This window comes from Chloracidobacterium validum, from assembly GCF_018304825.1.
Classification (GTDB): Bacteria; Acidobacteriota; Blastocatellia; order Chloracidobacteriales; family Chloracidobacteriaceae; genus Chloracidobacterium; species Chloracidobacterium validum.
On record NZ_CP072648.1, the window covers coordinates 854,634 to 910,801 of the forward strand.

Consider the following 56,168-nt stretch of genomic DNA (forward strand, 5'->3'; position numbering starts at 1 on the left):
TGTGGATGGCTTCCGGCAGGCCTGGCGTGAACTCAGAGATACGCACGATTTCGTGCGGCTGACACATCGGTTCAAGGTCAGTCGAACCCAGGCTCTCCGGTTGGCCGACCCGGACATGGCGTGGCGAATTCGCCCGGATAGCTTGGCGCAAGTTCTCGAAAACGTCGCGGCCGCCAAGGAAAATCTCATGGTGTTTGTCGGCAATCCCGGCTGCATTCAAATCCACAGCGGCCCGGTGCACAACGTCAAGCTCATTGGGGAGTGGCTCAACATCCTTGATGACGGCTTCAATCTCCACGTTTACGAACCGGGCGTAGCCAGCGCTTGGGTCGTCAAAAAGCCAACGGCGCGTGGATTGGTCACGGGGGTCGAGTTTTTCGACGCGCAGGGTGAGCAAATCGCCATTCTCCATGCCAAGCGTCGGGAGGGCGAGCCGCCATCCACCTTCTGGGCTGACCTCTGTGACCGATTGCCGCGCATTTGATGGGTTTTGCCGCGCAAGGCGTTACTCCTGAGCTTTGCGCGGCCGTCGGGGCGCGGACGGGGTATTGGTTGGTCAGGTCGCATACTTCGCAACTCGCCCCCGACGTTTTTTCTTCGTCACCGCTTTGGGAGCCGCTGCGGCGGATTCCGAAATTACTTGAGGAACATAAGCCATGACCATCAAACGTTTGTGCGCGCTGGTTGTCGCCATCGGATGTGGGTTGGGATGGTGGGCCGGCACGAGTGGGTGCCGGCGAGAAACGACGACTCAGGCGGCCGCTCGCGCGGTGCCGGACGCGACGGGCCAACCGGTTGCGATTACGGACATCTCGCGGGTTGTCGCCGCCGGCGGCTCCGTTACCGAGATTGTCTATGCCCTTGGGGCTGATGCGCTGCTGGTGGGATGTGACGCATCGAGTCTTTACCCGGAAGCGGCCGCGAAGTTGCCGCAGGTGGGCTATGTCCGCGCCTTGTCGGCCGAGGGGGTACTGTCATTGCGGCCGACGCTGGTCCTCACCGTGCCTGAAGCCGGACCGCCGGAGGCGCTGGCCCAGTTGCGCAACAGTGGAACGCCGGTTCTCGTCGTCCCGGCTGAAACCTCGCTCGACGGCGTCAAGCGTAAGATTCAGACCGTTGCCCAGGCGCTCGACCGCCAGGCGCAAGGCGACCAACTGATTGCGCAACTGGAGTCCGATCTGGCGCAGGCACGCGCCTACCTGGCCGGACGTTCAGACCGCCCCAAGGTGATGTTCATCTACGCCCGTGGGCAAGGTGCGGCCAACGTTGCCGGACGCGACACGGCCGCCGCCGAGATGATTCGGCTGGCCGGCGGCATCAATGCCTTCGACTTTGAAGGCTACAAGCCGTTGACCGCCGAAGCTGCCGTTGCCGCTGCGCCGGATGTCATTCTCCTACCATCGCGCGGGCTGGAAAGCTCCGGCGGGATAGACGGGGTGCTCGCCATGCCGGGTGTGAAACAGACGCCCGCCGGACGCAACCGGCGCATCGTGGCCGTGGACGATCTGTTGCTCCTTGGATTTGGTCCGCGAACCGGACAGGGCGTCCTTGAACTATCGCGTCTCCTGCATCCCGCAACGTAAGCGCGTCATGACCGGTGTCACAACCCTGACAACCAGCGCTTCAGCGCACCGACTCACACGCGGATGGCTCATCGGTGGACTGGCCGGCACGCTCGCCCTCGTGGTCTTGTTTGCCAGTGGCATTGGGGCGGTTGCCATCACGCCCATGCAAAGCCTGGCTATCCTGGCCGAGTGGCTCGGCGTTGACCTCGGCGTGCCCTTCAGCGAACAGCAAAAGGCCGTGTTGCTGACCATTCGTCTGCCACGGGTGCTGTTTGGCGTCCTGGTTGGCGCCGGGTTGGCGTTGGCCGGCGCGGTGATGCAGGGTGTGTTTCGGAATCCACTGGCCGACCCCGGCATCATCGGCGTTTCGAGTGGCGCGGCGCTGGCCGCCGTTCTCTGCATTCGCGCCAACGGATGGCTGTTTGGCAAGTCAGGTGGCTGGTTGGCGGTCTATCAACTGCCCATCGCGGCCTTTCTTGGCGGAAGTCTGGCGACCTTCGTCGTGTATCGGTTGGCGCGGCGCGAGGGGACGCTTTCCGTTGGATTGCTGTTGTTGGCTGGCATCGCGCTGGCGATGTTGACCGAGGCGCTTCGCGGCGCGCTGATCTTCGCGGCTACCGACGATCAGCTACGCAGTGTGACCTTCTGGAGTCTCGGTAGCTTGGGCGGGGCGTCGTGGAGCCACCTGGCGGTCGTCGCCCTGCTGGTTTTGCCGGCGATGGTGTGGTTAGGGCGTCTGGCGCGTCCGCTCGATGCGTTGCTGCTGGGGGAGTCTGAGGCGCGGCACCTCGGATTTGACGTGACCACCGTCACCCGGACGGCCATGGTGGCGGCGACGTTGATTGTCGGCGCGGCGGTTGCCTTTGCCGGCGTCATCGGTTTCGTCGGACTGGTTGCGCCGCACCTGATTCGCCTGGCGGCCGGGCCGGGGCATCGTACGTTACTGCCGGCCTCGGCTTTGCTCGGCGCCGGTTTGGTGGTGTTGGCCGACTTGTTGGCGCGAACCGTGGTCAGCCCGGCCGAGATGCCCCTTGGGGTCGTCACGGCCAGCTTGGGCGCGCCCTGTTTTTTATGGCTCCTGCTCAGGGAGCGAGGGTTTAGGTCATGATGCTTGAAGCGCGTCAGATTGGCGTCGCCTGGGGCGGCAAGCCGCTGCTCGATCAGGTGTCGGTGAAGTTTGTCCCAGGGGAAGTCACAGCCCTGCTGGGACCAAATGGCGCCGGGAAGTCAACCCTGCTCAAGGTCCTGTCGGGCGATCTCGCGCCGACGCAGGGAGCGGTCTATCTGGACGGCCGGCCGCTGGCTAGCTGGTCACTGCTTGAGCGGGCGCGCCGCCGAGCTGTTTTGCCCCAGGAATCGTCGCTTGCCTTCCCGTTCACGGCGTTTGAAGTCGTTTTGCTTGGGCGCGCCCCCCATGTCGCCTTGCGTGAAACACCGCAGGACGCCGAGATTGCCCGACAAGCCATGAAACAGACGAGCACTGAGCATCTGGCGGGGCGAAGCTATCCTTCCCTTTCCGGCGGGGAACGGCAGCGCGTCCAGTTTGCGCGGTCGCTTGCCCAAATTTGGGATGCCCTGCCGGATGGCGCGGCCCGCTGGCTGCTCCTCGATGAACCGACCGCCAGCCTTGACCTAGCGCACCAGTATGAAGCCATGGCCGTTGCGCGCCAGCTCGCGCAGGATGGGGTTGGCGTGATTGTCGTACTTCACGATCTGAACCTGGCCGCCTATGCCGCAGACTACGTGGTGCTGCTCGAACGCGGGCGTGTGGCGGCCGAAGGCCGGCCCGAGGAAGTCTTGACTGCCGAACGCATCCGGTTGGTGTTTGGCCTGGAGGTGCTGGTGAGTCGCCATCCGCGCCACGGGCAACCCTGCATTGTCCCCCTTCCGCCCAGCCTGCCAAGCCGCGAGCGGCGCGCCGCATCCCAGCCGACGGCCGCGCAGGTCCTCCGGTTTCGGCTGCTTGCGCCGTAGGCACATGCAATGGCTGCGGCCATGCCTGGTTCCGGTCAGGCTGTCAACGCCCGATAGGACGCGGGGCCGGCAAACCGGCCGCGCGGTCTGCCCCAGGGGCCTTCACATCCCCGTCGCCGCCGCTTCTTCCCATTCGGCGTAAAGCCCTTCGAGCTGCTGCGTGAGGGTTTCGTACTGCCGGTGCCATTCGCCATACCGGACGGGATCGGCGGCGACTTCGGGCGTCGCCAGGGCGGCTGAGATGCTCGATAAATCCGCTTCGGCGCGGGCAATGTCGGACTCGATGGTTTCGACGCGGCGTGACTTCCCCTTGGGTTTCTTCTTCGTCGCCGGTTTGCCGGTTGTCGCCGATTGGGCTACCGGAGGCGCTAGGTCCGGCGAAGGCGCGGTAGCCGGTTTGGCTCGCCGGGCCATGTCCCGCTGCTCTGCCTGCCGGATTTCCCACAGCTCGCTGTAACTGCCGTCAAAATCACGGCTGCTGCCCGGTTCGAGCCACAGTAGGCGCGTCGCTACGTTGTCGAGAAAATACCGGTCATGTGAAACGATCAAGCAGGTGCCCGGATACTGCACGAGCGCCATTTCCAGTGCCTCACAGGAGGGAATGTCGAGGTGGTTGGTCGGTTCGTCGAGGATGAGCACGTTTGAGCGGCTGTAGATCAGTTTCGCCAGCGCCAGGCGTCCCCGCTCGCCCCCGGATAGCACCTTGATGGGCTTGAGAACGTCATCGCCGGTAAACAAAAACTGGGCAAGAAACGACCGCAGCTCAAGCTCGGTGGCCGATGGGTTGAGGCTCTGGAGTTCGGCAAAAATCGAGTTGGCCAGCGTCAGCGATTCCAGCCGTTGATCGTAGTACGCCGTCTTGACACCGTTGCCCCAGCGTAGCGCCCCCGTCACCGGCGGCAGGACTCCGAGCAGGGTTTTGAGCAAGGTCGTCTTGCCCGCGCCGTTCGGCCCGACGATGCCCAGCTTTTCACCCCGGCGCACCACTAGGTTGAAGGGACCGGCAACGGCTTTGCCCTGATAGCCAACGCGGAGGTCTTCCAAGGTCAGAACCCACTCGCCAGAGCGCGGGACGTGCTTCATCGAGAAGTTGCCCTGGGCCGCGTCCACGGTGGCGGCTTCCAGCCGCTCCATCCGGGCCAGCAGGTTACGCCGCGACTTGGCTTGCTTGGTTTTTTGACCGGCTATGTTGCGCCGGATGAACTCTTCCTGGCGGGCAATCTCTTCCTGCTGCTTTTCGTAGTGGCGCTGCTGGATTTCGCGCAGGGCGTCCCGTTTGGCAATGTATTCCGTGAAGCCCCCTTCGTAGGAGAGGGTTTTTCCGCGGTCCAGCTCGATGGTGCGGGTCGTCACCTGATCGAGGAAAAAGCGGTCGTGCGAGATGACGAGATAAGCCGCTTCGTAACCGTTGAGGAAGTTCTCCAGCCACTCGATAGCGCGCAAATCGAGGTGGTTCGTGGGCTCATCGAGCAACAAAATGTCCGGCTGTCGCAGCAGGAGCATCCCCAGATGTAAGCGCCCTTGCTGTCCACCACTCAGGCGGACGGCCGGCTTAGAAAAATCATCCTTAGTAAAGCCCAGTCCAAGCAAAACTTCCTCGGTGCGGGCTGGGTAGGTGAAGCCACCCTGTTCTTCAAAGCGGTGCTGGAGGTCGCTGTAGCGGTCGAGTGTGGCGGCCAGGTGGTCTGGGTCGGCACCCGGCTCGGCCATGTCGTGTTCGAGTTGGCGCATGGTGCGTTCCATCGCCTGTAGCTCGGCAAAGACGCTCAGGGCCGCTTCGATGACCGTCACCTCCGGTGGAAAGTGTGGGTGCTGTTCCAGAAGGCCGAACGACAGGTTGTTCATGCGGGCGACGCGGCCACGGTCGGGTTGGTCAAGCCCGCACAGCAGCCGGAGCATGGTGGATTTGCCCGCGCCATTGCGTCCCACCAGACCGATCTTTTCGCCGGCATTGACTTGGCAGGTGACGCCCCGGAGGATGTCATGTCCGCCGTAGCTTTTGTGTACGTCTTCAAAGCGAAACAACATAGGCCAATCGTAATCCGGTCAAAAGCGCGCTTTCTCAATCAAAATACCAAAGCGACAATTGTGACCTGCCAAGGGCGGTTTCGGCAAGTAACTACTGCACCGCAAGACCAAGGCGAGCTGAATCCGGGGCGAAAGGTAAGCTTGAGGCGGTTAAAACCTATCGCCGAACGCGCGCGCTTTCATCATGATGACAACAGCCGCCAATGCCGTTTCTATGTGGAGTTTTGAACCATGTCCAATGCAGCGTTACCTTCCTCGGTTGCCGTCGTCATCAGTCTCACTGCCGACTACCGCGAGCGGATGTCCGAAGTCGTTGCGGCCTTGCGCGTTGCCGGGTTGAATGTCACGCGCCAGTTGCATTCGCTCGGCCAAATCACCGGCACGGTGTCCCGTGAACGCCTGACCGACCTGGAACGGGTTCCGGGTGTTGCCTATGTTGAACAATCGGGCGAATATCATGCGCTGTAATGAAGACTGTGGTCATTGACCCCGACTGGTGGTGAGTTTCTCGTCCATGAGAGTGAAAGTTTTCTACCACGACCACTGCTTTGATGGCGCGTGTTCGGCGGCGGTTTTCGCGTGCTTTTATCGCCGGGCTTTTGATGCGCAGGCTGAGTTTAGCTATGCCGGATTGATGCATCGTCCTGGTGGCAGTTTTGGCGACATGCGCTTCGATGCCGATGAGCATGCCATTCTGGATTTCAAGTTTCATCCAAGCGAAAGAATCACCTGGTGGTTTGACCATCACCAAAGCGCTTTCCTGACGGTTGTGGACGAAGCCCTGTTTCGCGCCGACACAAGCGGCAAGAAGTTTTTCGACCCAAGTTATAAATCCTGCACGAAGTTCATTGCCGACATTGCCCAGGCGCGTTTTGGCGTGGATTTGCCAGAGCTGAGCGAGTTGGTTTACTGGGCCGACATCATTGATGGCGCGCAGTATCCAGACGCTGAAACGGCCGTCAACTTGGCGGCTCCGGCGATGCAGTTGACGCTGGTTCTCGAAGGCTCGAAGGATCACAGGCTGCGTCAATTTATCGTTCGCGCGCTTCAGTCGGCATCGCTGGCCGACGTTGCGGCCGAGCCGTCCGTGCGGGCCGCGTTTGAACCGATTCGAGCGCGTCATGAGCGCGCCATTGAAATCTTTCGGCGCGTTGGCGAGTGTCACGACGGCGTGGTGTTTTTCGATTTGACCGACCAGGATATTGAAGGTTACAACAAGTTCATTGCTTACTGGCTTTACCCGCAGGCACGCTATAGCGTGAGCGTCAGTCGCGGCGGGCATCGGTCGAAAGTTTCGGTTGGTTACAATCCGTGGAGCGGACGCCAACGCGACCACAACATCGCCAGCATTTGTGAGCGGTATGGCGGTGGCGGCCACGCAGTGGTTGGGGCCGTTTCGCTTGCCCCGGAGGACCTGGAGCGCGCCAAGGTGATTGCCCGCGAAATTGCCGCCGAGTTACGGGATGACCATTGCGCTACGTCGAGTTAGGTGAACCTTCATGCAGCCCATTCTTTCTGCTGCTCACATGGCCGACGTTGATCGGTTGACCACTGAGCAGTTCGGCATTCCGGGTTTATTGTTGATGGAAAACGCTGCCGTCGGTGCCGTTTTGGCCATCGAGCAACAGTTTGGGCCAATCCAAAGGCGGCGCGTCCGAATCTTTTGTGGCAAAGGCAACAATGGGGGCGATGGCGCGGCGGTTGCGCGTCAACTCTGGATGCGCGGCGCGCGCGTCGAAGTTCTCCTGTTTGGAAAGCGTGAAACCGCCCGCGGCGATGCGCGCGTCAATTTTGACATTGTCGCGCGGTTGGCCGAGGCTTCATCACGGCTCCGCATGGTCGAGGTGCAGAATGAGGCCGAGTTTACCTCGGTTTTGGAAAGCAGTAAGTCCCGTTTCAATCTGCACATTGATGCCCTGTTCGGAACCGGACTCACGCGCGGGCTGGAAGGCCTGTTTGTCAAGGTCGTAGAGTACATCAACAGCACCCGGGCTTATATTCCGGTCTGCGCGCTCGATTTGCCCTCTGGGTTAGCGGCCGATTCGCCGCACCCGGTCGGGGTTCACGTGATTGCCGACCTGACCGTGACATTTACGGCCCCGAAGATCGCCAACATTTTGCCTCCGGCCGGTCATGTCAACGGCAAGTTGCAGGTTGTGGACATTGGCTCTCCACCGCACCTAGCACGTGCAACCGAGCGTCATCGCGCCACCTATTACCGTATTACCGAGCTTGGCGTACGGGACTACCTCATCCGTACCTGCCGGATGCCGGATGCCCACAAGGGCCACCTCGGCCATGTTTTGCTGCTTGCTGGCTCACGTGGCAAAACCGGCGCGGCGGCGCTGTCTGGGGAGGCAGTGTTACGTGCCGGGGCCGGGTTGCTCACGATTGCGATCTCGGCGAGCGCTCAGGCATTGCTGGTGAGTCAATGCTTGCCGGAAGCCATGACGCTGCCCCTGCCGGATGACGGCCAGGGACAGTTGACCGAGGACGGGCTGCAAGCCGCCTTTGCGGCTGCCAACCAGCATACGGTGTGCGCCGTTGGCCCGGGGCTTGGAACCGAGCCGACCACGCGCCGCCTGGTGCAGCGGATTGTGCAGGAAGGTCAAGTGCCAACGGTGCTCGATGCCGATGCGCTCAACTGCTTGTCGCCCTGGCAGTCCGGGCGCGGCACGGCGGAGCGTCCGATCATCCTCACGCCGCATCCAGGGGAAATGGCGCGTCTGCTTGGCGTACCGGTCAATGACATTCTGGTTGACCGGCTGGGCGCGGCGCGGCGACTGGCGACGGCCTATCACCTCTTCGTGGTGCTCAAGGGCTACTATTCGCTCGTTGCTACCCCGGAAGGTGATGTGTATATCAATCCCACCGGCAATGCCGGGATGGCAACCGGTGGCAGTGGGGACGTGCTGACCGGTATCCTCGCCGGACTTCTGGCGCAAACGCCCCACCTGCCGCTCGAAGCAACGTTGGCGGCGGTGTACCTGCACGGCCATGCGGGCGACCTTGCCCAGGAAGCCTTGGGTGAACGGGCATTGGTAGCCTCCGACATCCTGCGGTTCTTCCCGCAGTCTCTCAAGCATCACACCCAAGTGAGCTAACTCGAAAGGAGCCTCACCATGAGCCGGTTACGCTGCCTGTGGCGTCTTTCCTTGTTTGTTGCGCGTTGTTTGTCACGTCATCCCTATTTGGCAACTGCCCAGGAAGCGTCTCGCAAGATGGAACATCAAGTGCCGACCGCACTGGCAGAAAGAGCGTTACGTGTGTCTGTGTTACCGACTGTGGCGTTTTCTTCATGGGTTGCGATCAGATCGCTGCGCGGGTGTCAATGGGTGGCCAGCGTTTTGATCGGGGTGGTGCTGTTCTGGAGCGGAACGGCCGTGGCCCAAACTGCGCTCGCGCCCGAAGAAGCCAGAAAGATGATGACCAACGTCGTCGAGACGTACCGGGGACTGGCGTCCTACCGGGCCACCGTCAAGGTGGGCAGCTCGGTCTTTGGAACACCTGATGCCGAAGTCTTCGTCGGTGTCAAGGACCAGACGCGCCTGGCGGTGACCATCAAAACGGCTGAGGCGGAATGGCGGAGCGTGTATGGACCCGAAGGACTGTTTAGCTACTCGACCAAGGACGCTGGCCGGTACGTCCGGCATCCCATGCCCGACGCCGCCGACGTGACGGTTGAGAAGCTCTATGGTCTGTCTGAGTTGCGGGGTTTGTATTTCACGCTGGATATTTGGTCTGGACAGAACCCGATGGACGCCCTGGCCAATAGTCTTTTGGAAACGACCGTCGCGCGTTCGCCGGATCGGCCACTCACCACCATCACCTGTGTCTTGAAGAATCCGAACGGTCAAGTGGCCTTCACGTTTGACCATGAGCGGAACTGGCTTCAGTCAGTACGCAGTGAGGTACGGACTGGGAAAGGTCCGCCGGTCGTGTTTACGGAAGTGGTAATGGCGTTTGAGCCGATGGCCACCGAAGCCGATGTGGCCTTTGCGCCTCCGCCGACGGCCGAGCGATTTGAGATTCCGGCCCCGCCTGGCAACTATGACCGGGCGCTCAAGCCAGGCGCGAAACCTTTTGCCTTCGAGGCGAAAGACACGAACGGCAAGTCGGTATCGCTGGATGATTACCGCGGCCGCGTCGTGCTGATTGACTTTTGGGCGACTTGGTGCAGCCCCTGCGTCGCCGAGGTGCCGGTTTTGAAGGCCGTTTACGAAAAATACAAAGCCCGGGGCTTTGAGGTGTTGAGCATTTCGCTGGATGATGAAGACACCCAACCGGGGGTGGCGGCTTTCGTCAAGCGGAACAAGATGGATTGGCGTCACATTTGCGATGGGCAGGGTTGGAAAACCCCGATTGCCCAGCGATACGGCGTACGCGCCATTCCATTCACCGTGCTGGTTGGGCGGGATGGTCGCATCACGGCGGTCAACGTGCGGGGTGAGAGCCTCGAACCGGCCGTGAAAGCGGCGCTGGCAAAGTAGTCTTTGTTCATCGCCACACCCCAGGGCCGGGGGTGGCGGCTCACGCTGTTGCTTGACTGGCTTTGGCCTTGAGCCGAGCTTCAACGATTGGCGGGACAAACTGTTTGACCGACCGTCCCAGGAAGAAGATTTCCTTGACCAGCCGTGAACTCACGAAGCTATAGGTATCCGCCGACATCAGAAAAACCGTTTCGATATCGGGTTGCATGTGGCGGTTCATCTGCGCCATTTGGAGTTCGTACTCGTAGTCCGAGACGGCGCGCAGGCCCCGGACGATGCAGTTAGCCTGTTTGCGTTTGGCGAAGTCCACGAGCAGGCCATCAAAGCTTTCGACCTCGATGGTCGTGCGCGTCGTCTCGGCCAGTGGGGCGACGACGGCGCGAATCATCTCGATGCGCTCCGCGACAGTGAAGAGCGGGCTTTTCTGGTCATTGTTGAGAACGCCGACCGTGATGTGGTCAAACAGCGTACAGCCCCGGCGAATGATGTCGAGGTGTCCATTCGTGATTGGGTCGAATGACCCTGGATAGACAGCGCGGCACACGGCACGCAACCCTTTCGAGCTGGAGTTGGGAAAGCCTCTGGACGGTTAGCCAGCCCGTAACTGTATCGCGGCGGGGTAGGGATGTCGAATACTTGTTGGATGACCGGTTGGATGCCCAGGACGCTGCCCGCAAGAACCGACTAGGCGAAAGCCGGGCCTGGTGGGACAATCGTGGGCATTCAGAGAACACCGGCTGCGCGGCGGGCGGCCCTCTAAACTGGGTCATGAGCGAGGCGCGCGGCCCAGGCAAGCTTTGCGCCGTCACGAATGCCGGCTTCCAAGGTGTGGGTTACGTTTGAGCCAGGCGCTGATGCGCCTGTTGCGCGGCGGCCCGCGCCTCTTCCGGAAAGCACAGCCGATGCAACCGGTAGGGACGTAGCCCGGCTACCGCCGCCGAAACTTCGGAAATTTCGCGCAAGCGCGGATTTGCGCGCCCTTCCTCCACCACAATGCGGCGATCCGGCGCATCCGGCGCATAGGGCCCAAAGTAGGGAACGTCGCCGGCGTCGTCTTCCAGTAAGTAACACTCCGGGGCCAGTCCATGCGCAAGCAAAGCGTCGGCAATGGCCGCGCGCAGGTCTGCCCTCTGCTCCGGCGCCAGATCGGAGACATCCAGCGACTTGAACAGCCGCCGTTCCAGAAAGCGCCGCGCCAAGTCGGAAAGCGTCGGGTCGGGTTCGCGCTGCCACTGCTTGATGTGAAACAGCACGTCGGCGTCGTCCAGGCTGAGATACTCCAGCGGCGTCAGCGGGCGCGTCGTAAGAAGCTTGTCCATGGCCGATTCCGGCAGGCGAAACACCAGGCTTCCCGCTGCTGCCAGCGCCACCGCCCGCCGAAACATCGCTACCAGCATGTTTTCGGCCGCGCGCAGCGCATGGTGAAAATAGACCCGGCGAAACATGTGGTAACGCGCAAAGAGGTACTCTTCGACGGCTAAAACGCCGCGCGCCCGGACGATCAACTGCCCAGTAGCGGCGTCCACCGCCAGGGCATTCAAAATCCACGGCAGGTCGTAGCATCCATAACTGACGCCGGTCATGAGGCTGTCGCGGAGCAGGTAGTCAAACCGGTCACAGTCGAGTTGCGACGCCACCAGTTGGGCCACGAACCGGGGCTGAAACGCGCCGGCCATCAGGTGAGCCAATCGCTCCGGCAGGGTCGGTTCATGGGCGGCAAGAATCCGGTGAACGGCGGTTTCTGGACTCAGCAGAATGCGCGCCGTCCAGTCCTCGTGCCGCTGGCCGAGAACCTTTTCCATGACGTGTGAAAACGGCCCATGCCCAAGGTCGTGCAGGAGCGCTGCCGCGCGCGCGCAAAGCCGAACCTCAGCCTCCAGCGCCACACCGCTGCGCTGCAAAGCGTCGAGCGCCAGGGTCATCGTGTGCATCACACCCAAACTGTGCGCAAAACGGCTGTGCTCGGCGCCCTGGAAGGCAACAAACGCCAGGCCAAGCTGCCGGATGCGGCGCAGTCGTTGAACCTCTGGCGCGTCAATCAGCGCCATCAACAGGCGGTCGGACGGCTCCTCGCGGTCAAGCGTAATGATGCGGTGTACTGGGTCACTGTATCGGCGCGGCGCCATAGATAACGCCCCCTTTCAATGCGCCGGTCAGCGCTCAGTAGTCAAACCCGTTCTTCCGAATGCGGATCATCGGCTCCCCGTCGGTGGTGACGTCTCCGGCCACGACCTCGCCCAAAAAGAGCACGTGATCGCCGGCAGTCACCTCCTGCCGGAGAACGCAATCCAGGTAAGCCATCGCTTCGGGAATCACCGGCACGCCGGTCACGGCCGGTTCATGCGCAATCCCTTCAAAGGCCGGCTCGTCGAGTGGGAAGCCCTTGGCAAAGTGCGCCACGAGCTTACCATTCTGCTTGTGACAAACATTGACGGCAAACGCGCCGCTTTCCCGGATGCGCGTCAGAATCGGTCGCCCCTGCCGAACGGCCGCCATAATCATCGGCGGATGAAAACTCACCTGCTTGATGAATGACGCCAGCATGCCAGTGGCTTTGTCGCCCGCGCCGGTCGTAAGAATGAAAATGCCGCTGGAAACACGTCCCAGCGCTGCGCCAATGGCCGCCTGATCGGTGATTCGCGCCGTGTCGGTCATGCCTGTTTACTCCTTGGAACGAAATGATTAAACGTCGCCCGACAAGATTTTCGTTGTGCGCCGGGGCATGGATTGAGTACGCTAGGGGCACCTCTGTGCTGAAGCATCGTTTCCAAACGGCGTCCCCGACACAACCCAAAATCGCGTCCGACCCTCACCACGCCCTGGCTCCGCCTCGTCGAGATGGATGCGACCGTTAGTTTTTCGTGCGAGGTACGCAGTCGTTATGAGCGAATCCACTACCCTTCCGCCTGTCACTGAACGCGGCTTTACAAACTTGATGATCACCGGTTTTGTGTACCCGATGACGGTCTTGCCGGTGACGCCGCTCCTGGGAATTTACCGTTCCGGCAAGGAAACCTACCGCTTCCTTGAAAGTACGCCCTTTGGCAGCAATGATCTCGTTCGCCTGGCAGTAACCGTCTTGGCCACACCGTTTGTGGCGCTGGTCATGCTCTGGCCGTTCGGGATTATCGAGGGAACCGAGTTGATTTCCAACCAAGTCGCCCGCCTCGGCCTCGACAAAGCCGTGGAAAACACCATCCACGGGGTTGCCGACAGCGTCTTTGGTACCATCGGCTCACTCCTTCCAAAAGAGTAAATCCAAACGCATCAGCCGTTGGGCAACACTGGCGCGGGTGGCTCATCCCTGCGCCAGTGCGTGCCGGCGGGCGCGGACGGCCTGAGCCAAGTCCGCCAGCAGGATTTCTGTTTCTTCCCACCCAATACAGGCGTCGGTAATGCTCTGCCCATAAACAAGCGGCTGACCGGGAACATGGGCTTGCTTCCCCTCGACGAGGTGGCTTTCGAGCATCGTCCCGATAATCGCACGATTTCCTTCGGCGACTTGCGCCATCACGCTCCGGCACACCACCGCCTGCCGCCGATGGTCCTTGGCTGCGTTGGCGTGGCTACAATCAATCATAATGCGCGCCGGTAGCCCTGCGCTCTCCATGAGCTGTACGGCCTCGGCGACATGATGAGCATCGTAGTTCGGCGTCCGCCCGCCGCGCAGAATGATGTGGCAGTCAGGGTTGCCGGTCGTGCGGAAAAGTGCCGAACGCCCATCTTTCGTGTGCGACAGGAAGGCATGCGGCTCGCGCGCCGACCGAACGGCATCCACCGCGATTTGAATGGTGCCGCCGGTGCCGTTCTTGAAACCAACCGGACAGGATAACCCCGAAGCCAACTCGCGGTGGGATTGGCTTTCTGTCGTGCGCGCCCCAATCGCGCCCCAACTGACGAGTTCGGCGGTGTATTGCGGCGAAATCAAATCCACGAACTCACTGCCGGCCGGAACACCCATTTCGGCGAGCTGGACAAGCAACTGGCGCGCCAGCCGCAGCCCCTGTCGCACGTTGAACGTGCCGTCCAGACCCGGATCGTTGACCAGCCCTTTCCAGCCAACGGTCGTGCGGGGCTTCTCGAAATACACCCGCATGGTCACAACCAGGTAGTCGGCATACTCCTGGCACAGAGGCCGTAGCCGCGAGGCATATTCAAGGGCGGCTGCGGGATCATGAATCGAGCACGGACCAACCACAACCAACAGGCGGTCGTCGTCGTGGTGGAGGATCCGTTTGATGGCTTCACGAGTGAAATAGACGGTTTGGGCAGCCTGGTCGCTGATCGGGAACGCTTCACGCAGTTCGTCTGGTGTCGGTATTGCCTCAAACGATTGGATACGAACATCATCGAGTAGGTGGCGCATGGCGGAAAAAGCCCTAAGCAATACTGAAGCAATGACTCGTGGGGGCTTGGGAAACTAAACTCTCACAACTGGCAAAGGTAAACAACACATCGCCGTCAGTGACCCGTTCCGCGCTCACCTTCCGCGCTGGGGCGGTCAGAGCGCCGGAGCCACTGCTGATAGACTTGTCGGCGGGGCAGCCCGTAGCGCCGCGCCGTCTGTTTGACGGCTTCCATCGCACTCAGTCCCTCCTGGGCGACAAGCCGGGCGACTTCGGTCATCAGCGCCGCTTCACTCGGCGGCGGGAGCGCCTCGGCGGTTTTTCCGGCGATGAGCAGTACCAGTTCGCCACGCGGGGGCGTGGCCTCGAAATGGGCAAGGATGTCCGTGAGCGTGCCCCGCACATAGGTTTCATGCAGCTTGGTGATCTCGCGCGCGGCCACGGCCGGGCGTTCGCCCAGAACCACCTGGGCGTCGCGCAGGAAGGTCTGGAGACGATGGGGGGCTTCGTAAAACACGAGCGTGACTGGTTCATCTGCCAGGGCTTCGAGCGCCATCCGTCGCGCATTGGCTTTGGCTGGAGGAAAGCCGACAAAGCGAAACCCTTCCGTTGGCAGCCCGGACGCGCTCAACGCCGTGACCGCCGCGCACGCGCCCGGCAGCGCGGTGACCGGTAGCCCCTCGGCAAGAGCAGCTTGAACCAAGTGCGCGCCGGGATCGGAGATCAGTGGCGTTCCGGCATCGCTGACCAGCGCCACGGAGAGTCCGCTTCGCAATCGCTGGAGCAAGTCGCGCGTTCGGTCGCGCTCGTTGTGCTCGTGATAGCTCACCGTGGGCGTGGTGATGCCGTAGTGGTGCAAGAGGTGGCGCGTCCGGCGGGTGTCTTCGCAGGCAATCAGGTCGGCTTCACGTAGCACCCGGATGGCGCGGTAGGTGATGTCTTCCAAGTTGCCAATGGGCGTGGGAACGACGTAGAGCGGCATCGGGCGTCAGGCGCGCAGAAAGCGTTTGGCAAGCTGGTTGAACTGCGCGGCCTGCTCGTCGTGCGGAAGCAGCGCGCAAGCGTCGAAGAGCGCCAGTTGCGCATCTGGCTTCCGCGCCAGAAAATCTTCAGCCTGGCGCGCTGGCGTCGTCCGGGCCTGCTTGCCCCATACCAGTTGCACCGGATGGGAGAGCCGCCCGAAGCGGTCGCTGACGTCACAGTTGGCCATGCCCGTCAGAAAAGCGACCGGCGCATATTTGGCATTGTTGGCGCGCATCGTCCGGTAGAGATAATCCGCGTGCTCTGGCGTGAAGCACGCCGGATTGTGAAAGCCCTGCGTCGTCATGAAGTAGCGGATGACCGGGCGGGTCCTCAGGAGTCTGAAAAGCAGAGTTCCAACCGGTGAGAACAAGATGGTACGCAGGGCACGCCGTAAGCGCGTCGGGCGCTCATCGGCCAGGGCCCGAATCCCGGTCGGCACAATGAGGATGAGCTTCTCAAACAGTTCCGGGGCCAGGCTGGCGGCCCGGATGACATAGGCTGCCCCCAGTGAACTGGCAATCACATGGCAGGGCATCCCAATTCGGTCACGGCAGAAATCTAGGATGAAATCCACATACAGCGGTGCCGTGTAATCCATCCGCCGCCGTTCCGATGCCCCAAAGCCGGGCAAGTCTGGGGCAATGACGTCGAAGGCGTCTTCCAGTCCAAGAAAGACCCGGCGCATCTCATAGGCTGAAGCCGCGGCGTTGAGGCTGTGAACAAGCAGGACTGGCGGGCCGTCACCGCGGCGGGCGTAGTGAATGCGCTGACCGCGCCACGTCCAGATGGACGTCAGCGCATTCACGGGTGGTTCAGCGAGTGACGACATAGGGTGATGACTACTTCAGCTTGTCGAACTCGGCATCATCCATCTCGAAGTTAGTGGAAATCTTCTGTACGTCATCGTGATCGTCGAGCGCGTCATAAAGCTTGAGCATCTGCTGGGCATCCTTGCCTTCGAGCTTGACCAGTGTCTTTGGGACGCGCGTCAGATCGGCCGAGAGGGTCGGTATGCTGGCTGACTTCAGCGCCGTCAGGACGCTCTCGAAGGCTTCCGGTTGGGTTTGAATTTCCCAGTAGTCGCCCAGGTCGCGCAGGTCTTCGGCACCGGCACCAACCGCAATCTCGAAGAGTTCTTCTTCGGACTTCACATCCTTGTCGAGGGTGATGACGCCCTTGGGATCAAACAGCCAACTGACACTCCCGGATTCACCCAGATTCCCACCATTCTTGGAAAAGAGGTGCCGCAGCTCGCTCACCGTGCGGTTTCGGTTGTCGGTGGCGGCTTCAAGTAAAATCGCCACACCGGCCGGGCCGTACCCTTCATAAACGATTTCTTCGTAGGTCGCCCCTTCGATCTCACCTGTGCCGCGCTTGATTGCGCGCTCAATGGTGTCGTTCGGGATGTTTTCAGCCTTGGCATCCGAGATGGCTTTGCGCAAGCGCGGGTTGGCGGCCGGATCGCCCCCGCCAACCCGCGCCGCAACGGTCAGCTCCTTGACCAGCCGCGTCGTAATCTTGCCGCGTTTGGCGTCGAGCGCGCCTTTTTTGTGTTTGATGGTGTGCCATTTACTATGACCAGACATGACTTTTGGTCTTCCTCAGCAAAACGATGTTGAAAAGGTGGTCCGTGAATTCGACTTTAGCATGGCCAGCAGGGTCACCGCTCACAACGGCGAGCCGGCGGGCGCGGCGCACAGCCGTCGCTCCCGCGGGTTTGCGGCGCGCTTGGCGCATCCTTGGGTTCAACTCTGTGGTTGAAAATATGGTGGGAGGTGGTGCTTCTCGTCGGGGATCAACCGTTGGTGGCTGCCGCTGTACTTGGCAGCCGCGGTGGCGGCGCGTTCCGTATAGCGTTCACGGATTTGTAAAATCTTGGGCAAAATGGACTTAAATGTTTCAACCAAGTCAGGGTCGAAGTGCTTGCCACTTTGGCGGTCGAGTTCAGCAATGACATCTTCGACCGGCCAGGCCTGCTTGTAAGGACGCTCCGTCGTCAGCGCGTCGAAAACATCGCAGAGCGCCACGATCCGTCCGACGATAGGAATCTCCTCGCCCTTGAGACCCTGTGGATAGCCTGAGCCATCCCACTTTTCATGATGCGACAGGGCAATCTCCATGGCCATTTGCATCAGCGGCGACGTGGAGCCGCTAAGAAGTTCCGCGCCAATGGCCGCATGCGACTTCATCACCTCCCATTCTTCCGCCGTAAGCTTGCCTTCCTTGAGCAAAATCCGGTCGGGAATGCCAATTTTGCCAATATCATGCATCGGGCTCGCGTGAAGCAGCATTTCGCAGGCTTCTTCTTTCCAACCAATCGCGCGGGCCAGTTCGGCACAGTAATGACTCATGCGAATGACATGCATGCCGGTCACGTTGTCCCGGTATTCGGCGGCCCGTCCCAAGCGGCGCACAATTTCGAGTTGTGTCTCGCGGAGCTGGTGGGTGCGCTCGCGCACCTTTTCTTCAAGATGCCGGTTCTGTTCGCGGACATCGTTGTGCAGTAGCCGCACCTCAATCATGTTGCGGATGCGCGTCAGTGCTTCGATGTGCTCAAAGGGTTTGCTGAGAAAGTCGCGGGCGCCAGCCTCAAGGGCGCGAAGCCGGGTGGCGTGGTCGGGTAGTCCAGTCAACACCAGCACCGGAATGTACGAATCCCGCTCAATCTCACGGAGGTCTTCCATGACCTGAAAACCATTCCGATGCGGCATGTGGAGGTCGAGCAGCACTAGGTCGGGCGACAGTTCACGGTAGAGTTCCGCAACCTGTCGCGCATCCGTCGTGCTGAAAACCCGGCGGTAGCCAGCTTCCGCGAGCAGATTTTCCAGTAGCTTGATGTTTAGTTCGAGATCGTCAACAACAAGAATCCGAGCGTCCCGAATGCGCGCCTCATCCATGGTTTTCAGCTCTCTTGCGGGCGAAGCGCTGTCTCTGGGTTTGGCGCAACTCGCCCACGGGGGAATGCTTCAGTCGAAGCGGAGTGTGAACGGTAAACGTGCATATACACCAAGTGGGTCGTTGAGTGCAGCCAGTGCTGCCGTTTCAGTCCACAGGCGCTCCAACTCGCGCTGGAGGGGCCCCTGCACCAGGCGGTCTGGCTCTTCATCGGCGAATATCTTGGCAAGTTGTTCCGCGAAGTTGCGTCGCTTTGGATATTCGGCAATCTTCCAGTCAGCGCCAAGCTTGGCCAACTCACTGGCCGCCTGGATGGCGGCTTCCATCCCCCCAAGCTCGTCAACCAGTCCAAGCCGCTTGGCTTCGGCGCCAGACCAGACGCGCCCCTGGGCAATCTCCTGGACGGTTTCCTTGGGCAGTTTCCGGGCCTCGGCCACGCGGGACAGGAATTCGTCATAAATCCGGTCCACATTGGCTTGAATGAGTTTGAGTTCATCGTCGGTCTTGGGACGGGTAATCGTGCCCAAGTCAGCGTAGCGGTTGGTTTTGGCCGTGTCCCACTTCACGCCGTAGTCACCGGCGAGCTTTTGAATGTTGGGTAAAATGCCAAACACACCAATCGAGCCGGTAATGGTGTTTGGAGCGGCAAAGATTTTGTCGCTGGCCGTTGAAATCCAATACCCGCCCGAAGCCGCAACCGTTCCCATCGAGATGACAACCGGCTTGCCGGCGGCGCGGATTTCCGCCAGTTCGCGCCGAATCACTTCTGACGCCAAGGCGCTGCCGCCAGGGCTATTGACGCGCAGGACAAAGGCTTTGATTTGGTCATCCTGCCGGAGCTTGCGAAGCTCCTTGGCGAGCCGGTCACCGCCGATCTGGCCATCGCTGCCCGGTCCGTCCACGATATCCCCTTCGGCATACACCACGGCGATGATGTTGCGCGAGGTGCGCTCCATGCCCAGTGAGCGCCGTGACACCCGCGCATAGGTCGCCAAATTGACCTGGCGGAACGGTTCGTTCGCGTTGGTGACCCCGCTCAACTTGCGCAGATCGGCCAGCACCTGATCGAAATAGGCCGTTTGATCCACAAGTTTGGACGCCACTGCATCCTCGCCAACTAGAACGGCTTTTTCATTGGCCAAGCGCTGGATGTCGTCGGGCGTCAGTTGGCGGGCGGCAGCGACGCTGCCGACAAACTCGCCCCACACATCATCGAGCAACTTCTGCGTCTGTTCGCGGCTTTCGGGACTCATCTTGTCGAGGATGAGCGGCTCAACAGCCGACTTGTATTTGCCGACGCGCGTCACCTGGATGCCCACGCCATACTTTTTGAAGGCGTCCCCGAGAAACATCATTTCCGAGGCCAAGCCGTTCATTTCAATGGCGCCAAAGGGGTTGAGGAAAATTTTGTCGGCGACCGACATCAGGTAGTAGTCCCGCTCGCTGTACACTTGGTTGTAGGCGTAAATCGGCTTCTTGGAGGCTTTGAAGCGGAGGAGCGCTTCGCGGACTTCGCGCAGCGCAGCAAAGCCGGAGCCGTAGCCTTCGGTCGCAAGGTTGCCGTGGAGGTAAAGCCCCACCACGCGCTTATCGTTCGTCGCCTTGTCGAGGCAGTCCAGTGCCGTACTCAGCGGCAAGACGCGCCCGCCACTGCCGCGCAGGAGCCGCTGAACATCCACCTCGCGGCCGTCGTCACTGGGCGCGATGTCGGAAATCGTCGCCGAAAGATCAAAGACGAGAATGGTTTTGTCCTGGACGGTAGGGTCGCTGCTACGCCCACCCGACAGCGAGGCGAGTGAGGCCAAGAGCAAGAGCCCGACCCCAACGATGAGTCCGAAAAAAATCAGCGTACCGGTCAGGCTGGCAAAAACATACTTCAGAAAATCTCGCATCTGACTCGTTTCCCTCGCTCCACGTGAACTAGCTATGAACCCGGCCACGGCATCCGCGAAAGACCGGCAGCGCCTGAGCCAAGTTTAGTTGCGCGGACTATACAGGTGACGACTCACCGCTGCCGAATAAAGTTGGCAAGTTTGGCATAGACCTCGCGCAACGTATCGGGTGGGGGTAAGAAAACGATGCGGAAGTAGCCGTCGTGCGGATTCAGCCCAAAACCAGAGCCATGGACAAACAGCACGCCGGTGGCCCGCAGGAGCGCCAGCACGAAGGCTTCGTCAGTTTGTCCCTTCAAGTCTTCGACCTGTCCCATGACATAGAATGCCGCCTGCGGCGCGACACAGTTCACGCCCGGAATCGCGTTCAGCAGTTCAACCGTGATGGTTGCCCGCAGCTTCATTGCTTCAATCAGTCCCGGCAGATGCTGTTGATCCGCCAGTGCGGTTGGGAGCACCTGTTGCGTCGGGAGTGGGCTGCAAATCCGAGCCTCAGCAATCTTGCGGGTAGCCGCGATGACGTCACCAAAGCGCTGGGTGTTGGTGTAGGTCATCCAGCCAACGCGCCAACCGGGAACAAGATGTGATTTGGAAAGGCTTTCCAGGGTGACGACCGGCACATCCATCCCGGCGGCAAGCTGCGCCATCGGTGGCGGTGGCGGGCCGTAGGTCAATCGGCAGTACACTTCGTCAGCAATGACGACCAACTGATGCTCTTCGGCAATGGTCAGCAGCTCCATCAGCAGTCGGGCATCGTAAACCGAACCACAGGGGTTGTTGGGATTGATGATGACGATGGCGCGGGTGCGCGGCGTGATCTTGGCCCGAATGTCGTCCGGGTCGGGCGTCCACCCCTGCGCCGGGTCAAGCCGATAGTAGTTTTCACGCGCGCCCAGCTTGGCCGTAATCGCCGTGTAGAGCGGATACGTCGGGCAGGGGGTAAGCACGTCGTCACCGGGTTCAAGGAGCGCGCTCAGGAGCATGTCGGCGGCTTCCGACGCTCCGGAACTGACCACCACATCGTCTGGGGAAAGATAGACCCCACGCGCTTCGGCATCCCGAACGATGGCTTCGCGGGCCGCCACGGTGCCAACGGAGGGCGCATAGCCGTTGTGCCCCTCCCGGACGGCGCGCGCCATGGCTTCCATCAGGGACGCCGGCGGCTGCAAGCCGTACAGGACCGGATCGCCGATGTTGAGGTACGTGACCGAACGCCCTTCGGCTTCGACGGCCTTGGCCGCCGCCACAATGTTGCGAATCGCATAGTTGTAATTTTTCGTCCGTTCGGCCGGACGAAACAGGGTCGCCGTCGTCATCATGCTTTACCTCACGGCAGCCGCATGTGCCAAACCGCTGCCGAAATTCTTACAAGCCATAGCCTGGATGGCTACGTTGTAGCGAAATCGTGCTCTAATCGCAACTGACGACCTTGGTTGTCCTGTCATGAGAGACAGGTTCCGGAACGGTTTGCGCGACCGTTCCGGAACGTCTCCCCGAAAAGGACCGTCCTACACAACAAGCGAGCTTTCGATTTGGTTGAGCTTGTGCCGCGCGAGCGCCAAATTGCCGGTGTCTTTTTTGATGGCAACGTAAAAAAACAGATTCGGCGCACTTTTGACCATTCTGATGAGGTGGTACTGGGTGTCGAGCGTAATGAGAATGTCCTCAACCGTTTCCTTGAGGTTGAGGTTTGCGACAGCTTTCATCTTGGCGCGGACAACCTCGGTGTTGCCGGCGGCTGCGATTTCGAGATTGTACGTTGGCGTGCCGCCGATGGTGCCAAGGCACATGCCGCTTTTCCAATCGGCGAGCGCCGCGCCAATGCAGCCTTCGATGTCCATGACTGCCGTGAGTGATTCCTTGATGTTAGCCATGTTGTAGGTCTCCTGTGAGGTGGTTGTGGATTGGCGAGGACTTGCCTCGTCCATCGAAAAAGGTTCAGTTAGGGTCGCCTGGGGAACAGTTCCTTCGCGCTGTTGCTCGTCGAAAAGGCGGTGAGCGTCGAGCAGCAACTGGTCAAGGTCGGCATGAACCGTGCGTTGAGAAGGTCTGGCTGCCGGGTGCAGCGCAATCTCCGGGCTTTCCCACGCGACGATGACATGGGCAGCCGCCTCGCCCTGCAAGTCGCCCACCACCGCATGGACAACCTGCCCCTGTTCAAACCATAGCTCGCCAACTTGGGCGGCTTGACGGATGACCAGGCGGCAGGACTTGCGCTCGAGGCCCAGAAGCTGAAGGAAGCTGGAAAGGCTAATCCCCTGCAAATAGCCGCCAGCGCGCTGGGCAAGCGCCTGGCGCAAGCTGTTGGCAAGTGCCTGGAGGTCAATCGGCTTTTCAATGTAATCGGCAATCCCATGCCGACGAACTCTGCGTTCGATATCCGCCGTGCCAAAGGCCGTCATCACAATGACGGCCGGTGGCGCTGGTCGTTGTGTCAACTGCGCCAGCAACTGAAAGCCATCCACGACCGGCATTTTCAGGTCGGTTACCAGAGCGTCCACTGGAGATCGTTCAAGCTGGTGCAGGGCTTCTTCGCCGTGGTGGGCCTTGAGAAAGGTGACGCCCGGAAGCGCAGCGGAAAGCCCCTCAACCACACTGTCGAGGAAGAATGACTCGTCATCTACGATGAGCACGGTAGGCATGGTCGGCATCTCAGGGATGAACTGGCTGCCTTACCTATGGGCAACTGCCGTGCCACCTTTTCCCCAACGCGCAAAAAAGGCGTCAACAGGTTGTAGAGCAAGTACTTAGACTTTTTGCAGCGGTGATGTGACGCGCGCTTGCCAGAGCCGCGCTATGTCAACCTGACATAGCAAGCTGAAACGAGTGTTCACTTTTGCACAGATTCGGAGCCAAGCGGGACAGGCTATGGCGTAGCGCGTTGCGCGCCAGGCGGTGGCGTGAACTCAAAAAGCGATTCCGGCAGAACCGGATTTTCAACGATATTTGAGAGCAGGAAGTCGTCGCGGTCGCCGGTGGCGCTCAACAGTGCAATGCGCGTCAACTCAAAGTTGGTCGGGTGGCACTCTACCAAAACGGCGGTCACAAGCTCGATTCGTTCGCGCGGCGTCAGTCGCAGCACGACGTACCCGGCGCGCGTAGGCGGGTCGGCGGCACGTTCCACACGAGTGAACAGCCGCGCGGCGCGCTGGTCGCCAAGGAGGAACAAAAACGGCGTGCGTGGGTCGCGGCTGGCGCGAACCGGCTCAACGGTGTAGCGCTGCCGTGTCGCGCTGTAAAAGTAGGTTTGCTTGCCATCGCACAAAAACTGCTTGACGTTGGGAGCCGCGTAGTCCCAGCGCATCCGGCCGTTGCGTTTGAGCGCGAGCGTCCCCTGTTCGCGCAGCGTTTGCCGTCCTTGGTGAACCTGGATGAAATCAGCCGTCAGCGCCTTGAGCCGTCCGTAGCGCCGCAGGACACCGGCCAGCAGTTCGCGGGCGTCCTCCGGCGCGGGCCACGCCGCGTGGCTCACGGCCGACCGACCGGCCAGATTCCAGCCCACGGCGAAGCTGCCGCCGGCCCAGAGCGACTGGACAAGAAACCGCCGCCGCGCCGCACAGTCACCACTTGCAGCGCGGGCGCTACTTTTTGCGCTTACCATTGTTGCCCCCTGGCTCGACATAGCTCCGGCGGTATTGGAGTTCCAACCGCTTGTTGTCGGGCTTGCCGTCGCCGTCAATATCCACCAGGACTTCAATCTTCCGGCGCTTGCCTTCGCGGCGCGGGTTGGTGGGTTCATAGCCGATGCTGTATTGGTTGCGCAGCAGCGCGTCAATCGAGCGCAGGGTGGTCGGCAGTTCACCCACAAAGGTCACCGGGAAGTAGCGCCCGCCGGAGCTATCGGCAAAGGTGCGAAGTGTGTTGAACGCCTGGAGAAAGGTCAGGTTGGTTTCCGGCGACAGGCGTGGGTCGTTGAGCTTGTAAAAGAGGTTGCCGATGCCAATGCAATAGACCGGCACGCCGGCGTTTTCGACAATCTTGCGCGCCTGGTCGTAGTTGATGCGGCTAAAGGTATCAATGCCGAGTGCGATGAGCAGAATGGCCGTGCGTCCCTGGACTTCTTCCAATCCGGTGTAATCCTCGCCGTCGAGCTTCCCGCCCTTGATGACAAACTTCAGCGTATCGAACAGGTTGCTTTCGGTGAACGCCGGGAAGTTGCGATACAGGAGCGCGATGCTCGACCGCAGTACGGCGGGGTCATTCGTGAAATCGGTGAGAACTTTTGGGCGAATGTCAAAGGGAACAATCGAGATGTAGTCGTTGGCCCGGACAAAGCGCTCGATGAACTGGGCAGCCGGTTCGAGCACTTCAAAGACCAGCGGGCCGATGACCCGGCTATACTCCAGGATCATCACCAGCGTAATGGCGCTGTCGCCAACTTGAAAGTTGGTGATGTCCTGCTTGACCCCATCTTCCAAAATCGTGAAGTTGGCCGGCTTGAGGTCGGTAAAGATGCGGCCGGTTTTTTTGTCGTAAACGACGACTTCCAAGTTGACGACATCGGTGGACAACACAATGATGTTACCTTCATCATCCGTGGTTGGGGCTTTGGTCGGAGGGCGACGGCGTGGTGTCCCCATGGGGCGGTTTGGGTCTTGCCCGTCCTGGGCGGCATCTCTGGGCGGCGCTGCCGGTTTCTCATCGGGAAGTGTCCGGTTGGGTTTGTCGTTTTCTGGGGATGGTGGAGGTGTTTTGCGAGTTGCGCCCGATTGCGCCTGGGCGGTCCGTGGCGGCACGACAGCCGGCAAGCCAACGGAAATAAGGCACAAGATGATGGCGGCGTAACGGCCGGAGCCATAACCAAGGGACTGCATCAGGTTCACGTCACTACCTCCAAATCAAAGATTCTCTTGGGTTTGTCGCAGGACTCGCCGCCGGCGTTGCCTGTTGTCGCCCCAGTTCCTCTTTTGTCACACCGGACCGGAAACGACAAGTGCCGCAAGTTCAGGGCATTAGGCGCGGGTTGTGGCGCGCAGCCAAAACAACGCCAGCCAGGCGCCACCGGCGGCGACCCAGAAGGGAGCCGTTGGGTCGAGTTTTTCCCAGAGCAGTCCGGCAGTGGTACTGGCCACTACCACGCTCAGACTCGCCAGCATCGTTTGCAGGCCAATCGCTGCGCCCCGTTGCTCGGGTGGGACAATCTCTGCAATCCAGGCCTTGCTGACGCCTTCCGTTGCGGCGGCATAGAGTCCGTAGATAGCAAAGCACACCCAGGCCTGCCAGGCTTGGGTAAGCAGCGCAAAGCCAACGTACACGGCAGCGTATAACCCAAGCCCCCAGCCGATGACCCGCCGTTTCCCCAAGCGGTCGGCAAGGTCTCCAGCCGGGTAAGCTGCCAGCGTATAGACGGCGTTGTAAAGCACATAACCACCAATGGCAGCGGTGTCTGAAAACCCCGCCTGCTTGGCTTTGAGAATGAGAAACACGTCGCTGCTGTTGACCAGTCCAAACAATGTCAGAGCAATTACAAGGCGGCGGTAGTCGGGTGGCGACTGCTTCCAGTACGACAGCACTGCCAGGGGAGCAAAGCGCCGCGACGAGGCCGGCTGGAAGGGCACGTCTTGGACGCGCCACACGCACAGCACAGCCAAGATGCCGGGCAGAAAGGCCAGAAGAAACAGGGTTGCATAGTCACCTGGCCGTAAGGCGAGAAAAGCCAGCGCGGCCAATGGGCCCAGCACGGCCCCGGCAGTATCCATGGCGCGGTGAAAGCCGAAAACACGCCCCTGCGCGCCAATCGGAGCATGGCTTGCCAGCAGCGCATCGCGTGGGGCGCTGCGCAGTCCCTTACCCAGCCGGTCGGCCAGTCGGCCGAGTGCCACCGCCGAGGCCGCCGGCCACAGTCCGGGAAGCGGTTTGGAAAATGCCGACAGCGTGTAGCCGGCGCGGACAAACGGCGCGCGCGTTCCAAGCCGGTCTGACAGCGCCCCAAAATACCCTTTGAGAATCCCCCCCATGCCCTCGGCCAGGCCTTCCAGCAGGCCAACCAGGATCAACGACGCGCCCAGGGGACCGGTCAGATAAAGTGGAGCAATGGGGTACAGCATCTCGCTGGCCATGTCGGTCAATAGACTGACCAGGCCAAGCAGAATAATCGGCCGGGAGATTGGGCGCTGGGCAACCATCAGAGTTCAAGCTGGAAGGGCGTGAAGTCAACGCTGTCGGCGCTGACGAGCTGGATGCGTGTCCGTCCGAGTCGCCCAGTGAAGGCGGTGGCAATTGCCGCGCCGTGGAGATGACCATACACGCACCAGTCGGCTTCGTAAGCTTCCAGCAACTGGGTAAATCCGCTTGGCTCGTGCCGCGCATTCATTGGTGGGTAGTGCAACATGACCACCAATCGGTCGAAATTCGCCCGTTGTTGATGGGCAGCCTCCAGCCCAAGGCGCAGTCGGCCGACTTCGCGCTCATAAATTTTCCAATCCTGAGCCGTGTACGCTTGACGCGGCTTCTCACGACGGATGACCGCTTCCTGCCGCTCAAACGCATCCGTGCTCGGTTCATCGCCCGGACACTGCCAGCCGCGCGTGCCCACAAAGGCAATCCGCTGGATGATGACACAGTTGGCTTGCAAGGGGATCACCGAGGAGTCAACCAACGCCCGCACCTTGGATAGGGAATGCCACCAAAAGTCATGATTGCCACGAATGATGAGCTTTCGTCCGGGAAGACGGGCAATCCAGTCGAGGTCAGGGCGAACATCGTCGCTGCGCATCGCCCAGGACAGATCGCCGACGAGCAGGAGTAGGTCGTCAGGCGTGCCGATCCGCGTCCAGGCCGCGGCAATTTTGTTGGCGTGATCGCGCCATTGCTCCCCGAAGATGTGCATGGGTTTGGGTTTGGCAAAGGACAGGTGAGGGTCGCCGAGAGCAAACACGCGCATAGGCCGAAGTACTTGGTCAGCGAGCCGAAACTGATAGCCCACCGATTTGATCAAACTTTTTCACGTCCCAACGTCTCAAAATGACGTAGCTTCTATGAGAAAGCAGGCTTTTTAAGAAAATTTGGTTGAAATTACCGCAATGAAGTAATGAAATCCTGGGTGGCATTCCGTAAGCTAGCCCGGTGATCAGGCATCATCGTTCGTTTCGTTATTATTGAAACAAAACATGTCACAAACAACACTGCCGCCGCTTGGGACTTCTTCATCGTCCACCGCTGTCCCGTTTGTTCGTTCACTCCTACCTTCGGTTAGCGACACGACGTTTCACTCACTCGGCCACGTGGTCATTGCCGGGCTTCTGCTCTTTGATGCCCTGGCAGCCACCGGATCGCTGGCCGCTGGCATTTGGATTGCCTCGACGTTCTGGCAGGTTGAGCCATCTTTCACGCCTTATGTGCCTTTTTTGCCAACCCTGCTCATCGTGCGGTTGCTGACGCTGCGGCACTACGGACTCTATCGGCTGCGGGGGGCATTTCGATACTCCGATGACCTCCTTGGCGCTTTCAAGGGGGTCTCGCTTGGTTGCATCTATGGCTTTGTCACCCTACTGTTTTTTCACCGGGGCATTCTTGACCAGCCGTTGTTTCTATCGCGGGTCGTCTTTGTTTGCGACTGGGCATTGATGCTGTTTCTGGTCGTCGCCAGCCGGGTCATGCTGCGCCAGGCGCAGTCCTGGGTGCGCAATGAAGGCCATGATTTGATCCCAGCCTTCGTCGTTGGTGCCGGCGAGGAGGCGCGTGTCTGCATCGCTGAAATCAACGAGTCGCCGCGCCTGGGCTACAAGGTGCTGGGCGTGCTGGCAACCGATGACCGCGTTTCCGACCTGCCGGATATGATCGAGGATGTGCCCGTCATCGGCACGTTCGACGACCTGCCGGAGCTGGCCCGCGCGCTGGGCATCAAGGAAGTCCTGATTACGGACGCCCATCTGCACCCACGGCGCATTTTCAACGCCATGATGAACGCCGGGCGGAAGCACCATCTCAACTTCCGTGTCGTGCCCAGTCTGTTTAACTGTCTGCCGGAAAAAACGCAGATTGAGCAACTCGGTTCGCTGCCGATGATCCAGCTTTTCCGCGATCCACTTTCGGGGATCAATCGGTTTCTCAAGCGGGGGCTGGATGTGATTGGCGCTGCTGTGGGTCTGATTGTGTTGTCACCCGTGCTGGCGCTCATCGCCATTGCCATCCGCCGCGAATCACCAGGCCCAATTTTCTACCGGCAAGAGCGTGTTGGCATGGATGGACGGACGTTTCAAATGCTCAAGTTCCGCTCGATGTATGCTGACGCCACGGATGAAATTCATCGGCGACTCATGGTTGAGACCATCAAGTATCCCTCCCGTGCCAATCGAGGAACGCGCGGGAAGCCACTCTATGGCAAGGTGTTCAACGACCCACGGCTGACCAAGGTCGGAAAGTGGATTCGCCGCTACAGCCTCGATGAACTTCCAAACTTGTGGAACGTCCTCAAGGGCGAGATGAGCTTGGTCGGTCCGCGTCCGCCAATCCCCTATGAAGTGGCCGAGTATCAAGACTGGCACCGCACCCGTTTCAGCGTGAAGGGCGGCGTGACCGGGTTGTGGCAGGTCTCTGGACGCAACCGGCTCACCTTCGAGCAGATGGTGCGACTGGATGTGTACTACATTGAAAACTGGTCGCTGTGGCTCGACATCAAGATTCTGCTGCGCACCATCCCGGTTGTGCTTCGGGGTGACAACACGTACTGAGGCAACACAGGCTAGCCTTCAGATAGAACCTTCAGATAGAACTTTCCGCGGACAGCACCCTGCTCCTCGCATAAGCAATCGCGCGCGCACCAATGCAGAACGTTCTAGAGCCACCGCCACCGCTTACGGTTTCCGCCCTGACTGCACAGATTCGGCGGCAACTAGAACGTGAGTTTGGCGAAGTCACTGTCGAAGGTGAGCTTTCAAACTTCGTTGCGCATACATCGGGCCACTGGTATTTCACGCTCAAGGATGCCCAGGCGCAAATCCGGTGCGCCTGCTGGAAAGGCACCAACTACCGGATTCGCTTTCGCCCGCAAAATGGCCAGCATGTCGTTTGTCGGGGGCGAATAACCGTCTATGCGCCAAAGGGTGAGTACCAGCTCACGGTCGAAGCCATGTCGCCGGTGGGCGTTGGGGCGCAGCAGATGGCCTTTGAACAGCTCAAAGCCAAGCTCAATCTGGAAGGGTTGTTCGCGCCAGAGCGCAAGCGCCCGTTACCGCTGATTCCGCGTCGCATTGGGATTGTGACCTCGTCCACCGGGGCTGCGCTTCACGATATCCTCAACGTGCTGCGTCGGCGAAACGATGGGGTAAGCGTTTTGCTTTACCCGGCGCCGGTCGAAGGCGTTGAAGCTGCGCCCCACATCGCGGCCGGCGTTCGGTGGTTCAGCGAGCACAACGACTCAGGCTTTCCAGTGGATGTGCTCATCGTGGGGCGGGGCGGTGGGAGCGCCGAGTCACTGTGGGCGTTCAATACGGAGGAAGTCGCGCGGGCCATTGCCGCTTCTCGCATTCCGGTGATTTCGGCTGTCGGGCATGAGATTGACGTCACCATTGCCGACTTTGTTGCCGACCTGCGCGCCCCAACACCTTCGGCCGCGGCCGAGATGGTGGCGGCGCGGCGTGGCGATGTGCTGGCGCATGTGAACGCGCGTGCCTCGGCATTGGCCAAGTCCATGCGGATTCGATGGCTACAAGCACGAAACAGAACGGAGTCCCTGGCCCACCACCCGGCATTTGCTGACACGCAGGCGCGCTTGCGCGACACGGTGCAGCAGTGCGATGAGCTGACGCTGGCCCTCCAGTTGGCAATACAGGGGAAGCTACGACTCGCAAGTTCGCGTCTGGAGCAACACGCGGGGCGTCTCCACCGTTACCCGTGGGAAACGACGCTTCAGGTTAGCCGCCAAGTCGTTGACAGACAGGTTGGCGCGCTGGTCAATGCTGCTCGGTTGCGGATGACGCGCGAACAGCACCGTCTGGGGCGCGCTCTTGCCCGGTTGGAAGCTCTGTCGCCCCTGCGGGTGCTGGCGCGGGGTTACGCGGTGGCGCAGCATCCTGATGGGCGCATCGTCCGCTCGGTTGATGACGTTCAGCCCGGTCAACCCCTGCGCATTCGCCTGGCGGACGGCTACCTGCACGGACGAGTTGAAAGCGTCGGGTCGCTGCCCGACGCCGAGGACGCGCCCCTGCGCCCGTAGGCTTTACTCATAGGACGTTGGTTTGTCTGGGCTGGTCAGCGCCGGCCAGCCGCCGCTCTGGAAACGCCATTCGCCGCTGGCGTAGGTCGTGACACGATTGCCGCCGGCGCGTTTGGCGGCATACATCATTTTATCAGCACGCACGGTGAGTTCTTCCGCCGATTCTCCGGCGTACTCGACAATGCCAAAGCTGACGGTCACTTCGCCGTCGAAGCGCTCAAAGACGCCTCGGCAAATCCGTTCGCCAACGCGCCGGGCAGCTTCGGCCGGTGTTTCAGGCAGAATGAGAACGAACTCGTCGCCGCCATAGCGAAACGGTAAATCCACTTGCCGTCGGATGACCGACTGCACGAGTTGCCCGACCCAGCGCAGGAGCTCATCCCCGGCAACGTGGCCGCGCGTGTCGTTGAAGCGCTTGAACCCGTCTAAGTCGAAGTAGCATAGCGCAAAGGTCGCATCGCGGCGCTGCGCGCGCGCAATTTCACGCGGCAACAGGTCTTGGTAGTAACGTTTGTTGTAGAGTCCGGTCAGCTCGTCCGTAATGCTGAGTTTGAGCAGTTGTTCCTGCTGGGCGCGGCGTTCGGTGACATCAAGCAGCACGAACAAAAAACCCTCGCTGCGCTTGGCCCGTAGCCGGTGAACCGACAGGCTGGCATAAAAACTCTCGCCGTTACGACGTTTGAGTTCCACATCGCCTTCGCCAAAGCGAACCGATTGCCCGGACAGAAGTCGGTCCAGGTCGGACGCGATGCTCGAATCCTGAAAAATCGGCGTGATGGATTGCCCGACGACTTCCTTGTCATCGTAGCCAAACATCATTTCCGCACCACGGCTGAACGTTACAATGTGTCCGGCGGGATCGGTTGAGATGATGGCCGTGTCCACCGCGACATCGAGCACGGTTTGCAGGTATTCGTGCTCGGCCTGAGCTTGGTGGTAGAGGCGCGTGTTGCGGATCGCGGCCGAAACTTGCAGCGCAAGGTCCTCGGCGATGGCGCAGTCATCCTCGTCGAAGGCGTTGAGGCGCGCGCTTTCAAACTCCAACACGCCCTCGACCCGACCTTCCAGCCAGATGGGCGTCGCAATCTTGGAGCGCGACAGCGTTGAGTGCCCACACCAGTCTGGCAACTGCCGCAAGTCGCGGCACAGAATCGTTTCACCGCTTGCCATCACCTCTTGAATGAGGCCGGCGTTGCCCTGCACCGTGGTGGTAATGAAGCTCGTTCTTTCTTTCAGCGTTGAAGCGATGTGAAAGTTTTCGCCCTTCGGGCCCGTCAAATACGGCGTGTAAATCGCGACCACCTCGCACTCCATGTAGCGCTGCACCTGCTCGACGATGTGATCAATCACCGTCTCGAGGTCAAGGTTCCGCATCATTTGCCGTGTGACTTCATTGATCAGAAAAACCTGTTCGCGCTTGCGTTGGACGGCGTGGTGCTGAAGTGCGTTGTCGGCGGCTTGGGCAAGATGGCGGGCCAACTGCCGCAATCCATCCACTTCTGCAGCCTTGAGCTTGATGCGGCGTGGGTAGCTCAGCATGGCGACGCCCCGCCAGCGACCGCCCTGCCGCAAGTTCAGGTGGAGGCGGTTGTCATCGGCGTAGGTCAGCGTATCGTCCGTTGCCGATAGGGCATCGATTTCGGAAAGGACAGTCTCAGTCGGAAGGGGTTGGATGACCGGTTCGCCGGTGGGTGACAGACCGGCGCTGTAGCCAAAGCGTCCACCTTCGCCAGCAACCAGTAGTCGAATCATGGTGCACGGGGTGATGTGAAACAGGGCGTCAATGGCTGTGCGCGCCAGTGTCGCGAGGTCCAGGCTGGCATGAAACCTCAGGGCCAAGTCGCTGATGGCACTTGGCGAGAGCGTTTTGTCGGCTTCTTCCTCACGGCGCTCCGCGCGCGCAATGGCGCGGCGCAAGCGGTCGCCGGTGAATGGGGGCGTCAGGAGCTGGGTAACGCCTTCACTCCTGGCCCTGGCTGCCAGCGCCGTGTCGTCATTTGGCAGGCATCCCACAATCGGAAGTTGCGGATTGACCTGGTGAATGTAAGCCAAATGGCCCCACGTCACCGGGTCATCCTCTAGCGCAAGCAAGACGACATCAAACTCATATTCGGCCATCAGGGCAATGAGTGATGTTCCATCCGCTGCGACCGTCAGTTGCAGCGTCCGACTTCGCTGAAGCAAGGTCTCCAGCGCGTCCCCTGCCAGTGTGGGAGCCGGCACGAACAAGACCTGCTTCTTGAACTCCACACGCGACATCTGGATGGTGGCAGGCGCGGGCATGAATGACGACGAAAAATGCAAGGTGATGCGGGCGCGCCGGTAGTGTAAGCGAAGTTGTAGGACTGGTACAGCCTTTTGCTCGAATAAAGACGCCTGCCACCATCAACGCGACGGCGGCAGGCGCATAGTTGGGACGGATGTGTAAGCCGAATTCTGTTCCGTCAAATGACGGTGACGGTCATTCATCTAGGCAGCCAATTGCTCGACTGCTCAAGCGACCTACCCGGAGATGCGTTTGCCGAAGCAACCTTGGGCGAGCAACCCTCGAGCATCCCCATATTTGGTCTTGCACCACGAGGAGTTTGCCTAGCCGAACGTGTCACCACGCTCGCTGGTGCGCCTTTACCGCACCGTTTCACCATCGCCACTCCTGCGCCTGAAGGGCGCATAAGTCAGGCTGTCTGTTCTCTGTTGCACTTGTCGTCGCGCCCGCGCGATGTTGCCATCGCCACGAACGCGCCCGGCCGTTAGCCGGCTCGCTGCTCTATGGTGTTCGGACTTTCCTCTCCCCACCAGTCGTTGGTTGCGACCGACGGGCAGCGACCGTCCCATCCGCCCCAAACACAAAAAGTTGAATCCGTCCTGGGAGCTGGCGGAGGAGGAGGGATTCGAACCCTCGATACAGTTTCCCGTATACAGCATTTCCAATGCTGCGCCTTCAGCCACTCGGCCACCCCTCCAATCATAGACACAGAATGCCGGGACAGCGGCATTCTGCGTTTGGCGTAACAATGGCGGTGAGGGTGGGATTCGAACCCACGGTACAGTTACCCGTACATCGGTTTTCGAGACCGACCGATTCAGCCACTCTCGCACCTCACCGCAAGCTTCAAAGAACGACCGACCCCCGCCGCTGACGGAAGAAGTCACGCAACAGTGCGCCACACGCATCAGCCAGGATACCACCTGTCACCACCAGACGGTGGTTGAGGATTTCGGTCGTGCAGAGCCTGAAGTGGCTCACGACCGCACCGGCTTTGGGATCGGTTGCCCCAAAAACCAGCCTTTGCACGCGCGCCTGAACCAATGCCCCCGCGCACATCGCGCAAGGTTCGAGCGTCACATAGAGCGTCGTTCCGGTCAAGCGATAATTGCCTACTTGGTGGGCAGCGTCACGGAGTACGACCATTTCAGCGTGCGCGGTTGGGTCACAGTCCGTGCGAGTGCGGTTGCCGGCCTTGGCAACTAGCCGGTTGTCGGCGATCAGGACCGCCCCGACCGGGACTTCATTCCGCTCTAAACAAGCCTGGGCTTCAGCAAGCGCCAAGCGCATCCACGTAATGTCGTCCGTTTGTTCCACAGTCTTGTTCCTAACCAACGCTCTTTGAGCCTGGCGGGGCCAGCGCGCCGAATCACCTTTCGCCTGGAGTCCCGTCTGGGGCGCTTTTCAAACGCGCACCCTGTATTGCACCTTGAAATGGACGATGACGGCGTTCCCAACCGCGTGAGTGATGAATACACGGCTTGGCGCTCGTCTGAAAAGTCCCGTAAGGCCAGTTTACGATGCGGTTGAATAGTATCGGGTGAACCGTCACGAATGCCGCCACCTCGCCATCCAGTCCGTCAGCCGCTTCGACATCGCGGTGCGCTCCAGCTCGTAACGCGGTATGACCAGGGTGCTTGGTCGGGGCGGCGGGCGCGCTGGCGCTGCAATAGGGGCTTCATTTCAGGTCTGGCTTGCCAAATGGTCGCGCGGCGACCAAAATCGCTGCTTTTCCCACTGAGGATACTGGCGCAACGCTCAATTAGCAGCGGAATCTCGTTTGTTAGGTCAAAGCATCATGGCAAAAGGGCTGGTTATTGTTGAGTCTCCGGCAAAGGCCAAGACGATTACGAAGTATCTTGGCAAGGATTTCACGGTGCTGGCTTCCTATGGTCACATCAAGGACCTCCCAGAGAAGGGCTTGGGGGTGGATGTCGAGCATGGGTTCGAGCCAACCTATGAGATCATCCCTGATACCAAGAAACGCAACAATTCCAAGACTGTGCGCGAGTTGAAGTCGGCTGCCCGAACGGCCGCAGCCATCTACCTCGCGGCTGACCCCGACCGCGAGGGAGAGGCGATTTGTCAGCATCTGCGCGAAGAACTCGTGGATGACAACGCCCGGAAGCCAGTGTATCGCCTGCTTTTCAATGAAATCACGAAAGATGCGATTCAGTCTTCACTGGCGCAGCCGAAGCAAATCAACCCGGCGTTGGTGGAAGCGCAGCAGGCACGGCGCGTGCTCGATCGGCTGGTTGGCTATCAAGTGAGTCCGATGCTCAACCGACGCCTGGGCGGCGGTAAAATGGCGCTTTCGGCCGGGCGGGTGCAATCGGTGGCGCTGCGTCTGGTCGTCGAGCGCGAGCGCGAGATCCAAGCCTTCCAGTCAACGGAGTACTGGACGTTTGCCGCGCGGTTTGCGGCCGCGCTCCCCCCAGAGTTCACGGCTAACCTGTATGCCATTCAGGGGGAAACGCTCAAGACCGGCGACTTTGAAAAGCTGCGCAAACATGAGCGGCATATTCGTGACGAGGCGCAAGCGCGTGACATCGAGCACCAACTCCGAGCGGTCACCGAGTGGCGTGTTGCCACGGTAACGACCAAGGAGAAAAGGCGAAACCCGGTCGCTCCATTTATCACGTCGACACTCCAGCAGGAGGCCGCGCGCAAGCTGTCCTTCTCGGTCAAAAAAACCATGCAGATCGCCCAGAAGCTCTATGAGGGCGTCGAGCTGGGAGAGGAAGGCAGCGTGGGGCTGATTACCTATATGCGGACTGACTCGACCCGTACGGCAGACTCCGCGCTCAATGAAGTGCGCGACTTCATTCTGGCCCAGTACGGGCGCGATAAGTTGCCTCCCAAGCCCAACCAGTACAAAAACAAAAAAGGCGCGCAGGACGCCCACGAAGCCATTCGTCCAACATCCGTGTTGCGCGCGCCTGACCGCGTCGCCCCTTACCTCGAGGCCGATGAACTCGCGCTCTATCGGCTGATCTGGCAGCGCTTCGTGGCCTCGCAAATGATGCCCGCCCTGTTTGATGCAACGACGGTTGACATCGAAGGCGGCGACGGTTTTGTGTTTCGCGCCACGGGATCGGTTCTGCGGTTTGCCGGTTTTCTGGCCGTTTATGAAGAGGGCAAAGACGAGCGGGACGCTGACGACGAGGCGCTGGCGCTCAAACTGCCGAAGGTCACTGCCGGAGAAGTCGTCACCTGCCGTGGACTCGAAGCCAATCAGAGCTTTACCAAGCCGCCGGCGCGCTACACCGAAGCCACGTTGGTCAAGACGCTGGAAGAGCGGGGCATTGGGCGACCTTCGACCTATGCCCAAATCCTGTCGGTCATCCAGTCCCGCGAGTACGTCGAAAAACGCGAAGGGCGATTCCATCCCACGACGATTGGCATGGTCGTCGCGGATGTCTTGACTGAAAACTTTACTGACCTCTTCGATCCGGGCTACACCGCCGCTTTGGAAACCCAGCTCGATGAAATCGAGGAAGGGAAGCGCAACTGGCGGGATGCGCTCGATGACTTCTATGAGAAGTTTCGGGCAGATTTGAAAGCGGCCGAAATCAATATCAAAAAAGCCAAGGATGGCGTGGCCACCGATGAACGGTGCCATGTGTGCGAGTCGCCAATGGTGCTCAAGCTTGGGCGCTTTGGCAAGTATCTGGCCTGCACTAACCTGGAATGTAAGGCCACCCGCGACTATGGGACGCCGCTGCCGGACTCGACGCCATCTGTCACCCCACCAATGGATGTGACCTGCGAGGTGTGCGGGCGTCCGATGGCGCTGAAAAAGGGACGGTGGGGCGACTTCCTGGCTTGCACCGGCTATCCGGAGTGCAAAACGACGCGCAAACTGACCAAGGCGGGCGCTCCCAAGCCGGCCGACGTCCTACTCGAAGCGTCCTGCCCCACCTGTGGCCAACCGCTGGCCGTCAAGCACGGACGTTTCGGGGAGTTTACGGCCTGTTCGACCTACCCGAAGTGTAAATACGTCAAGCGCGAGGTCCTGATGCCTTGCGCCCGACCCGGTTGTGGCGGCGACATCATCGAGCGCAAATCCAGCCGTGGACGTATTTTTTATGGCTGTGCAAACTATCCCAACTGCCAGGTCGTGTACTGGGACAAGCCAGTCCTCGCGCCTTGTGCGGGCTGCGGCGCTCCATTTACGCTCGAAAAAAGCACCAAGCGGGATGGCACCTATCGCTACTGCGCTGACAAGGAAGGCTGTGGCTGGACGGAAGTTGCGTCTTCAGTTGCGAAACGCAAAAGCGACGCCGCAAGTCCAACCTCAAAGACCAAGAACGAAACAACCAGGAAAGAACCAACGTCGAAGCGGTCGGCGGCCAGTGTTGCCTGAGTCGGCGTTGGGCGCGTTACTGAGGGTTTGCGTCGCAGGTGACCGCTGGCCTAAAACATGCGCTATGCGTGACGATAGATACCATCGGCGGCACTTCCTCCATAGCTCGGCATCGGCGCTGTTCGGCTTGGCGGTGACCGGCAACGTTTTCGCGCTTCCACCGGATGATGAGGGAAAACTACCCAAAGGCTTTCGTGAGCCAACGCTGACGCTGAACAAGCTTCAAGTGGAGCAAGTTGATTACCCGACGGCGCATCTGCGCGCCGACATCACCATTGACAACCCCAACCGGTCGCTCACGCTGACCAAGCTAACCTATCGGATCGTCCTCAACGAGGTTGAATGTGGAACCGGGCAGCATCCAGAGAAATTCACGCTGCCCAAGAAAGCGCCGTTTGACCTGTGTCTGCCGGTGACGGCTGATTTGTCGGCCGTGCCGCAGCTTGGTCTGAACACCATCCTGCAAGCTCGCTTGGGCGAAGGCGTGGCGATCAACTACGTGATCCACGTCGCATTTGACGTAGGCGTCCTGTGGCTTTTCAAGCGCCATATCAAGGCGACGCTAACCGGGCGCTTACCGCTTCAGGACGTCGTTGGCAAGGTTTCCCTTGGCCGGAGACGCGGCACATAGCGCACTTGGCTCGCCTTGACCCAAGCCATTACTGGAGACATCCCCATGCGACTGGTCATTCAACGGGTCACGCAGGCTTCGGTCACAGTCGGTGGCGATATGGTCGGACGCTGCGGACGCGGCCTGTGCATTCTGGTCGGCGTAACCCATCAGGATACGGAAGCCGACGCCGATTGGCTGGCGGAGAAAACTGCCAACTTGCGTATCTTTGAGGATACCGCCGGCAAGATGAACCAATCGTTGCTGGAGATTGGGGGCGGGGCACTGGTTGTTTCGCAGTTCACGCTCTATGGCGACGCGCGCAAGGGGCGCCGGCCGTCATTTACCGAAGCCGCACCACCGACGCTGGCCGAGCCGTTGGTGAGGCGCTACGCCGATGCGCTGCGACTGCTCGGCGTTCCGGTCGAAACCGGTGTCTTTGGCGCGCTGATGCAGGTTGAAATCCACAACGACGGGCCCGTGACGCTCGTCCTGGAGCGCTCGTCCCTGGCGTCAGTTGGCGCGTAGGTCGAGCAGGTAGGTATCAGAAACATAACCGTCTGGGTTCATCACCTGGAGGCTGACATACGGCTCGCGCGCAACCTCCGTGGGCAGGCGGAAATACACCCGCTGGTTGAGCAATCCGCGCAACGATTTTTTGACGCTAGATGTGACTTCCACGCCATTGACGATGAGCGTTGGGGTGTCACCCAATCCTTGTCCGCGAACGAATAGTCCGACCGTCGGGGTAGCCGACCGACTCGGCAGGTGAACGCGCGCCACATTGGTCACCTGGATATTACTGCAAATCACCGTTTGGGTATCGGTAAGCTGTTGTCCTTGGTCATCGGACAACCAGACCGTGTAGCGCCCAAGTTGGGGCGGTAACTCAAACAGTCCCAACTGTCCTGACCAGGCCCGGAAGGGAAGGCTCAAGAATGCACCATCTTCAGTCAGGAGCGAGACTCGTGTGGCGCGTTCGAGGTGGTCGCCTAACAGCATGACGCGCCGGTTTTTGAGCGTGACGAAGTTGTTGACAAAGCCGCGCAGCCGGGTTTCCGCCGCTGTGGTCTTGGTTGAAACTTCAACTGTCGTGGTGAATGGCGTCCAGGTGCGCTCATCGCCGAGCGCACCAACGATGAGCGCGCGCCCAGCCTGAGCGCCCTGTAACGCAATGGTGCTGTTGGAAAACGTGCCTTGAACGCAAGCTGGGTCCAGGCTCAAAACCGCGAAGTCAAACACCGGAAGCCGACCGGCCAAGGACCGTGCGAAACCCGTCCACGTGACCCGCTCGCCAACATACAGCGGTAAGCGGGTGGGCGGCGGTTCAACCTTGATACCCGGCTGAGTCGTTCCATCCTCAGCGGTACTGGCGATCACGCGAATGGTCGAGAGCTGAGACGCCACCTCCCCATCTGGCATCCGACTCGCGCAAACGGCCAGAATGCCAGCCACGCCGACCCGGCGCGCCGTCACCCGCCACGTGACTTCATCTGGCGCTTGGCTTGGCAGAACATCAATATCGAGGATGGTAGAAAGGCGGCTTCGGTCGGCAGTAATCCGAGCTGAGGAGTAAAAAATCGCGTCGCGGATAGGATGTGACTCAAACGCCATGGCTCCGGCAAGTCGAGCGGAAACCCCATCCCCGGCGAAGCGGAAGGTAACAGTCCGCACATCACCCACCCGCATCAGGGCGGACAAACCTTCAACCGTAATGGCAGCCGCGCCTTTGGGCAAGGCGTCGAATACTCGAAAATCGGCCAAGGTGCGCATCGAGGAGGTGCTAGCCAAGGTGTAGCCTGGAGCAAACGAAAAGCGGGGCTCCACCGTCATGTCAGCCTGTGCCGTAAGGAGTGCGCTGAGCAAGAGAAGGAGCGCGGCAGGAAACGTCCATTGCTTCGACGAGAAACCGGATCGTCGGTTGACTACAGCGCCCATAAGCAAGTTACCTCGACCAAGCGAAGGATTACACCTAAATTGAACGTTGTGGGTCATGTAACACAGCCAGCGAGGTCTGCAAAAAGGCTTTTTTTGACCAACCAGACACCCTAGTATCGAGTTGACGATGACCATTTCCGCTGCACCCCTGATAACCCAGTCTGCGCCATTGCAGATATTACACATAACCGACACCCACTTGTTTGCTCAGCGAGATGCCCGGCTGCTCGGTATCACCACCTACGATTCACTGCGGGCAGTCCTGGCCGAAGCCGTGGCTGACCCACCGCAAGCAGTTTTGGCCACGGGTGATCTGGCGCAGGATGGCACGGCGGCGGCTTATGAGCACCTGACCGAGCTGCTGTCCGACTTTGCACAGAACTGTCCGTCCCCGCCGCCGGTCTATTGGTTGCCAGGCAACCATGACGAGCCAGAGGTGATGCGCGCCACGCTGACGCGCGCGCCGCTCTGTCCGGTTCAGGAAGTCACTATCGAGGGGTGGTATGTCGTGCTGCTGGACTCAACTATTCCTGGGCAGGTCGGTGGCGCGCTTTCCGAAGCTGAGTTACAGCGCCTTGAAGCTGGCCTTGCGTCCCATCCCCAGTGTCCGGCGCTGGTTTGCCTGCATCACAACCCGGTTGCAACCGATGCCCGGTGGATGGATGCCATTGGGCTGGCAAATGCCGACGCTTTTTTTGCTGTCCTGGATCGGCATGCCAATGTCCGTGGCGTGGTGTGGGGGCATATCCACCAGGAAGTTGATCAGGAACGAAACGGCGCGCGTCTGCTGGCTTCGCCCTCAACCTGCATTCAATTCAGACCAAAAACGGATACCTTTGGCCTTGACCAGCGCGCTCCCGGCTACCGAAGGCTCTGGCTATACCCGGACGGACGGCTGGAAACACAGGTTTTTCGCGTTACCAACTTCACCGGTTGCGCTGATGTCAACGCAACCGGTTACTGAGTAAAAGTTCGGTTGGTGTCGTTGCCGACGATGCGGCGCTAAAGGACGGTGACGGGGCCGTGGTCGTCGCAGTGTCCGTCGTGGACGTGGTGCAGGCGGCCGTCCACCAAGTAGTCCACATGGTCGCCATGGGGAATGGCTTCGTGTCCACAGTCTGGCCCGTGGACGTGACTGCAAGCGGCAGCGGCTGGCACACACCCAGCGGGATTAGTCGCGCTGATGGCAATCACATGCTCGTCGTAGTGGTCGCCATGTTGGAAGTGAAGATGCCCGTCGTGAAGGTAATCCACATGGTCATCATGCTGAATGCGGGTATGGCCACAGTCTGTGCCGTGGACGTGCTGGTGGTTTGGGTGAGTTGTGCAGTTCGACATGGAATGACTCCTTTCAAGTCAAGTGGCAAATAATCAATGCGCCAGAATCTTGTGACCGAGCGCGTCCAACGTCCACTGCCGCGTACTCGTATGCCGCTTACTCGTGGCGCGCATGGGCAAGTCCCTGGTGAAAAAGGTTGCGTATATGCTCGTCGGCCAGTGCGTAGTAGGCGTGCTTTCCCTCGCGGCGAACGGTGACGACCCCAAGTGTTCGCAGCAAGCGGAGCTGGCTCGAAATGGCCGGCTGGGACATGCCCAGAACCAGACACATTTCACCTACGCACAGTTCACTGGTGTCAAGGAGCGCGATGATTTTCACGCGCGTTGGGTCGGCAAACGCTTTGAAAATGTCGGCGACCCGCCAGGCGAGCCGCGCTTCAAGGACATCTTGGTTAGCCGGATGGTGTTCGGTGGTGCAGGTGGATGCCATGGTTATCTAAACATATAAGCATTTGATTATATGTTTAGGACATAAATGGGCGTGCGTCAAGATGGTTTTTTTTCGCTTATGAAGTTGCGCTTGGACTGGTTGGGTGATGCGGTTGAGCTGATTCGGCCTCGGCCTGTTCGAGAATGGCTGCCAAGTACTGGGCTGGCCGCGTGCCCCGGATGAGCGCATCGCCTAGGTTGGTATCCCCGGTCAGATTGACGAAAGCATGAAAACGGGCGACCTGTCCGGTGATTTCGATGACTTGGCAGGTCTCGCAGGCGAGGAGTTCGATTTGCGGAGCGAGCAGGCAAAAGTGACTCCCAAAGTGGTGACGGCGGACTGGCTCGACTTCGGTCGTCACCCGCAGGGCAGATGCCTTGGGGAGTCCCGTCCATAGGGAACTGGGCAACCGCGCCGCCAAAACGTCGAGGTAATCGCGTCCTGGTGCCAGCTTCGCATGAAGTGTGGACACCAGACGAAGGTGCGTTGGGGTCTGCTCCACGCTGGACAGTGTTTCGAGGTCAAGCGAGCCATAACCGGCCACCTGCCCAAGGTCGTTCCGGGTGGCGTCAACGAAAAGCAGATGCTGGTTGGCGGCGACTTCATCATCGGCAAGTTCGGCCGCAGCCAGCGACATTTCAAACTCGGTGTTGCTGGCTGGTCGCTCGTGTGTGGCAACGTAAGCGCGGAGGGTATCGTCTTCGCCCCGAACCAAGTTGTTTGCCGCGCCGCCGAGTAGGGTGAGGTTGCCAGAGCGAAAAAAGAACGTGCCGAGTGGTTCTGGAGACATGCGGAGCAAGCGGTACGCCGCAAAGGGCGCGGCCCTGAACGGACGCTCCAGCCGCTGGGCGAGGGTGACACTATCCAGTCGCCCAGCGGTAATCTGTTGCTCGACGTGCTCGGCCGCGCGGCGAAACTGTTCCGGCGTGAGTGGGCTGACAATCGCGCGTGTTCCACTGCTTGTTGTGGGTGGTGGCTCTGGAAACGAACCATCAAGTTGCTGTCGTAAGGTGCGCAGACGGTCGCAGGCCTGCTCATACTCCGATTCAAGGCGCTCGGTGCGTCCATCCGTTGCAACGTTGACGACGAGCTGCAACTGCTGGCGCAGGTGGTTGAAGACGACGACCGTTCCAAAGGAAGCGAGGATGCCTTCCACGGTTGGCGGTGTTCGCCGTGGCCCATCGTAAAGTTGGTAAGCCAACTCATGCGCCAAGTAGCCAAACGCCCCGCTGACCAGTTCTGGCACATTGGCGAGTCGCGCCGGGATGTCAGCCCGCAAGCGGCGCCGAGCCGCTTGAAGCAGCGTTTCCGGTCGTTCAAGGGTGGCATGGGATGTCCGTAGCTCGACCTTGCCATCCTTGCCGGTGACAACCCAGCGCGGGGACAAGCCAAGGAAGGTGTAGGGCGGGAGTCGGCGGTCCAGGCGATGGTTCTCAAACAAACAAGCGTCGGTGGCGTCACCGGCCAGTTTCAAAAAAACACCGACGGGCGTGTGAATGTCGGCGGGCAGGCTGAGGGCAACCGGCACGACGGTAGCTTCCTGGGCCAGTCGCAAGAACGCATCATAGGTTGCCGGGTTGAACTGCATCGCACTCATGTGAACTGCATCGCACTCATGTTGGTTGGACTCACTCTGGAAGCGGACGGCGTTTACCGGCCCGGCTGCGGAGAACTTCGGCAACATCGTCGGGCGTCAGGTCGCAGGCTGCCATCAGCACTAGCAAATGATAGAGCAAATCGGCCATCTCGGCTGCCAGTTCGAGGCGCTGCTCATTTTTAGCCGCAATGATGGTTTCGGCCGCTTCCTCGCCCACTTTTTTGAGAATTTTGTCGAGTCCGGCTGTGAACAGGTAGGTCGTGTAAGCGCCTTCCGGGCGTTTCGCCTTGCGGTCACGGATGAGTTCGTACAACTCATCGAGCAACACCCCCAGTTCGAGCGCGCTGTGCGGGACGAGCTTGACCTCTGGGGGGGTGATGGGTGATGCGGGCGAGACCGGAACGGCTCCATCTGGAGGCCAGCCGGGAGCTTCGGCGCTCACTGTCTCTGACCCCGCGCTCGGTGGGAAGACCGGTTGAAAAAAACAACTCCTTGCTCCGGTATGGCAGGCCGGGCCACGCGGTTCGACCCGAACGATAAGCGCATCCTGGTCACAATCGAGTCGCATTTCGACGACGCGCTGCGTGTGGCCCGATGTCGCGCCTTTGTGCCACAGTGACTGACGAGACCGGCTCCAGAGCCAGACTTCACCTGTTTCACAGGTGAGCTGGTAACTGGCAGCATTCATGTAGGCAAGTGTCAGGACTTCGTTGGTTGTTGCATCCTGGATGATGACTGGCATCAATCCGTTCGCATCAAAGCGCATAGACTGGATGAGGGGATGATTCACGACAACTCGCAAAAGATTTGGCGCGACCGGCTTATCAGGCGAAGAGCGTAACACATCTCCCGTTGTGATGCCGTGTGGTCAGCCTAGCCGTGACGCGCGAGCAAGTAGTCACCAACTTCCGTCAGACGGGAAAAATTTCTAGGTATGCGTAACTGTGCCACGGGCAACGCCCCAGCCAACTGAGCCAGCAGGTCGAGCGCTGCGACCTGGGCTTCCGGTAGCGGCAGCCAGCTCGGATAGACGTTGGCGAGCAGCCGGCCGACGGCCACCCCCGGACTTGTGGGGAGACTCGTAAGTGCTGCCTCATCTGAGGCTGACTCTAGTAAATAGATGGCTGTGAGCGGCGCGGCTTCGACTGGTTCGTAATCATCCAGTAGCCGATACTGTTTCGGCCAGTGCTCGGAAATGCGCGGCAGGGCATCTGGGCGCCCGTAGAGTGCCACGACCGAGGGCGGCCACAGCCGGATGGCGCGCGGGCCGAGGTGAACATAAAATCTCTCGCCGCGTGGTTCAATGGTAGCGACGTCTTCCGTGATGAGCTGCGCCCCACGCTCCACCAACACCGCTGCCAGGGTAGATTTACCGGCTCCATTCGGGCCGACGAAGGCCAGCGTGGACCGGCCCAGAGCAACCACGCTAGCGTGCAAGCAGACCCGGTGCTGGAGTTGGAGGAGGAATCCCAGAATCGGCCCAATCAAATAGGTGCATGTGTCCTCGAAAGTTTGCGGCTTTGACCAAGATGCTGTTAGTTGGCGGGCGCGACGCTTGTAAGTAAAAGTGGTTCCAACTTGGTAGTGGAAGTAGAAGGTATCGTGAACCGGGTCGCAATACCCGACCATTTCCGGTACTCGGCCGGGGCTAGGGAGTTGACTTTGATACCAAGGCACACCGGCCACTTGGAAAGAAGACGTCAGTGCTTCTTCAAATAGTACGGAGCAGTCTGGCTGCAACCCATCGGCAAGCGCCAACTGAAGAAATGGAATCGGGTCGCTCGTCGCCAACCGCAACCCGTACACCGCCTGGATCAACATCATCGAGCAGTGGTCAGCGGGTAGCAGTGGTCAGCGGGAGACTCGATTCGGTGCTGGACCTATCCGATCAGCCCGAATGCCACCCGAAGTTGCCTGGGTTAGCTCAAGCAATGTGCCATAGTCCGTCAACGTGGGACGTTGGTAGGGCTTTTTGTGGGGCAATGGCGCGGTCGAGGTGCTGGTAGGTGAGTTCATGCCTGAGTTGGGTAAGGGCTGCAAAGAGGAATTCATGTCAGTCTCCAGAGCTATGCTGAATGTTGAGATAGACAACATTGATATTGCATCCATTTGTATAGACTTAGCGGGCTGAGGTCAACAAAAGATTGATCCTCTGGTTGTGCATTCCACAGCAGGGGACGGCCAACGATGGCTTCGTCTACAAAGTAGCTCAGGCTTTGCCAAGCCTCATCCGCAGCAAAGATCTGTGCCCAGGCTGTGCCATGCCGCGCGATGTAGCCGCTGATGGGGAACTGCCGGAGTGGAGTTTTGGCGCGGCGGACAACCGCGCGTGGCAGTCGTCTGCTGAGAGCCTCGCGGAAGAGCCACTTGTCCAGGCAAAACGGCACTGGCGGAATGGCGAGCAGAAATTCAATCACCCGTTGGTCAAGAAGTGGGTAGCGCATTTCAACCAAGGCCCCAGTAAAGGCCGGATCGCCGTACTCGTGGTCATTGGCCAGGTGAACGCGACTGAGGAAACGGACGGCCAAGCTGCGAAAAGGATGCTGGGGCAGTTCCGCGGCTGGCAAGTTACCGCGTAGATGTTCGACGTAACCGGACTGGCGCAGCCGGTGGGCAAAATCCGCCGCCAACCACCGGGGGGGGGTGGGCGGCTGCGCGGCAGACTTCCGTCCAAGCCGGCGGCGGATTGCGTAAAAGCCCTGACGCCCATCGCTGATGACGTAATCGAGCACGGCTCTGCCGAAAGCCAATAGCTGGCGCTGTGCCAGCAAATGCCGCAGGTAGGGAGCGGTTTGTTGCGCCAGGACCTCGTCACCCCATTGTCCGGTCAGTAGTAGGCGCGCGTGCCTTGCTACTTGCCGATAGCTTTCAGTGATCCCATTCCAAAAAGGTTCGTGAACCGGTTCTGGTGGGGGGTGTAGCACGTCTGGATGCGGGACATAGGGCTGCCAGTCATCGTGACGGATGAAGGTGATTGGGATGCCGTGGGCCTGGGCTGCTAGCCCGGCAAAGTACCGTTCGTCATCGGGAATGAGTTGATCGAAGACATTGGTGAAAGCGTGGAGCGCTGTCGTTGGAGTGAACTGACGCGCCGCGTGAACCACGACGTTGGAGTCAAGTCCGCCGCTCAGAAAAACTGCTGCGCGGGGCGCGCGCAGGCGGTCGGCAACTGCTTGTTCAAGGAGGAATTGAAAATGCTCAACGTAGTCACGCGGATGAGCGTGGCGAAGGCAGCCATCGGTTGGCCAAGTCCAGTATTGCCACTGCCGCAGCGTGCCGTTTTCCAAACAAAACGCCGAAGCGCGCCGCAGCCGCCGGATGGCGCGGTAGATGGTGGCGTCCTCATCCATTTTCATGCCATGGATGAGAAAGTCGGCGATGGCGAAGTCATCGAGGTCGGTGGGAATGGTCGTCGGCACGCTTGGGTGCGCCCTGACCGTATCGAGCGCGCTGGCTGCAATCAACAAGTCCTGTTGGTGGTGGTAATACAGCGGCTTGATGGCGAAGCGGTCGCGCGCGCAAAAGAGACGCTGCCGAGTGGCATCCCACAGGGCAAAGGCGAAATCACCGCGCAGGTGCTGAAGGCAGTCCAAACCCCAAGCTCGATAAGCCTGCCAAAGTAGCCTGGCATCCGGCATGTCGAGTGAAGCGTCAAAGCCGGCTGAACGGAGCGCCCGGCAGAGTTCAGAACGTGCATCAAGCCGGATGTCGGCAGCCAGCCAGATCGCTTCGTCAAACGTAAGCGGCGGCACTGTTTGCGTGAGGTCATCCACCGAGAGGTGGGCATAACCCAGCGCAATGTGCTCATAAGTCCATTGTGACTGTCCATCAGGACCACGCCAGGCTAACGATTGAAGCAGCCGATTCGCTATCGCTGAATCAATTGGGCGTCCCGGTGGGTTGGCAACGACGAAAAAACTACTCACGCTGCACTGAGGGGAGTATCAAAGACGGCATAGCGCTGCCGCACGTCTGGAGCTTCCATGAGCGGCGCACCCTGCCATTCAACCCAAGCATGGGCTTCAAGTGAGGCTGGCGTTTTGGCGACGCCAAGGATGATGTCACCAACGACACCCCGCCGAGCCAGTAAAAACCACAGTGTCATGGCCCGAACCAAGCACGTAGCTGGAACCGGGCAATAACGAGCTGCGCAGTGAACGAGTTCGACTTGACGGCAAATCCAATCGGTCGGTGGTGGCGATGGAGCGGCACCCATGGTAAGCCACCGCAGGCAGCCCAAGCTGGCACGCACGCCAATCAGCCGACACAGTAACCGAAGGCAAAGGAGCAGGACCCAAGCCAGCAACAGTCCGCCACGGTCGTCAGGCGGAAGCCGTCTGAATGTGCTCAACCGGTGGAGCCAACGGGTCGGCTGTGAAGGTAGCATGTGCGTTTACTGGGAAAGTGGCTGTTCTGGTGGCTGCAGTTCAAGCAGTTTGGCCTGTAGGAGTTGCCGAATCAGAGACTCAAAATCGCGGAGCAGTTCCTCCGCGTTGACATCATATTCCTTCAGCAACTGTTCGACGGCTGTTTTGAGGTTGGGGCAAGTCGTAGCGTGCCGCATCATACTGGTAGCCACACTATCCAAAGTGTAGTAATGCTCCGTGTCAAGGTTGAGTAAAACGGCTTCGTCGGCAACCGTACGAACGACGACGTGGGAAGGAATAAAGGCACGATTGGTTAGTAGGCTCATCAGGTTGCTTTGTCTAGAGATTTGTTATGTTTCTAAAGGTATAGCCAATCAGCCCCAAACCGTCTAGTCATGGCGCATGACGGCTTGTGCACTGATCGTCGGCCTGTCTATGGTTGCGGCTTTGAAAACCCTCATTCAGTAATCATTATGTACGCTGACTACATTGCGTTGACCTATCACGCCTCACTGATTGCCGATGAAGTCCGAGTTCGCGCGTTCCAGTCAGCCATTGAGGCGGTCGTACGTCCTGGCGATATCGTGGCGGATGTTGGCTGTGGCACGGGCATTTTGACGCTTTTGGCCTGCCGAGCCGGCGCGCGCCATGTGTACGCCATTGATGAAGGGCCAATCATTGAACTTGCTAAACAGATCGTGGAACAGAATGGTTATGCTGCCCAAGTAACGCTGATCAATCGTCCTTCCCGCCGCGCGAACTTGCCTGTCCCGGTGGATGTCATTGTCTCGGAAACAATCGGCAACTACGGTGCCGAAGAGCTGATCCTGTCCACCCTTTCGGATGCGTGCCGGCGATGGCTGAAGCCGGGCGGAAAGGTGATTCCGCAGAGGCTGGAACTGTACTGCGCCCCAATTGCTTGGCCCAAAACGGAAGCTTCCCTGTCCATCTGGCATCAACCGGTATGCGGTTTTGACTTCTCACCCGGCCTAACGTTTGCCGTCAATCAGCAATACCCCCGCGACCTGTGTCCAGCGCACCTGCTTGCCCAAGGGATTTGCTACCACCGCTTGGAGCTGTCGTCGGCGGTCCTGGCGGCTGAGTCTCTGCCCAAAGTCAGTGGGACGGCCCGGTTCAGCATAACGCAGCCGGGTGTCATGGGCGGGGTTGGCGCCTGGTTCAACGCTTGGCTGACAGACCACGTACACGTGACCAATGATCCGCGGCGCGCGAAGACGAGTTGGGGTCACCTCTGTTTGCCCATTGCCGAGCCGCTACCGGTGACGGTTGGCGATGAAGTGGACATCACCTTGCGGGCAGTCGGTGGGGGCAGTCTCCTGTGCTGGGAGGTGGTGTGGCGGGGCGTCAACGGCCAATCTCGCGCATTTCGGCACTCCGATTTTGAGGGCTGGCTGTCCACGCCGGAGCAGTTGCACCCGCTCGCCCCCACGGCTGCTCCTGGGCTTGGGGTAGATGGACGGATTCAACTTTTTCTTCTGACCAAGCTCGATGCCGGGTGGACGATTGAACAAACTGCGCGCGGATTGCATGAGCAGTTCGCGGCTGAGTTTCCGACGCTTGAAGACGCGCTCATCTATGTGAAGGCCCGGGCGCTCAAGGTGACCAAGCCGTGACCGGCGCCGCCTGGAAGCCCAGTCCTGCCGGTACTTCATTCGTCGTCGTCGTCCGTCTCGATGGGCTGCCCATCGCCGTGGCGGTCGCTCAGGGCCACGCGAAAGCCAAGAATGGTGAGCAAGTCTTCACGGTGTAAACCTTCCCGAATCGAGCACCGGCAGCCATCGGGTGCGGACGACCAAGCGCCCCCACGAATGACGCGGGACTGTCCTGCCTCATCTTGGCGCACACTGCGCACCGGCGCGCCCAGCGCATGGGTTCCGGTGAGCCGCGGCACATAGGCGTCCAAGCACCACTCCCGAACATTGCCGTGCATGTCGGCCAAACCAAAGGCGTTGAAGCCAAGCGAGCCGGCCGGCGTTGGTTTGCGGCGCGCGGGCACGGCCGGTTCGTCGCCATAGGGCAGGGAACTATCATAGTTTTCGAGGGTTGGCGCAAGCACCGCACCGTAGGTAAACATTCCGCTTGTGCCAGCGCGGCAGGCATATTCCCATTCGGCCTCGGTCGGCAGCCGGTATGGGCGTCCGGTCTTTTTCGTGAGCCGCCGGCAGAACTCGACCGCTTCATCCCACGTGATGCTGTCCACTGGGAGGTCATCGCCTTTGAACTTGGAGGGATCAGGTGGCAGGTCACGCTCAATTTTGGGCCAGCCAGCTACGACACGCCACTGCGCCTGGGTCACTTCGGTGCGTCCCATGTAAAAACCAAACACCCGCGCCCGGATGGGCGGTTTCTCGTTTTCGTCGGCTTCGTCGGCCCTGGACGATCCCATGGTGAAACATTCGCCCGGTATGGCGACCAGTTCCAGCGACACTTGGTCGCTGAGTCGTTCTGTGAAGCGCTGGGTTTCTTTGTTGAGCGTTTCGATAACGTTGCCGCGCGCGTCAAGGCGCGGTGTTTCAAAGGTGAGTGTAGAACGTTGTTCAGTCGGCAAGGTGACGGTGGGCAGCAGTGGACTGTCGGGGCAAGGCGGTCCGGCGGGCCGGGATGGTTTTCCGCCGCCGCTACTGGTGCGCCGGACGCCACTGTTTTTTTTCTCTCCGGCTTCGACGGGTGGCTTGCCCCCGACGCTGGTGCTGCGTTCCTGCGCCCTGGCATCGAAGCCGGCCAGGGACTGCATCAGAAAGACACTCAACATCAGAAGCCGGCACCATTGCCACTGCACATTTGACTGGGCCATAACGCTCCTGCTTGTTTCAGGATTGATTTCACACGGTGGCATACCTTGGCTGATGAAGTGTAACAGGCCCTTGGTTGCCTCCAAACACGACCTTGACTGAAAGCTTGGAGTCCCCAAGGCACAAGTCTGGTGCACCATTGCACCGTGTGTGGGACAACCACGGGCGATGGTCATTGCTCCTGCCGTGGAGCATGCGCATGCCGCATCCGGGCAGCAACGAATACGGCAATGCTTACGCTGCCGATGAGAAGCAGCGTGATGGCCGAACCAAACGGCTGATTGCGCTGGAAAAATTGATTCCAGATGACGTTGCCGAGCAAGATGCTTCTCGCGCCACCAAGGAGGTCGGCGACGACGAAATTGCCCAAGCTGGGGACAAAAACCAGAATGCTGCCGGTCATCAGTCCGGGCCTGGCCAACGGGAAGACGACGTTCCAAAAGGTCGCCCACGGTGTTGCGCCCAGATCGGCTGCCGCGTCGAGCCATCGCCGGTCGAGTTTATCGAGACTGGAAAGTAGGGGGATGATCATAAAGGGGAGTTCGCCGGCAACCAGTCCGATGAAAACTGCCAGGTTGTTGTAAAGCAGCGGCAGTGGCTCGCGGATGAGTCCCCAGTTCAGCAGCGCCGTATTGATGACTCCTTCGGTGCGCAGCAAGTGGGTCCAGGCAAAGGTACGGACGACGAGACTGGTCCACAGCGGCACAACGGTCAGTGTCATCAGGAACGGCTTCCAGCGAGCTGAAACATAAAAGGCAAGAAAGATGGCTACCGGGTAGCTCAAGAGGATGCAAACTACGGTGACGACGGCAGCCATCCAAAGCGAGCGCCAGTAAATCGCCAGGTAAATCGGCTCTAGGGCCTGTTGGAAGTTGGCCAGGGTCCAGGTCCAGGCAATGTTGCCGTAGGTTGTCCGACTCGCAAAGGCCTGCCTGGCCACGATGACAAGTGGCAGAAAGCTCAGTAAAAACAGCCAAATGGTCGCCGGCGCCACCAATCCGGCGCGCCATACCAAACGTTGCACGGTTGGCCTCGTTCACCTCGGTTTTGCACATGGGATGTATAGTCCAGTGACATTATGCTTTTGGCGCTCGTTTGAAAAGCCCGACCTACCCAAGCGCTGGCTTTGGGACGTTTCGGAAGCCGACCCATGCCCATCGTTGCTGATCTTGCAGCCGATCTCCACGCTCTGACAGTGGAGCTTACCGCACTTGAGGCGGCCGGTGGTCCGCTCTGGGTTCAAGCCCTGACGCCAACTAGCGTGACCGGCGGGGCTTACGAGGTAGCCTTTGCCGTGAGTTATGGAAAGCTGACCGTGACATACTGGGCTGCCCACGGCTCGGCCTGCTGGCGCGTCGAGTGTTATCACTTCTGGGGCGACCGCCTTGAACTGGACGTTTCACGGCGGCTTGGCGGCGAACATGGACGCCTCATCATCGCGCCTCTGTCTGCGCCTGCCTCAACGATGAAGGCCGCACCAGACGCGACACAGTGGCGGCAGTTCGTTCGGAACTGGTTGCCGCGGCTGCTCCCACCGGGCGCGTTGGTGAAAAGGGTCAGGCAACGGCCCGGGCCGGTCGTTGGGTGGCAAGCATCCCACACTGACGCCACATGGCTGATCTTGACAACCTCGCATCCAGATGAATTGGCTGTCCGTCAGCTCCTGGGGCAAGCATTACAGGCGCTCGGTATGCTTCCGACTGCAACCTGTCTGTGCCTGGTGCTGCCGCCCGGCGCATTCACCCAGGCCGCGCCTTTTCTGTCATTGCTGACCCTGCCGCAACTGCGCCTCTATGAAGCCACGGCTGACTGGTCGAGCTTACGCCAGGCAGCGGTCGGACATCAGTTGCCGCTGGTCACGGAACCCATCCGCCGGTGGCAACATATTCCGCCCACAGAAGCTGAACTTGACGAACTCCGTACATGGTTTGGCGACGCCTTGGCGTCGCACTGCGAGGTCGTCCCGGTTGGGACAAGCATCTTATCTGTCCGGTGGTATGGCTTGGCGTGCGCTCGATTACGACGTGCCACACCGGAGAGCCGTTCACCGGCGCTGCGCTTCGGTCTGACAACGCTGGGCGAGCCGGAGCGTCCGCTCACGAGCCGGAATCGGGCTGACTTTCAGGCACTTCTGGCCGCGCTGGCGCGCTACCGTAGCCCGGCGGCGCGTGAGGTTCACCATCCGCTCTATCGGGCGCACCCGGAACGCTGGCTGGATGTCGTCATTCGGCGCAACCTGCCCGTCGTTGATGATGCCTTGGAACCGGCGCACATCTGGGGGCAATCCCCACATTTCGGCCGCGATGCCGTTGGACTGGCGGACTTTGTGACGCTGACCCGCGGCGGGCAGTTGGCCGTTGTGGAACTCAAGGCCGTTGCCGACCCAGACCTGATCTGGCAGGGCTTGACATACTGGCTACATGCCGTCCATCACTGGCGGCAGGGGGATTTTGTGCGGCGGGGCTATTTCACGACGGCACAGCTTGACCGGCGTGCTTTGCCACGGCTCTACTTGATTGCGCCAACGCTGAGGTTTCACCCGGTCGTCCGGGCCGTGGCGCGCCGGTTGAATCAGACCGTACCGCTGACGCTGATCGGCATCAATGAGCGATGGCGACGGTCGTTACGGGTTGCCTTCCGAGAAGACTTTGGCCCCGTGGATAGCAAGTCACCAGAATAGGTCACTTTTCACGGCCAGGCGTCCCGTGGCGGATGCCAACGATGGCGAACCGCCGGCGCTGGCAAAACCCGTCACCACAAGGCCTGCTCCTGGTGGGCGAGGGTATGAACTGCGGGAGAGGTTGAGACCGAGACACGCTTTTGAAAACGGCTCGAATCACTGAAAACTACAAAACGAGCCACGAATTTTTCGAATCTTTGGCAGCCGCGACAATGCAACTTCATTTCCCAACCTGGCAACTGCCTCCGGTGTACCCCATTACGTCCCCAAGCGTGGGTCATTCACTCCCGGCGTTGGTGGATGCGCTCATGGCCGGCGGCGCAACGCTGATTCAGCTTCGGGATAAACACGCTGACGCTCGAACGCTCTACGAAGCCGTGTGCGCTGTGTTGGCGCTGGCGCGGCCGCGTGGCGTGCGGGTGATTGTCAATGACCGAGTTGACATAGCCTATGCGGCCGGGGCCGACGGCGTCCACCTTGGGCAGGACGACCTCGACCCACGGGCCGCGCGTGCGCTGTTGGGACCATCGGCCGTGATTGGCTATTCGACGCACAACGTCGCGCAGGCGGTGGCCGCCGAACAGTTGCCGGTGGACTACATCGCCATCGGACCGGTTTTTGAAACGCAGACGAAAGCGAACCCCGATCCGATTGTTGGACTCGATGGCGTGCGGCGCGTTCGCGCCGTGACGACCAAACCGTTGGTTGCCATCGGCGGCATTGACGACCGAAGCCTGACGGATGTTCGTGCGGCCGGGGCCGATGCGGTGGCGCTCATTTCGACGCTATATATCGCCCCTGACGCCATCCCGGAACGAATGGCCGCGCTGCTCGCCCTGGCCGGCTGACGACTTGGCCGGTCAGCTATCGGCGTGCAGGTTCGGTTTTGGGATAGCCCTCTGGGTAGCGGCCATGCCATCGCCAGGCGGACGCTATGATTTGCTCCAGACCAGAATGCGCGGGCTGCCAAGCCAAGTACGCTTGGGCTGCGCGTGGATCGGCAATCAGTTGCGGCGGGTCGCCGTCCCGCCGCGCGCCCAGGCGGATTGGAATCGGATGACCTGTCACGTGCCGGGCCATTTCGATGACTTCCAACACTGAATATCCCCGTCCGGTTCCCAGATTCAGGAAGGCGGACGATCTGCCATCCAAAAGCGCATCGAGCGCGGCGATGTGGGCAGCCGCCAGATCGCGAACGTGGATGTAGTCTCGGATGGCTGTGCCATCCGGTGTCGGATAGTCCTGCCCATAGACGGTCACGGCTTCGGTCTTTCCCTGGGCGACGCGCAAGATGTTGGGAATGAGGTGGGTTTCCGGTTCGTGGTCCTCGCCATGCACGGTTGTCGCTCCGGCGGCGTTGAAGTAGCGCAGCGCCACAAACCGAAGCCCATAGGCCTGGTCGTAATCCGCCAGCATGCGCTCCGCGAAGAGTTTCGACCAGCCATAGGGCGTAATGGGCTGTTGAGGATGGTCTTCGGCAATCGGTATGCGCTGCGGCAAGCCGTACGTCGCGCAGGTCGAGGAAAAAACAAAGCGCCGGATGCCAGCTTCCCGAAGCGTATCGAGCAAGACCTGGCACTGGTGGACGTTGTTGTCGTAGTAACGGGCTGGATGGGTGACCGATTCCGGGACAAGCGCCAGCGCCGCAAAATGAATGCAGGCGGTGATGTCGCGTTCGCGTAGAATGCGGCGGACAAGGTCGCGGTCGCCGATGTCGCCGACGTAGAGTGGAATGGTCTCCGGGACGGCCGCCCGGTGGCCGCGGGAGAGATTATCCAGAACAACAACCGGGCGTCCGGCTTCGTGGAGTTGCTCGATGGTAACGCTGCCAATGTAGCCGGCGCCACCGGTGACTAAAATCGTCATGGATGTGTTGGGTCAGTGAGGTTTCACCGCCTGGCTCGAACCTGTTGTCAGCCGATGTGCGGTCAGCCTATCTTGCCGTTCCGCGTCAGGAACGACAAGTCGGTTGCAAGGTCAAGTATGGCAACGCTTCCAGAAGTTTACATCGTGTGCGACGGCTCCAGTCTGGGTAATGGGCGTGAAGCGCCGGCCGCGGCGGCGGCAGCCCTGTTGGAGCATGCCGGCCGGAATGGACTGACACGCAAGCTGGTTGTCGAATACCTTGGCCCGGCCACGAACCAACAGGCTGAAATTGTCGCGGCCTGCCTGGGGCTGGAGTCTTTATCGCGTCCCTGCCACGTCGAATTGGTTACAGATTCGCGCTACGTCGTTGAGACCATGAAGGGCAAATTTCGCCGCCGCGCCAACCATGCGTTTTGGGAACGGCTTGACCGGGCGGCTGCGCCGCATCGCGTTACTTGGCAGTGGACCCGCGGCCATGCCGGTCATCCAGCACAGGAAATTTGTGACAAGGCCGCGCGCCATACGGCCGAATGCCGTGGCCGCGACGAATCCTTCTTGCAGCAGTTGCTGGCTACGCTGCCAAACCACTAACGAGATGCCCACGATTTGGCTTCTGCTTCGGCATGGCAAGACCGACAACCCTGAGCAGCGTTGTTATGGTTGGCGTGACGTGCCACTGCATCCCGACGGTCAGGCGCAAATGCAGCAGTGCGCCGCCAAGCTACAAGCTGTCAGGCTTGCCGCCATTGCAACCAGCGACTTGGTCCGCGCGCGCGACAGCGCGCGCTACTTTGCCCTTCCACGGTCACTCGACGTCCAGGTGTTTGCGGCGCTCCGCGAAATTGACTTCGGCCAGATTGAAGGGCTGACATTTCGTGATGTCGAAGAACATTACCCGGTCACGGCGCGGGAGTGGGTAGCGGCTCCGGCCGCCGTGCGTTTTCCCGGTGGCGAGTGCTTTGCCGACGTGCGTGCGCGCGTCATCCCGTGGGCAAGGAACTGGCTTCGGGACTGGGAACAGCAAACGACACTCCTGGTCATCCACAGTGGCACCATGCGGGCCCTACTCCAGTGGATGACCGGTTGCGAGCCACATGCCACGCTCATGGTCAAGATCGGCTATGGCGACATCCTGCGCTGTACCCAGGAACACCTAGACGCCCCCTGGCAACTCGAAGCCATGCCCTACGGCGCGACGGCCTTCACGTCCGTCGCGCTTGAATAGCCGGGCTTTGGGTTAGCTCTGGGCGGGGGTTAAGCCCTGGGCGGCTGCCCACGCCGCAAAGGACTGTTCGAGTTCGTCAAAGGAAGCAATCTCAAAGAGTTGTTCCTGCATGTGGTGGATTTCAACCGGCGTTTCGGTCACCTGCTCAATGTCGAAGGGGATTTTTTTCACGCGGTCAGAGAGCGCGTATTCGATTTCCCCAACCGATGAGCTGATGCCGGCACCGTAGATTTTGGTCAGGCCGGGATCACGGTCACGACCGGCATGCGCCGTCGGGTTGATCAGTCCAAATTCAACGGTGTA

General features: G+C 60.3%; 51 protein-coding genes, 2 tRNA genes and 1 other RNA gene (2 of these 54 cut by a window edge). 20 read left to right on the forward strand and 34 right to left on the reverse strand.

Annotated elements, in window-relative coordinates; all coding sequences use genetic code 11:
* The 4 genes from J8C06_RS03635 to J8C06_RS03650 all read left to right on the forward strand — a co-directional run.
* A protein-coding gene (locus J8C06_RS03635) for a hemin-degrading factor (protein WP_211429431.1) crosses the window boundary here: on the forward strand, positions 1-484 show its 3' portion. The gene continues 605 nt to the left of window position 1, outside the view; only the last 484 of its 1,089 coding nucleotides appear in the window; its start codon lies beyond the left edge, outside the window; its stop codon occupies positions 482-484.
* Between the two features lie 172 nt (positions 485-656).
* Complete coding sequence (locus J8C06_RS03640; RefSeq protein ID WP_211429432.1) at positions 657-1,583, forward strand: heme/hemin ABC transporter substrate-binding protein; 927 nt, start codon at positions 657-659, stop codon at positions 1,581-1,583.
* Positions 1,584-1,590: 7 nt separating this feature from the next.
* A complete protein-coding gene (locus tag J8C06_RS03645) occupies positions 1,591-2,673 on the forward strand; it encodes a FecCD family ABC transporter permease (RefSeq protein WP_211429433.1) in 1,083 nt (360 codons plus the stop codon).
* The gene (locus J8C06_RS03650) at positions 2,670-3,539 is read left to right on the forward strand and encodes a heme ABC transporter ATP-binding protein (protein WP_246602075.1); all 870 of its coding nucleotides are present in this window, start codon (positions 2,670-2,672) and stop codon (positions 3,537-3,539) included. Before J8C06_RS03645 ends, J8C06_RS03650 begins: the two co-directional genes overlap by 4 nt.
* A 102-nt stretch (positions 3,540-3,641) precedes the next feature.
* Here J8C06_RS03650 and J8C06_RS03655 read toward each other — a convergent pair whose 3' ends face one another.
* Complete coding sequence (locus J8C06_RS03655) at positions 3,642-5,567, reverse strand: ABC-F family ATP-binding cassette domain-containing protein (RefSeq protein WP_211429434.1); 1,926 nt, start codon at positions 5,565-5,567, stop codon at positions 3,642-3,644.
* Between the two features lie 231 nt (positions 5,568-5,798).
* Between J8C06_RS03655 and J8C06_RS03660 the strand changes: the two genes are divergently transcribed.
* The 4 genes from J8C06_RS03660 (at position 5,799) to J8C06_RS03675 (ending at position 10,057) form a co-directional block, all read left to right on the forward strand.
* Positions 5,799-6,035, forward strand: a complete 237-nt coding sequence (locus J8C06_RS03660; protein WP_211429435.1) for a hypothetical protein — start codon at positions 5,799-5,801, stop codon at positions 6,033-6,035.
* Positions 6,036-6,081: 46 nt separating this feature from the next.
* Positions 6,082-7,056, forward strand: a complete 975-nt coding sequence (locus tag J8C06_RS03665) for a phosphoesterase (RefSeq protein ID WP_211429436.1) — start codon at positions 6,082-6,084, stop codon at positions 7,054-7,056.
* Between the two features lie 10 nt (positions 7,057-7,066).
* Positions 7,067-8,671 (forward strand): NAD(P)H-hydrate dehydratase, encoded by a 1,605-nt coding sequence (locus J8C06_RS03670; RefSeq protein WP_211429437.1) that lies wholly within the window; start codon positions 7,067-7,069, stop codon positions 8,669-8,671.
* A gap of 231 nt (positions 8,672-8,902) precedes the next feature.
* Positions 8,903-10,057, forward strand: coding sequence for a peroxiredoxin family protein (locus J8C06_RS03675; protein ID WP_211429438.1), 1,155 nt, complete (start codon positions 8,903-8,905; stop codon positions 10,055-10,057).
* Positions 10,058-10,097: 40 nt separating this feature from the next.
* Here the strand turns inward: J8C06_RS03675 and coaD are convergent, their stop codons facing one another.
* The 3 genes from coaD to J8C06_RS03690 form a co-directional block, all read right to left on the reverse strand.
* Positions 10,098-10,601, reverse strand: coding sequence for a pantetheine-phosphate adenylyltransferase (coaD, locus tag J8C06_RS03680; protein WP_211429439.1), 504 nt, complete (start codon positions 10,599-10,601; stop codon positions 10,098-10,100).
* A 289-nt stretch (positions 10,602-10,890) separates the two neighbouring features.
* Positions 10,891-12,183 (reverse strand): HD domain-containing protein, encoded by a 1,293-nt coding sequence (locus tag J8C06_RS03685; RefSeq protein ID WP_211429440.1) that lies wholly within the window; start codon positions 12,181-12,183, stop codon positions 10,891-10,893.
* Between the two features lie 34 nt (positions 12,184-12,217).
* Positions 12,218-12,712, reverse strand: coding sequence for a flavin reductase family protein (locus J8C06_RS03690; protein ID WP_211429441.1), 495 nt, complete (start codon positions 12,710-12,712; stop codon positions 12,218-12,220).
* A 226-nt stretch (positions 12,713-12,938) separates the two neighbouring features.
* On the opposite strand from J8C06_RS03690, the gene J8C06_RS03695 reads away from it, so the two are divergent.
* Positions 12,939-13,313: a hypothetical protein gene (locus tag J8C06_RS03695; protein WP_211429442.1), complete on the forward strand. Its 375-nt coding sequence runs from the start codon at positions 12,939-12,941 to the stop codon at positions 13,311-13,313.
* A gap of 42 nt (positions 13,314-13,355) precedes the next feature.
* On the opposite strand, the gene J8C06_RS03700 is transcribed toward J8C06_RS03695, so the two are convergent.
* The 12 genes from J8C06_RS03700 to J8C06_RS03755 form a co-directional block, all read right to left on the reverse strand.
* Positions 13,356-14,423 (reverse strand): 3-deoxy-7-phosphoheptulonate synthase, encoded by a 1,068-nt coding sequence (locus J8C06_RS03700; RefSeq protein WP_211429443.1) that lies wholly within the window; start codon positions 14,421-14,423, stop codon positions 13,356-13,358.
* 95 nt (positions 14,424-14,518) lie between these two features.
* Positions 14,519-15,385 (reverse strand): 16S rRNA (cytidine(1402)-2'-O)-methyltransferase, encoded by an 867-nt coding sequence (gene rsmI, locus J8C06_RS03705; protein WP_211429444.1) that lies wholly within the window; start codon positions 15,383-15,385, stop codon positions 14,519-14,521.
* A 6-nt stretch (positions 15,386-15,391) separates the two neighbouring features.
* Entirely contained in the window at positions 15,392-16,255 is an 864-nt protein-coding gene (locus J8C06_RS03710) for an alpha/beta fold hydrolase (RefSeq protein WP_211429445.1), read from the reverse strand.
* Between the two features lie 10 nt (positions 16,256-16,265).
* A complete protein-coding gene (locus J8C06_RS03715) occupies positions 16,266-17,012 on the reverse strand; it encodes a YebC/PmpR family DNA-binding transcriptional regulator (protein ID WP_211429446.1) in 747 nt (248 codons plus the stop codon).
* A gap of 159 nt (positions 17,013-17,171) precedes the next feature.
* Positions 17,172-18,323 (reverse strand): HD domain-containing phosphohydrolase, encoded by a 1,152-nt coding sequence (locus tag J8C06_RS03720; RefSeq protein ID WP_211429447.1) that lies wholly within the window; start codon positions 18,321-18,323, stop codon positions 17,172-17,174.
* A gap of 69 nt (positions 18,324-18,392) precedes the next feature.
* Positions 18,393-20,213, reverse strand: coding sequence for a signal peptide peptidase SppA (gene sppA / locus J8C06_RS03725; RefSeq protein ID WP_211429448.1), 1,821 nt, complete (start codon positions 20,211-20,213; stop codon positions 18,393-18,395).
* Between the two features lie 113 nt (positions 20,214-20,326).
* Complete coding sequence (locus tag J8C06_RS03730) at positions 20,327-21,532, reverse strand: aminotransferase class I/II-fold pyridoxal phosphate-dependent enzyme (protein ID WP_246602076.1); 1,206 nt, start codon at positions 21,530-21,532, stop codon at positions 20,327-20,329.
* Between the two features lie 189 nt (positions 21,533-21,721).
* Positions 21,722-22,855 (reverse strand): response regulator, encoded by a 1,134-nt coding sequence (locus J8C06_RS03735; RefSeq protein WP_211429449.1) that lies wholly within the window; start codon positions 22,853-22,855, stop codon positions 21,722-21,724.
* A 224-nt stretch (positions 22,856-23,079) separates the two neighbouring features.
* On the reverse strand, positions 23,080-23,814 hold the full coding sequence (locus J8C06_RS03740) for a LolA family protein (RefSeq protein ID WP_211429450.1): 735 nt from the start codon (positions 23,812-23,814) through the stop codon (positions 23,080-23,082).
* Positions 23,795-25,027: a VWA domain-containing protein gene (locus J8C06_RS03745; protein ID WP_246602096.1), complete on the reverse strand. Its 1,233-nt coding sequence runs from the start codon at positions 25,025-25,027 to the stop codon at positions 23,795-23,797. Before J8C06_RS03745 ends, J8C06_RS03740 begins: the two co-directional genes overlap by 20 nt.
* Positions 25,028-25,165: 138 nt before the next feature.
* Positions 25,166-26,338, reverse strand: a complete 1,173-nt coding sequence (locus J8C06_RS03750) for an MFS transporter (protein ID WP_211429452.1) — start codon at positions 26,336-26,338, stop codon at positions 25,166-25,168.
* On the reverse strand, positions 26,338-27,096 hold the full coding sequence (locus tag J8C06_RS03755; protein ID WP_211429453.1) for a metallophosphoesterase: 759 nt from the start codon (positions 27,094-27,096) through the stop codon (positions 26,338-26,340). The genes J8C06_RS03750 and J8C06_RS03755 overlap by 1 nt, the downstream gene beginning before the upstream one ends.
* Before the next feature lie 226 nt (positions 27,097-27,322).
* Between J8C06_RS03755 and J8C06_RS03760 the strand changes: the two genes are divergently transcribed.
* A complete protein-coding gene (locus J8C06_RS03760; RefSeq protein WP_211429454.1) occupies positions 27,323-28,885 on the forward strand; it encodes a sugar transferase in 1,563 nt (520 codons plus the stop codon).
* A 92-nt stretch (positions 28,886-28,977) separates the two neighbouring features.
* Positions 28,978-30,369 (forward strand): exodeoxyribonuclease VII large subunit, encoded by a 1,392-nt coding sequence (xseA, locus tag J8C06_RS03765; protein ID WP_211429455.1) that lies wholly within the window; start codon positions 28,978-28,980, stop codon positions 30,367-30,369.
* A 3-nt stretch (positions 30,370-30,372) separates the two neighbouring features.
* On the opposite strand, the gene J8C06_RS03770 is transcribed toward xseA, so the two are convergent.
* The 5 genes from J8C06_RS03770 to tadA form a co-directional block, all read right to left on the reverse strand.
* Positions 30,373-32,652 carry a diguanylate cyclase domain-containing protein gene (locus tag J8C06_RS03770; RefSeq protein WP_211429456.1) on the reverse strand — a complete coding sequence of 760 codons (2,280 nt, stop codon included), beginning with the start codon at positions 32,650-32,652 and terminating at the stop codon, positions 30,373-30,375.
* Positions 32,653-32,778: 126 nt separating this feature from the next.
* An RNA gene (gene rnpB / locus J8C06_RS03775) (RNase P RNA component class A) lies at positions 32,779-33,211 on the reverse strand.
* A gap of 31 nt (positions 33,212-33,242) precedes the next feature.
* Positions 33,243-33,332: transfer RNA gene (locus tag J8C06_RS03780), tRNA-Ser, on the reverse strand.
* Positions 33,333-33,384: 52 nt separating this feature from the next.
* Positions 33,385-33,474: transfer RNA gene (locus tag J8C06_RS03785), tRNA-Ser, on the reverse strand.
* A gap of 7 nt (positions 33,475-33,481) precedes the next feature.
* Positions 33,482-33,952: a tRNA adenosine(34) deaminase TadA gene (tadA, locus tag J8C06_RS03790; RefSeq protein WP_281423843.1), complete on the reverse strand. Its 471-nt coding sequence runs from the start codon at positions 33,950-33,952 to the stop codon at positions 33,482-33,484.
* A gap of 481 nt (positions 33,953-34,433) precedes the next feature.
* On the opposite strand from tadA, the gene topA reads away from it, so the two are divergent.
* From topA to dtd, 3 genes are all read left to right on the forward strand, one after another.
* A complete protein-coding gene (gene topA, locus J8C06_RS03795) occupies positions 34,434-37,001 on the forward strand; it encodes a type I DNA topoisomerase (RefSeq protein ID WP_211429458.1) in 2,568 nt (855 codons plus the stop codon).
* A gap of 64 nt (positions 37,002-37,065) precedes the next feature.
* Positions 37,066-37,632 carry an LEA/WHy family protein gene (locus J8C06_RS03800; RefSeq protein ID WP_211429459.1) on the forward strand — a complete coding sequence of 189 codons (567 nt, stop codon included), beginning with the start codon at positions 37,066-37,068 and terminating at the stop codon, positions 37,630-37,632.
* Between the two features lie 45 nt (positions 37,633-37,677).
* A complete protein-coding gene (gene dtd / locus J8C06_RS03805) occupies positions 37,678-38,139 on the forward strand; it encodes a D-aminoacyl-tRNA deacylase (RefSeq protein ID WP_211429460.1) in 462 nt (153 codons plus the stop codon).
* Here dtd and J8C06_RS03810 read toward each other — a convergent pair.
* A complete protein-coding gene (locus J8C06_RS03810; protein WP_211429461.1) occupies positions 38,125-39,444 on the reverse strand; it encodes a hypothetical protein in 1,320 nt (439 codons plus the stop codon). The genes dtd and J8C06_RS03810 overlap by 15 nt on opposite strands.
* Before the next feature lie 232 nt (positions 39,445-39,676).
* On the opposite strand from J8C06_RS03810, the gene cpdA reads away from it, so the two are divergent.
* Complete coding sequence (cpdA, locus tag J8C06_RS03815) at positions 39,677-40,513, forward strand: 3',5'-cyclic-AMP phosphodiesterase (protein WP_211429462.1); 837 nt, start codon at positions 39,677-39,679, stop codon at positions 40,511-40,513.
* A gap of 38 nt (positions 40,514-40,551) precedes the next feature.
* Here cpdA and J8C06_RS03820 read toward each other — a convergent pair whose 3' ends face one another.
* The 8 genes from J8C06_RS03820 to J8C06_RS03855 form a co-directional block, all read right to left on the reverse strand.
* Positions 40,552-40,887 (reverse strand): hypothetical protein, encoded by a 336-nt coding sequence (locus J8C06_RS03820; RefSeq protein WP_211429463.1) that lies wholly within the window; start codon positions 40,885-40,887, stop codon positions 40,552-40,554.
* Between the two features lie 97 nt (positions 40,888-40,984).
* Entirely contained in the window at positions 40,985-41,317 is a 333-nt protein-coding gene (locus J8C06_RS03825; RefSeq protein ID WP_211429464.1) for an ArsR/SmtB family transcription factor, read from the reverse strand.
* Positions 41,318-41,393: 76 nt separating this feature from the next.
* On the reverse strand, positions 41,394-42,914 hold the full coding sequence (locus tag J8C06_RS03830) for a chorismate-binding protein (protein ID WP_211429465.1): 1,521 nt from the start codon (positions 42,912-42,914) through the stop codon (positions 41,394-41,396).
* A 31-nt stretch (positions 42,915-42,945) separates the two neighbouring features.
* Positions 42,946-43,680, reverse strand: coding sequence for a bifunctional phosphoribosyl-AMP cyclohydrolase/phosphoribosyl-ATP diphosphatase HisIE (gene hisIE, locus J8C06_RS03835; RefSeq protein ID WP_211429819.1), 735 nt, complete (start codon positions 43,678-43,680; stop codon positions 42,946-42,948).
* 107 nt (positions 43,681-43,787) lie between these two features.
* Positions 43,788-44,738 carry a hypothetical protein gene (locus J8C06_RS03840; protein WP_211429466.1) on the reverse strand — a complete coding sequence of 317 codons (951 nt, stop codon included), beginning with the start codon at positions 44,736-44,738 and terminating at the stop codon, positions 43,788-43,790.
* Between the two features lie 242 nt (positions 44,739-44,980).
* Positions 44,981-46,840 carry an asparagine synthetase B family protein gene (locus J8C06_RS03845; RefSeq protein ID WP_211429467.1) on the reverse strand — a complete coding sequence of 620 codons (1,860 nt, stop codon included), beginning with the start codon at positions 46,838-46,840 and terminating at the stop codon, positions 44,981-44,983.
* Positions 46,837-47,301 carry a lasso peptide biosynthesis B2 protein gene (locus J8C06_RS03850; RefSeq protein ID WP_211429468.1) on the reverse strand — a complete coding sequence of 155 codons (465 nt, stop codon included), beginning with the start codon at positions 47,299-47,301 and terminating at the stop codon, positions 46,837-46,839. The genes J8C06_RS03845 and J8C06_RS03850 overlap by 4 nt, the downstream gene beginning before the upstream one ends.
* Positions 47,302-47,307: 6 nt before the next feature.
* On the reverse strand, positions 47,308-47,607 hold the full coding sequence (locus J8C06_RS03855; RefSeq protein WP_211429469.1) for a PqqD family protein: 300 nt from the start codon (positions 47,605-47,607) through the stop codon (positions 47,308-47,310).
* A gap of 147 nt (positions 47,608-47,754) precedes the next feature.
* Between J8C06_RS03855 and J8C06_RS03860 the strand changes: the two genes are divergently transcribed.
* Positions 47,755-48,915, forward strand: a complete 1,161-nt coding sequence (locus J8C06_RS03860; RefSeq protein ID WP_211429470.1) for a 50S ribosomal protein L11 methyltransferase — start codon at positions 47,755-47,757, stop codon at positions 48,913-48,915.
* Between the two features lie 35 nt (positions 48,916-48,950).
* Here the strand turns inward: J8C06_RS03860 and J8C06_RS03865 are convergent, their stop codons facing one another.
* Positions 48,951-50,096: a formylglycine-generating enzyme family protein gene (locus J8C06_RS03865; RefSeq protein WP_211429471.1), complete on the reverse strand. Its 1,146-nt coding sequence runs from the start codon at positions 50,094-50,096 to the stop codon at positions 48,951-48,953.
* Between the two features lie 170 nt (positions 50,097-50,266).
* Positions 50,267-51,118 carry an ABC transporter permease gene (locus tag J8C06_RS03870; protein WP_211429472.1) on the reverse strand — a complete coding sequence of 284 codons (852 nt, stop codon included), beginning with the start codon at positions 51,116-51,118 and terminating at the stop codon, positions 50,267-50,269.
* A 126-nt stretch (positions 51,119-51,244) separates the two neighbouring features.
* Between J8C06_RS03870 and J8C06_RS03875 the strand changes: the two genes are divergently transcribed.
* Both J8C06_RS03875 and thiE read left to right on the forward strand, forming a co-directional pair.
* Entirely contained in the window at positions 51,245-52,774 is a 1,530-nt protein-coding gene (locus J8C06_RS03875) for a hypothetical protein (protein WP_211429473.1), read from the forward strand.
* A 212-nt stretch (positions 52,775-52,986) separates the two neighbouring features.
* Positions 52,987-53,622, forward strand: a complete 636-nt coding sequence (gene thiE, locus J8C06_RS03880) for a thiamine phosphate synthase (protein ID WP_211429474.1) — start codon at positions 52,987-52,989, stop codon at positions 53,620-53,622.
* A 16-nt stretch (positions 53,623-53,638) separates the two neighbouring features.
* Here the strand turns inward: thiE and galE are convergent, their stop codons facing one another.
* Positions 53,639-54,640, reverse strand: a complete 1,002-nt coding sequence (gene galE / locus J8C06_RS03885) for a UDP-glucose 4-epimerase GalE (protein ID WP_211429475.1) — start codon at positions 54,638-54,640, stop codon at positions 53,639-53,641.
* 117 nt (positions 54,641-54,757) lie between these two features.
* Between galE and J8C06_RS03890 the strand changes: the two genes are divergently transcribed.
* On the forward strand, positions 54,758-55,231 hold the full coding sequence (locus J8C06_RS03890; protein WP_211429476.1) for a ribonuclease HI: 474 nt from the start codon (positions 54,758-54,760) through the stop codon (positions 55,229-55,231).
* Between the two features lie 4 nt (positions 55,232-55,235).
* The gene (locus J8C06_RS03895; RefSeq protein WP_211429477.1) at positions 55,236-55,865 is read left to right on the forward strand and encodes a histidine phosphatase family protein; all 630 of its coding nucleotides are present in this window, start codon (positions 55,236-55,238) and stop codon (positions 55,863-55,865) included.
* A 12-nt stretch (positions 55,866-55,877) separates the two neighbouring features.
* Here the strand turns inward: J8C06_RS03895 and J8C06_RS03900 are convergent, their stop codons facing one another.
* Positions 55,878-56,168: the 3' end of a phenylalanine 4-monooxygenase gene (locus J8C06_RS03900; RefSeq protein ID WP_211429478.1), read on the reverse strand. It continues 573 nt past the right edge of the window; only the last 291 of its 864 coding nucleotides appear in the window; the start codon falls outside the window, past its right edge; its stop codon occupies positions 55,878-55,880.

What these genes read in the sequence shown, in the direction of transcription:
- J8C06_RS03690 (WP_211429441.1), bottom strand. Translation starts at nt 12,712, where the DNA reads ATGACCGACACGGCGCGAATCACCGATCAGGCGGCCATTGGCGCAGCG.
- J8C06_RS03820 (WP_211429463.1), bottom strand. Translation starts at nt 40,887, where the DNA reads ATGTCGAACTGCACAACTCACCCAAACCACCAGCACGTCCACGGCACA.
- J8C06_RS03685 (WP_211429440.1), bottom strand. Translation starts at nt 12,183, where the DNA reads ATGGCGCCGCGCCGATACAGTGACCCAGTACACCGCATCATTACGCTT.
- J8C06_RS03750 (WP_211429452.1), bottom strand. Translation starts at nt 26,338, where the DNA reads ATGGTTGCCCAGCGCCCAATCTCCCGGCCGATTATTCTGCTTGGCCTG.
- J8C06_RS03850 (WP_211429468.1), bottom strand. Translation starts at nt 47,301, where the DNA reads ATGCTACCTTCACAGCCGACCCGTTGGCTCCACCGGTTGAGCACATTC.
- galE (WP_211429475.1), bottom strand. Translation starts at nt 54,640, where the DNA reads ATGACGATTTTAGTCACCGGTGGCGCCGGCTACATTGGCAGCGTTACC.
- J8C06_RS03825 (WP_211429464.1), bottom strand. Translation starts at nt 41,317, where the DNA reads ATGGCATCCACCTGCACCACCGAACACCATCCGGCTAACCAAGATGTC.
- J8C06_RS03770 (WP_211429456.1), bottom strand. Translation starts at nt 32,652, where the DNA reads ATGCCCGCGCCTGCCACCATCCAGATGTCGCGTGTGGAGTTCAAGAAG.
- J8C06_RS03710 (WP_211429445.1), bottom strand. Translation starts at nt 16,255, where the DNA reads ATGTCGTCACTCGCTGAACCACCCGTGAATGCGCTGACGTCCATCTGG.
- dtd (WP_211429460.1), top strand. Translation starts at nt 37,678, where the DNA reads ATGCGACTGGTCATTCAACGGGTCACGCAGGCTTCGGTCACAGTCGGT.
- J8C06_RS03760 (WP_211429454.1), top strand. Translation starts at nt 27,323, where the DNA reads ATGTCACAAACAACACTGCCGCCGCTTGGGACTTCTTCATCGTCCACC.
- J8C06_RS03865 (WP_211429471.1), bottom strand. Translation starts at nt 50,096, where the DNA reads ATGGCCCAGTCAAATGTGCAGTGGCAATGGTGCCGGCTTCTGATGTTG.
- J8C06_RS03660 (WP_211429435.1), top strand. Translation starts at nt 5,799, where the DNA reads ATGTCCAATGCAGCGTTACCTTCCTCGGTTGCCGTCGTCATCAGTCTC.
- J8C06_RS03720 (WP_211429447.1), bottom strand. Translation starts at nt 18,323, where the DNA reads ATGGATGAGGCGCGCATTCGGGACGCTCGGATTCTTGTTGTTGACGAT.
- J8C06_RS03700 (WP_211429443.1), bottom strand. Translation starts at nt 14,423, where the DNA reads ATGCGCCACCTACTCGATGATGTTCGTATCCAATCGTTTGAGGCAATA.
- xseA (WP_211429455.1), top strand. Translation starts at nt 28,978, where the DNA reads ATGCAGAACGTTCTAGAGCCACCGCCACCGCTTACGGTTTCCGCCCTG.
- J8C06_RS03860 (WP_211429470.1), top strand. Translation starts at nt 47,755, where the DNA reads ATGTACGCTGACTACATTGCGTTGACCTATCACGCCTCACTGATTGCC.
- J8C06_RS03655 (WP_211429434.1), bottom strand. Translation starts at nt 5,567, where the DNA reads ATGTTGTTTCGCTTTGAAGACGTACACAAAAGCTACGGCGGACATGAC.
- topA (WP_211429458.1), top strand. Translation starts at nt 34,434, where the DNA reads ATGGCAAAAGGGCTGGTTATTGTTGAGTCTCCGGCAAAGGCCAAGACG.
- J8C06_RS03670 (WP_211429437.1), top strand. Translation starts at nt 7,067, where the DNA reads ATGCAGCCCATTCTTTCTGCTGCTCACATGGCCGACGTTGATCGGTTG.
- sppA (WP_211429448.1), bottom strand. Translation starts at nt 20,213, where the DNA reads ATGCGAGATTTTCTGAAGTATGTTTTTGCCAGCCTGACCGGTACGCTG.
- J8C06_RS03740 (WP_211429450.1), bottom strand. Translation starts at nt 23,814, where the DNA reads ATGGTAAGCGCAAAAAGTAGCGCCCGCGCTGCAAGTGGTGACTGTGCG.
- J8C06_RS03890 (WP_211429476.1), top strand. Translation starts at nt 54,758, where the DNA reads ATGGCAACGCTTCCAGAAGTTTACATCGTGTGCGACGGCTCCAGTCTG.
- J8C06_RS03810 (WP_211429461.1), bottom strand. Translation starts at nt 39,444, where the DNA reads ATGACGGTGGAGCCCCGCTTTTCGTTTGCTCCAGGCTACACCTTGGCT.
- J8C06_RS03830 (WP_211429465.1), bottom strand. Translation starts at nt 42,914, where the DNA reads ATGAGTGCGATGCAGTTCAACCCGGCAACCTATGATGCGTTCTTGCGA.
- J8C06_RS03730 (WP_246602076.1), bottom strand. Translation starts at nt 21,532, where the DNA reads ATGATGACGACGGCGACCCTGTTTCGTCCGGCCGAACGGACGAAAAAT.
- hisIE (WP_211429819.1), bottom strand. Translation starts at nt 43,680, where the DNA reads ATGCGCTTTGATGCGAACGGATTGATGCCAGTCATCATCCAGGATGCA.
- J8C06_RS03800 (WP_211429459.1), top strand. Translation starts at nt 37,066, where the DNA reads ATGCGTGACGATAGATACCATCGGCGGCACTTCCTCCATAGCTCGGCA.
- J8C06_RS03665 (WP_211429436.1), top strand. Translation starts at nt 6,082, where the DNA reads ATGAGAGTGAAAGTTTTCTACCACGACCACTGCTTTGATGGCGCGTGT.
- rsmI (WP_211429444.1), bottom strand. Translation starts at nt 15,385, where the DNA reads ATGCCGCTCTACGTCGTTCCCACGCCCATTGGCAACTTGGAAGACATC.
- J8C06_RS03895 (WP_211429477.1), top strand. Translation starts at nt 55,236, where the DNA reads ATGCCCACGATTTGGCTTCTGCTTCGGCATGGCAAGACCGACAACCCT.
- J8C06_RS03645 (WP_211429433.1), top strand. Translation starts at nt 1,591, where the DNA reads ATGACCGGTGTCACAACCCTGACAACCAGCGCTTCAGCGCACCGACTC.
- J8C06_RS03875 (WP_211429473.1), top strand. Translation starts at nt 51,245, where the DNA reads ATGCCCATCGTTGCTGATCTTGCAGCCGATCTCCACGCTCTGACAGTG.
- J8C06_RS03640 (WP_211429432.1), top strand. Translation starts at nt 657, where the DNA reads ATGACCATCAAACGTTTGTGCGCGCTGGTTGTCGCCATCGGATGTGGG.
- J8C06_RS03755 (WP_211429453.1), bottom strand. Translation starts at nt 27,096, where the DNA reads ATGCGCGTGTTTGCTCTCGGCGACCCTCACCTGTCCTTTGCCAAACCC.
- J8C06_RS03855 (WP_211429469.1), bottom strand. Translation starts at nt 47,607, where the DNA reads ATGAGCCTACTAACCAATCGTGCCTTTATTCCTTCCCACGTCGTCGTT.
- J8C06_RS03745 (WP_246602096.1), bottom strand. Translation starts at nt 25,027, where the DNA reads ATGCAGTCCCTTGGTTATGGCTCCGGCCGTTACGCCGCCATCATCTTG.
- thiE (WP_211429474.1), top strand. Translation starts at nt 52,987, where the DNA reads ATGCAACTTCATTTCCCAACCTGGCAACTGCCTCCGGTGTACCCCATT.
- J8C06_RS03840 (WP_211429466.1), bottom strand. Translation starts at nt 44,738, where the DNA reads ATGATGTTGATCCAGGCGGTGTACGGGTTGCGGTTGGCGACGAGCGAC.
- J8C06_RS03715 (WP_211429446.1), bottom strand. Translation starts at nt 17,012, where the DNA reads ATGTCTGGTCATAGTAAATGGCACACCATCAAACACAAAAAAGGCGCG.
- J8C06_RS03735 (WP_211429449.1), bottom strand. Translation starts at nt 22,855, where the DNA reads ATGCCTACCGTGCTCATCGTAGATGACGAGTCATTCTTCCTCGACAGT.
- J8C06_RS03695 (WP_211429442.1), top strand. Translation starts at nt 12,939, where the DNA reads ATGAGCGAATCCACTACCCTTCCGCCTGTCACTGAACGCGGCTTTACA.
- J8C06_RS03650 (WP_246602075.1), top strand. Translation starts at nt 2,670, where the DNA reads ATGATGCTTGAAGCGCGTCAGATTGGCGTCGCCTGGGGCGGCAAGCCG.
- cpdA (WP_211429462.1), top strand. Translation starts at nt 39,677, where the DNA reads ATGACCATTTCCGCTGCACCCCTGATAACCCAGTCTGCGCCATTGCAG.